Source organism: Novosphingobium jiangmenense, assembly GCF_015694345.1.
GTDB lineage: Bacteria > Pseudomonadota > Alphaproteobacteria > Sphingomonadales > Sphingomonadaceae > Novosphingobium > Novosphingobium jiangmenense.
The window spans coordinates 1-56959 of record NZ_JADQDC010000012.1; the positions used below are offsets into that span (position 1 = coordinate 1).

Sequence of the window (56959 nt, forward strand, 5' to 3'; positions counted from 1 at the left end):
ATCCGTCCGGGCCCAGGCTCCCCAGCGGTCTAGGCAACCAAGGTGGCTACGGGCTCGCGAACGGCGCGGGTTGGGTCGCTAGCGACCCAACCCGCAATCGCATCATGCACCATTTCCAAGATACAAGATGGCAGCGCGAAGCGCTGACGGAGGGGTAGCGGCCCCTCCACCACCAGCTGCGCTGGCGGTCCCCCGTCCCCGTTTGTCCTGCGGAAAAACAGGGAGGATCGTGTACTACCCCACCTGAGGGGCTAGCGTCGACCAAGCCCTCCCCCCGTCATCCTGAACTTGTTTCAGGATCCATCTTGCCGATCAAGCTGCCGCTCCGGACGAGAAATGGACCCTGAAACAAGTTCAGGGTGACGACCAAAATCAAGGTTGCACCGATAGACCCTCACAAAAAATTATTCGGCCAAATCATCGTCCGCCACATGTGCGCCGTTGGCGATCCATCAAACCCCAGCCCTTCCTCCGGCTCGCGGAAGTTCCTCGCGATGACGCCTTCCAGTTCCTCCGGCTCTACCACCGGGAAGTCGTCGAAGAAGTAGGTGTCGTAGAGCGTGACCTGCCGCGCGGTCATGTACCATTCGTGGGCCTGCGCGTATTCGGCGTCTTGCAGCAGGTATTCGGGCACCTGATAGTCGCCCCCGAAGAACTTGTGGTAGCTGTCGGGATAGGAATAGCCGACGCTTTCGTCGGCCACGTAGCGCAGCGCCTGATGGTACTTCACCGCGAAGGCCACTTCCGGATCGACATAGGGCGCGATCAGCTGCGCGCTCCAGTAGCTGTGGTCGGCGCGGATCAGGCAGCCGTTGGAAATGTCGTGGAGCAGACAGGCGAGCACGACCTTTTCGGGCAGGCCATCGTCCAGCGCGCGCTTGGCGCTGACCAGCAGGTGCCGCACGGTGATGTCGCCAAAGCGGTAGCGGAAGAAATCGATCAGGCGCGGGCGCTCGGGCATGCGGGGCAGGGCGGGGTTGTCGCCCATCATGAACACCGTCTTCGGATTCAGGAGCTTGAGCAGTTCGGCCTCGTTGTCGACGAAGTCGGTGCCCTTCCAGCCTACCGGCGAGGGATAGATCAGCCTCTCGCGCCCGGCCTGAGGCCAAGGGCGTTCGTTGTCATTCTGGTTCATGCTCAAAGGGTAGGCCGGGGGCCACGAAGGAGCAAGAACCGTCCTTCCCCCTCGATGGAAGAAGGTTACGCAGGCTTGGCAGCTTGTCTGCCTAGCCGAAATTGGATGGGGTGACCAAGCACTGCGCCTGATCACCCCCATCCAGCCTGCGCTAGCGAGCAAGCTCGTAAGCTTCGGCATCCTTCCCCCATCGAGGGGGAAGGAGCGCGTGTTACAGAACTTCGAACAGCCCGGCAGCGCCCATGCCGCCGCCGACGCACATCGTCACCACGACGTACTTCGCGCCCCGGCGCTTGCCTTCGATCAGGGCGTGGCCGGTGCAGCGTGCGCCGGTCATGCCATAGGGGTGGCCGATCGAGATCGAGCCGCCGTTGACGTTGAGCAGGTCGTTGGGAATGCCCAGCTTGTCGCGGCAGTAGAGGACCTGCACGGCAAAGGCCTCGTTCAGTTCCCACAGGCCGATGTCGTCCATCTTCAGGCCAAAGCGCTGCAGCAGCTTGGGGATGGCGAAGACCGGGCCGATGCCCATCTCGTCGGGCTCGGTGCCCGCAACCGCCATGCCGACATAGCGACCGAGCGGCGCGAGGCCCCGCTTGGCGGCCATTTCCGCCTCCATCACGATCACGGCAGACGATCCGTCCGAAAGCTGGCTGGCGTTGCCCGCCGTCACGATGCCGCCTTCGATCACCGGCTTCAGGGCCTGCAGGTTCTCGATGGTGGTCGAGGGGCGGTTGCCTTCGTCCTTGGTCAGGTGGACGTCCTGGAAGGTGATCTCGCCGGTTTCCTTGTTCTGGACGCCCATCGAGGTGTCGACCGCGACGATCTCGTCATCGAACTTGCCCGCAGCCTGCGCGGCGGCGGTGCGCTGCTGTGATTGCAGGGCGTATTCGTCGCAGGCCTCGCGGCTGATGCCATAGCGCTGGCCGACGATCTCGGCGGTCTGCAGCATCGGCATGTAGATCGCCTTGTGCATCGCCATCAGGCTCTTGTCCGGGGCGACGCGCATTTCCTTGGTCTGGACGAGGCTGATCGATTCCTGCCCACCTGCGGCAACCACGTCCATGCGGTCGATGATCACCTGCTTGGCGGCAGTGGCGATGGTCATCAGGCCCGACGAGCACTGGCGGTCCATGCTCATGCCCGAAGTGGTGATCGGCAGGCCCGCCCGCAGCGCGACCTGGCGGGCGATGTTGCCGGCCTGCGCACCCTGCTGCAGGGCCGCGCCCCACAGCACGTCGTCAACCTCTGCCGGATCGATCCCCGCGCGGGCGACCGCTGCCTGCAGGGACAGCGCGCCGAGCGTGGCGCCCGGCGTTGCGTTGAAGGCACCCTTGTAGGCGCGCCCGATGGGCGTGCGGGCGGTCGATACGATTACGGCGTCACGCATGGTTCATGCTCCTGCTGGGGATGTTTTTTCGAGGGATGTGGCGGCGAGGATGGGGTTGCCGCCGAACCTGTCGCGAAGTTCGCGCTTCAGCACCTTGCCGATCGGACTGCGCGGCAGTTCGTCGGTGACTTCGATGGCGGAAATGCGCTGGGTCTTGCCTAGGCGGCTGTTGGCTTCGGCGAGGATGGCCTTGGGGTCAGCGGCATGATCGGCGAGCACTACCACGGCCAGCGGGGTCTCGCCCCAAGCATCGGACGGCACGCCGACCACGGCGGCTTCCTTGACCGCGCTCTGCCGGGTGAGTTCGGCCTCAAGGTCGCTCGGGTAGATGTTGAACCCGCCGGAGATGATCATGTCCTTGGCGCGGTCCATCAGGATCAGGAAGCCGTCCTCGTCGAACTTGCCGACATCGCCGTGGCGGATGTAGCGGCGGCCTTCGGAGTCGTACCATTCGACCTCGCGGGTCTTGTCGGCCTTGTTGTGATAGCCGTTCATCATGATCGGCGAATGGCCGACGATCTCGCCCACTTCGCCCTGTGGCAGTTCGTTGCCGTCCTCGTCGATGATCTTGATGATATGTCCCGGCGAGGGCTGGCCCACGGTGTGCAGCTTGTCCGGGTAGAGGTGGGCCAGCAGGATCGACGTCGCGCCGCCCTCGGTCATGCCGTAGCCATCGGTCAGCCCGCCGGGCCAGCGTTTCAGCACGTCGGCCTTGAGCCACGCCGGGAAGGGCGCGGAGGTGCAGGACTTGAGCTTGTAGGAAGAAAGGTCGAAGCTGTCGAAGTCCGGCACTTCCATGATCCGCCGGTATTGGACCGGCACCAGCATGGCGTGGGTCACCCGCTCGCGTTCGGACAGTTGCAGGAACGTGCGCGCATCGAACTTGCGCATCAGCACGACCTTGCCGCCAGCGGTGAGGGCGGGGAGGAAGCTGACCAGCGTGGTGTTGGAATAGAGCGGGGTCGAACAGATCACCGCGGTATCGTCGCCATAGCCGCCAGGGATCGTGCGCCGCGCATATTCGTGGCGCATCTTGTGGCTCTGCACGATGCCCTTGGGCGCGCCGGTAGTGCCCGAGGAATAGATGATGTTGAACGGATCGCCGGGGGCGGGGGTGCGCTCCTCGGGCCTTGCGCCTTCCTCCGCCATCCACCGACTGAGAGGCTCGCCTGCATCGCTGTCGTCCAGCGCGATGCGCTTTACCCCGACGGGCAGTTGCAGCCCTGCCAGCCTGTCCGAAATCTCCTTGTCCAGCAGCAGCACCCGGCTGCCGCTGTCTTCGAGCATGGCCACGATCGTCTCGGGCGTTGCGGTCGAAGTCAGCGGCGCCGCTACCGCGCCTGCCCGGATCGCGCCGAGGAAGGCAAGGCCGGTGGTCACCGCGTTCATCGCCGCGATGGCGACGGGTTCGTCCTTCTCCACGCCCTCGCGCTGGAGGGCGGTGGCGATGCGGTCGAGCAGGGCGTTCATTTCCGCCCAGCCGACAGTGCGGTTCTCGTCAGCCAGCGCCACCGCGTCGCCCCGCCTTGCGGCATGGGCGCGCAGTATGTCGCTGAGCGGCGTGAACTCGCTCTCGACGATATCCTCGATCCGCATCGCCACGCTCCCGCTCAGTTGAACTTCTCGCCTGCAGCGGCCTTGCGCTCCAGCAGCGGAGCCACCGGGAGACCGTGCTTCTTCAGGCCTGCGACGACCGTATCGAGCCCGATATGGTCGGCCCAGAACATCGGCCCGCCGGTCCATGCCGGCCAGCCATAGCCGTTGAGCCAGACCGTATCGATGTCGCTGGCGCGCTGCGAAATGCCTTCCTCGAGGATCAGCGCGCCTTCGCTGATCATCGGATAGAGCAGGCGCTCGCGGATCTCGTCCTTGCCGATCTCGCGCTGCGGCTTGCCCTCCTTGGCGGCGAACTGGGCGATGATCGCCTTTACTTCATCCGAAGGCGTACGCTGGCGGTTGTCGTCGTAGTCGTAGAAGCCCTTCTTGGTCTTCTGGCCCCAGCGACCGACTGCGCAGAGCGCATCGCGCAGCGTCTCGATGCGGTTCGGGTCGCGGTGCCAGCCGATGTCGACCCCGGCGAGGTCGGCCATCTGCCACGGCCCCATCGGGAAGCCGAATTCGAGCAGCGCCTCGTCGACGTCCCAGTAGTTGGCGCCTTCCATGATCAGTGCATGGGCCTGCGCCTGACGGGGTGAGAGCATGCGGTTGCCGATGAACCCGTGGCATACGCCCGAAACCACCGGCACCTTCCCGATCTTCACCGAAAGCGCCATCACCGTTGCCAACTGCGCCTTGCCGGTCGCCTTGCCGCGCACGACCTCAAGCAGCTTCATCACGTTGGCGGGCGAGAAGAAGTGCATGCCCATTACCGATTCCGGGCGCGAGGTGACGGCGGCGATTGCGTCGATGTCGAGATAGCTGGTGTTCGAAGCGAGGATCGCGCCTGCCTTGGCCACCTTGTCGAGCCTGCCGAACACGTCCTTCTTCACGTCCATGCTCTCATAGACCGCCTCGATCACCAGATCGGCCTCGGCCAGAGCATTGAAGTCCAGCGTAGGCGTCAGGCGGCCCATCGCGGCTTCAGCGTCCGCTGCCTCCATCTTGCCGCGCTTGACGGTGTTCTCGTAGTTCTTGCGCATGGTGGCGACGCCACGGTCGAGCGCTTCCTGCGTCATTTCCACGATCGTCACCGGGATGCCCGCAGTCAGGAAGTTCATGGTGATCCCGCCGCCCATCGTGCCGGCACCGATCACGCCGACGCGATTGATCGGCAGCAACTGCGTGTCTGCGGGAATGTCGTCGATCGTCGCGGCAAGCTTGCGGGCCGCGTCGATGTGTTCCTTGGCACCGGGAATGGGGTCGGACATCGCTTCTCTCCTGTGCTGTTTGATCAGGCGCGACTGGTGGCCAGCGCGCTGTAGATCAGCGTCTTCAACTGACGCCGGATGGGGTAGATGAACGAGGGATAGAGCTGGGTCATGAAGACCGCATGGACCTTCTCCACCGGGTCCACGAAGAACGCCGTCGAGAATATCCCGCCCCAGTAGAATTCACCGGCAGAGCCCGGCACAAGTGCCCGCGCGGGATCGATCGTCATGCCAAAGCCAAGGCCGAAGCCAGCACCGGCGTTGTAGGCCTCGCTGAACAGAGCTTTCGACACCTGCGTGAGATCCGCACCGCCGGGCAGATGGTTGGCTGTCATCAACTGGAGCGTCTTCGGACTGAGGATGCGCGTGCCGTCGGTCGCGCCGCCATTTACCAGCATCCGGCAGAAGCGGTGATAGTCGGCCGTCGTCGACAGCAAGCCGCCGCCGCCGCTCTCGAACCGTGGCACCCGGCGCGTGCCGGACTTCTCGGCGGGGTCGAACAACTGCGGCGGTTGTCCCGCCTGATAGGCCCAGGCATCGGCCAGTCGGTGCGCCTTGTCGTCGGGACAATGGAATCCGGTATCGACCATGCCGAGCGGCTCGAAGATCCGCGTGCGCAGGAATTCGCCGAGGCTCATGCCCGAGAGTCGCGCCACCACCACGCCCAGCACGTCGGTGCCCACCGAATAGTTCCAGGCCTGTCCCGGCTCGAACTCCAGCGGCAGCTTGGCCAGTTCCTCGACGAAATGGTCGTTACCGGGCAGGCTGGCGTGCCCGTCCAGCCGCGCTTTGCGGTAGGCGGCGTCCACGTTGGTGCGGTTCTGGATGCCGTAGGTGAGGCCGGACTGATGCGTGATCAGGTCGACCATGCGCATCACTGGGGCAGGGCGCGCCGGAAAGAAGTCTACTTCTCCGCCCCCGCCAGCATAGACACCGAGGTTGGCAAACTCCGGGATGACCTTGGTCACCGGATCGTCGAGCGCGACCTTGCCTTCCTCCACCAGCATCATGAACGCCACCGACGTCAGCGGCTTGGTCATCGAGGCGATCCGGCAGATCGTGTCCGCCGCCATCGGCGTGCCGTCCTCTCGCGCGCGGCCAGCGGTGTGGCGATAGACCGCCTCGCCATCACGCGCGACCAGCACATCGAGACCCGGCAGTCGGCCGCTGGCGATGTAGTGCTCGTCGAGGTAGTCACCGATCCGGGCCAGCCGGTCTGGCTCGAACCCCAATGATTGTGCGTCGGCCAGTTCCATGTCTTTCCCCTCAGCCAAAGATCGCCACGCTCTGCAGGCCGTGCATGACCTGCACGCCATCGGCATTCCACATCCGCAAGGTTTCGCTGCTGAAACCATCCGCCATGTGGTTCGAAGCTGTCTCGAGCAGCCACCAGCCATCGCGCGTTTCCGGCGCGTCACCCAGCAAAGTGAATGACCAGTTGATCGAGCTGATCGGGCCGCGCCGCTCCATCGCGCGCATCGAGCCGGGCGGCAGCGTATCGCCGATCAGCACCAGCTCGCCCACCGGATCGAGGCATGCGCGATCACGCAGCCGCACCCAGCGCCGCACCACGCCGGGGCGGCGGTCCTCCTTTGCCTCGCCGCGCCGCAGCTCGAAGTTGTTGACGAAGTGCAGGCCTTCGGGCGAACCTAGTTCGGGCAGGTCGGCGTAGGGAACGAAGTTTTCGGCGCGCGCCGCCGTGACGCTGCCGTTCGAGGTCCGCGCACTGCCGAATACCCACGCTGCGCGGTGGGCGAGCGATCCGCCACTCGTCATGTCGGTCTGGATGTTGGCCACGCTTTTGCCTTCGCGCAGGCTGGAGACTGTGATGTCCACGTCGGAGCCAACCGGCGCCAGGAAACTGATCTGTGCCGCTCGCAACGGCGGCAAGTCGGGCCGCGCCTTGCGCGCTGCGGCATAGGCGAGGAACGAGGATGCCCCCCCGTACATCGTCCGTCCCTGCAGCCAGCCATCGACCCCGCGTAGCGAGAAGTCAGGCCCGGTCCCCGTCATCGCCTGTGCGATCGCTCCGATCGCTTGCGCTTCCGTCTCGCTTGCAGCTTCCAACGCTCTCTCCCGGTCGTATCGTTTCACGACTCTGTGCCACAAAGAGCTAGTGGAAGTTTACGTAAAGGGAAAGAGGCGGGTGGGCGCGATCGCGTCAGGTAGTGCGGCTGACGCTACGGCATGCCCGCTGCATTGCGGGCAAAAAAATTCAGCCCCGGATCGGCTCCGGGGCTGAATGTGAGAGGCCGGCTGTCGCCGTAGTGTCAGTGCATGGATTCGCCGCTTGCGCGGCGCAGCACTGGAGCCTTGGCAGCGCTGGCGGCAAACAGCACGAGCAGCACGTAACAGGCCAGTGGCACTATGAACGAGACGAGAATCCCGGCGTGGTCCGTCACCGCACCGGCCAACAACGGGATGCCCGCCCCGCCGATGATGCCGGTGCACAGCAGACCCGAGGTCGCTTCCTCGCTTGCCGACGAGCGTTCGAGCGTGAGCGTGAAGATCACCGGGAACATGATAGAGTTGAACAGGCCAATCGACAGCGCGACGTAGCCCGCCGAAACGCCACCGATCGCCATGACCCAGGTGCAAAGCGCGGCTGCGACGAGGGCGAAGATCATGAGCAGTCGCGCCGCACTGAAGCGGGCGAGCAGCACCGTGCCGATCGCGCGGCCGACCATCGCTCCCAACCAGTAGAACGAGACTGCCTTGCCGGCCTGTTCGAGGCTGATGCCCCAGATCGCGGGATTGTTGAGGAACAGCGCCATCTGCGTACCCAGCGCCACCTCCGCACCCACATAGACGAAGATTGCGGCTGCGCCGAGCACGGCCCAGCGCGAAGAGAACGCCTGCGAAAGCAGAGCGCCGATCCCGCCGGTCGGCGCTGGTGCAGGAGCGGCCTGCGAAATGCGTGTGCGGTTGACCCAGAAAAAGCCGATCAACAGCACCATCAGGCCGCAGATCCAGAAATAGGCGCGGTCGATCCCGGCCAGCGCTGCGGCGCGTACTTCGGGCGTAAGGGCAGTCCCTTCGGTGACTTCCACACCCTTGAGGAACAGCGAGGCACCGAGCGCCGGGCCGAGGAACGTGCCGAACGAGTTGAACGTCTGCGACAGGGTCAGGCGGAGGTGGCTGCCCTCGGGCTTGCCCAGCGCGGCGGCCAGCGGGTTCGCTGCCACCTGCAGCACGGTGATCCCGGCGGCGAGGATGAACAGCCCCGTCAGCACCAGCGGATAGGATGCTGCATTGGCGGCGAACAGCATGACCACGCAGGCAATCGCCATCGTCACCAGCGCCAACAGGATGGCTGGCACCGCGCGGATGCGGCCGATGATCGCGGCAGCGGGCAGGCTCATGAAGCCATAGGCGATGAAGAAGGCGAAAGCCGAAAGCTGTGCCTCGAGCGTGGTCAGGGTGAACACGCCCTTCACCGCCGCCACCAGCGGATCGATCAGCGAGGTGATGAAACCCCAGGCAAAGAACAGGACGGTGACGGCGGCAAATGCCGCCTTCTGCGAACCGGAACCGGCTGAACTACCTGACACATCACTCTCCTCGACCGACCGCTGCGGGACCGTTGACGCGCCGGTCTAACCAGCAGTGTCAGCGATGTCATGGGATTTGCATAGGTATTACCGGGATGTTTGCGCTACCTTGAGGCTCTAACCCCTCGCCATTGCCGGAACCAGTTCGCGCCGCAGTTTCTCGATCAGTCGCTGCACCTTGGGCAGCAGGTGCCGGCGTTGCGGATAGACGGCCCAGATCGGATCGTCCTCCGGCCTGAACGCGGCGAGCACTTCGACGAGCGAGCCTTCGGCGATCGCCCGGCTGACATAGAATTCCGGCAACTGGCACAGGCCGATACCAGCCATTGCCGCATCGAACACCGCCGTTCCGTTGCTGCAACGCCAGCGCCCGCGCGGACGAACCGTACGGACCTCGCCGTCGACGAGATAGCGCCACATGTCGAGGGTGGCAGGAATGCAGTCATGCGCTTCCAGATCGTCGACCGTCTCGGGCGTACCGTGAGCGGCAAGATATGCGGGGGAAGCACAGGTCACGATCCCGCGTGTCGCGATCTGCGTACGGATCAGGCGGCTGTCAGGCAGGGTGCCCGTGCGGATGGCAAGATCGTAACCTTCCGACACCAGTTCGACCACGCGGTTCGACAGGTCGAGGTCGACCGAGAGCTTCGGATACTCCTGCACGTAGGCCCGGACGATCGGCGCCACGAAGCGCTCGCCCAGCGCGGTCGGGCAGGTGATGCGCAAGTGCCCCTGCGGCTCGCCCTGAAGGTCCAACATCGCAATCGCTTCATCACGCTCGGCAATCAGGCGGCGGAACTGGTCGACCAGCGTGCGCCCGGTGTCCGTCAGGCTGACAGCCCGCGTCGTGCGGTGGAAGAACTGCGCGCCAAGGCCCTGTTCAAGCCGCGCCACGGCCCGGCTCACGTGCGAAGTCGATGTCCCCAGCCGCTTCGCCGCTGCCACGAAGGTGCCCGTATCGGCAACCGCGACAACTTCATCTATCCCGTCCCAGCGATTGCTCATTATTCTCGTCTTGCAACAGTGTTTCGCATATCGGGCGATTTAACACCGGCTTAGCAATTATGCTAACGCGCCGCCACACCCAAAGGGAGACCCCGCACCATGAAGACCCGCGCCGCCGTAGCGTTCGCGCCCAAGCAGCCGCTTGAAATCGTCGAGCTTGATCTCGAAGGCCCGAAGGCGGGCGAGGTTCTGGTCGAGATCATGGCCACCGGCGTGTGCCATACCGACGCCTACACGCTCGATGGCTTCGATAGCGAAGGCATTTTCCCGAGCGTTCTGGGCCATGAAGGCGCAGGCATTGTGCGCGAAGTCGGCCCCGGCGTCACCTCGGTCAAGCCCGGCGATCACGTGATCCCGCTCTACACCCCCGAATGCCGCCAGTGCAAAAGCTGCCTCTCGGGCAAGACCAACCTGTGCACCGCGATCCGCGCCACGCAGGGGCAGGGCCTGATGCCCGATGGCACCAGCCGCTTCAGCTACAAGGGCCAGACCGTCTTCCACTACATGGGCTGCAGCACCTTCTCGAACTTCACGGTCCTGCCCGAGATCGCGGTCGCCAAGATCCGTGAAGACGCACCCTTCAAGACCTCGTGCTACATCGGCTGCGGCGTCACCACCGGCGTCGGCGCGGTGATCAACACCGCCAAGGTCCAGGTGGGGGACAATGTCGTCGTCTTCGGCCTCGGCGGCATCGGCCTCAACGTGATCCAGGGCGCGCGCCTTGCCGGCGCCAACAAGATCATCGGCGTCGACATCAACCCTGATCGCGAGGAATGGGGCCGCAAGTTCGGCATGACCGACTTCCTCAACTCCAAGGGCATGAGCCGCGAGGACGTCGTCGCCAAGGTCGTCGCCATGACCGACGGCGGCGCGGACTACACTTTCGACGCCACCGGCAACACCGAAGTGATGCGCACCGCGCTTGAAGCCTGCCACCGCGGCTGGGGCACCTCGATCATCATCGGCGTGGCCGAAGCCGGCAAGACCATCGAAACCCGCCCGTTCCAGCTCGTCACGGGTCGCAACTGGCGCGGCACCGCGTTCGGCGGCGCCAAGGGCCGCACCGACGTTCCGAAGATCGTCGACATGTACATGACCGGCAAGATCGAGATCGACCCGATGATCACCCACGTCATGGGCCTCGAGGAAATCAACACCGCCTTCGACCTGATGCACGCGGGCAAGTCGATCCGCTCGGTCGTGGTGTTCTGATCCTGACCAGTTGACGTACACTCGGGAAAAAGGCCGGCCGGACAACGAGTCCGGTCGGCCTTTTGAGCTTCACATCGCCGAGATACCGCCGTCCAGCTTGAGCTCTGCCCCGGTCATGAAGCGGCTTTCGTCGCTCGCAAGGTAGAGCACGCCAGCGGCAATGTCGTTCGGCTCGCCGACGCGGCCCAGCGGAATCTGGCGGGCCAGCTTGCCCATGACCACGTCCTTCTCGATATTGGCGTTGGTCGCGATTCCGTCGAGGATCGGCGTGTCCACGAAGGTCGGGTGGACGGAATTGCAGCGCACGTCCCAGCCGCGCTTGGCGCAGTAAAGCGCGACCGACTTGGTCAGCATCCACACCGCTGCCTTGCTCGCATTGTAGCCCGGCATGGTGTCGGACGCGATCAGGCCGGCGATCGAGCTGATGTTGATGATCGACCCCGGCTGGTTGTCGCGCAGCAAGGGCAGGGCCTTCTGGCAACCGAGGAACACGGAATCGACGTTGATCGCAAAGCCGCGATGCCACTCTTCCAGCGTGCAGGTCTCGATATTGCCGCGCACGCCGACGCCCGCGTTGTTCACCAGCACCGAGAGCCCGCCCAGCTTCTCCGCCGCCAGCGCGACCGCCGCGTCCCAATCTGCCTCGCTGGTTACGTCATGGCGCATGGCAAAGGCCGTCCCGGCACCAATCTCGGCATTGATCGCCTCGGCCTGCGCCGCCGCACCATCGCCGTTGATGTCGGTCAGCAGCACCCGCGCACCCTCGCGCGCCAGCATCCACGCGTGCGCCGCACCCAAGCCCTGCGCCGCGCCCGTCACGAGTGCCTTCTTGCCCTGAACCCTGCTCATCGCGTCGCTCTCCTGCTTTCCGTTTGCGTCAACGAAGCAAGTTGAATGCAATCGCGCAAGTCTCGGAAATGTCAGCCCATGATCCCGGGCGCGAGCAGCAGCAGCATCCGCACGTCGATGGCATAGCCCTCGGCGCGCTTCGCGGCGAGGAAGCTCTCGATTTCCGTAAGGGCAACCCGGTGCACGGTGATGCCTTCGCCTTCCACGCCGCCGCCTTCGGAAACTTTTTCCAGATCGCGTGCACGGAACAGCGTGAAGGCCTCTGTCACCATCCCCGGCGAGGAATGGAACTCACCGAGCGATTCGATCTTGCCGGGGCGGTAGCCGGTCTCTTCCTCCAACTCGCGCGCGGCGGCCTCTGCGGCATCCTCGTTCTCCGCCCCGGCCTCGTCCCCGATCAGCCCGGCGGGCAGTTCGATGCACGGACGGCCCAGCGGCACGCGGAACTGTTCGACCAGCAGCACGTGTCCGTCCTCGATGGCCAGGATCACCGCCGCCTTGATGTTGCGATTGCGCGAGACGTATTCCCATCGCCCGCGCGTCTTTGTGACGATGAAGCGGCCCTGCCAGTGGATCTGCTCGGCGTGGTCGCGATACTCTTCTTCAAGACTCATACTTCGATCAACCTGTCCGGCAATTCGTTCACATCATTGGCATCGCGGGGGAAGTGCTCCGACAGGACCTTGCCCACCTCAGCCACCGCTGCCGCCATGCCTTCGGCCATGCGCCCCTGCCGCAGCGGATCGAGCATGGCCTTCATCGCGTGCCCCCAGGTCTCGGGCGAGACTTTCGAGGCAATCGCGGCATCGGCAATGATCTCGGCGCGATGCTCGGCAAGGCTGAGGTAGATCAGCACGCCAGTCCGCCCCGAGGTGCGGCTCTCGGCACCGACACGGAAGCACGTCAGCGCCCGCTCGCGCACCCGGGCATTGCGCACCTGGCGCGGCGTCAGCCACAGGCCGAGCGGGGTGAACCGCATCAGCAGGTAAGTCCCGCCGAACTTCAGCGTCGCCACCGTCAGCGCAAGGCCAAGCACCGCGCGCGGGCTCCATTCGAACGCCCACAGGCCCAGCAAGTGCTCGACCAGCGAAAGGTAGAAGCCCGGCATGATCTCCAGCGCACAGAGCGCCAGGAATGCCACGAAAGCGCTCCACGCCAGCGCCACGTCGCGATAGGTGTCAGAACGAGGCGTCACGATCGTGACGATCTCGCCCGCGCTTTGCGCCTCGGCTGCGGCCACGGCGTCGGACACGATCTTGTGATCCGCCTCGGTCATCTGCACGAGCCTGCTCATCACCAGTCCCCCGAAGCGCCGCCGCCGCCGAAGTCGCCTCCGCCGAAACCTCCAAAGCCACCACCGCCGCCCCAGTCGGAACCGCCACCACTGCCCCAACCGCCGGAACTGCGGTTGCTGTGCGAAGCGCCGCGCGCGATCTCGCTCAGGCCCCACAGCACGATGCCCGGATCGATCCCGCTGCGGCGCTGGGCAAACCCGCGCTTGCGCCGCCCGAAGATCGAGATCATCACCACGATCAACACGACCCAGAAGATCGCGCTGCCGATGGTGGATCCGCCGGAACCTTCCTCGCGCGCTCCCGCTTTCGCCGCTTCGGCAATCGCCTTGGCATCCGCAGGATCGCGATTGAGTTGCGCAAGGATCTGGTCGACGCCCGCGCTGATGCCCCCGGCATAGTCGCCGGCCTTGAACCGAGGCGTGATCACGCCTGTGATGATGCGCCCGGCGAGCACGTCGGGCATGTACTCCTCGAGGCCGTAGCCAACCTCGATCCGCACCTTGCGCTCGTTGGGCGCGACCAGCAGGATCAAACCCTGATCGGTGGACTTGCCGCCCACACCCCATTCATGGCCAAGCGCAGCGCCGTAACTCTCGATGTCCTGCCCATCGAGCGAATTGATTGTCGCCACGATCACCGCCCGCCCAGTCTGCGCGTTGTAGGCAGACAGCTTCTGCGCCAGCGCCGCCTCGTCGGCGTCGGGAATGATCGCGGCCTGATCCAGCACGGGGCCCGCAGGCCGTGCAGGCATGGCCGCGTGCGCCGCTCCCGCAACCAGCAGGAGCAGCACCGCGACAGCCTGCCAGAAAGCCCGCGCCATGGCCCCTTGGGGGCGCGTCACCTTACTTGCCCGAAGCTGCCGGAGCCGGAGCGTTCATGTCGAAGTTCACCGTCGGCGCCACTTCCGATCCTGCAGTCGCCTTGAAAGGCACCATCGGCTTGGCGCCATGGATGAGCTTTGCGCCGATCGCATCGGGGAAGGTGCGGATCGTGGTGTTATAGGCCTGCACCGCCTCGTTGTAGCGCGTGCGTGCCACGTTGATGCGGTTCTCCGTGCCTTCGAGCTGCACCATCAGGTCTGCAAAGCGCGCCTGGCTCTGCAGCTGCGGGTAGTTCTCCACCACCGTTCGCAGCTGGCCGAGCGCCTGGGTCAACTGGTTCTGCGCGTTCTGGAATTTTTCGAATTCTTCCGGGTTCGAAAGATCGTCGGTGGTGATATTGATCGAGGTCGCCCGCGCTCGCGCATCGGTCACGTTGGTCAGGATCTGCGTTTCCGAAGCCGCCGCGCCCTTGGCCGTGGCCACGAGGTTGGGGATCAGGTCGGCACGACGCTGGTAGGAGCTTTCGACATCGGCCCAGCGCGCCTTGGCCTCTTCCTCGGCCGCGGGGACGGAGTTGATTCCGCAGGCCGAAAGGCTGGCGGCGGCAACGGTGGCGAATGCAATCTGCGTGAAGCGGGTAGCGGCCATCGACGTAAGTTCCCCTTGGAGTTGTGCAACAGAGATAGCGGGCCACCGTCGCGGTTCAAGATGCGCCCGCTTTGCAACCGATTGGCACTTGTGACGTTCCGCGCTGAGTGGCAACCAACGGAAAAGGGATCATGGTAAACACGGACGTTAAGGGGGAAGTGGTCGGCATGTTCGGAGAGTTCAAGAAATTCATCGCGCGCGGCAACGTGCTCGATCTCGCAGTCGGCGTGATCATCGGCGGCGCTTTCGGCAAGATTGTCACCTCGCTTACCGAAAGCGTGATCATGCCTGTCGTCGGCTTCATCACTGGCGGTGTCGATTTCACGCGCTATTTCGTCCGCTTGGGGCCAGTCCCTGCTGACTACAAGGGCGATCCTTCAAGCTATGCCGAACTGAAGGCGGCCGGCGTGCCGATGATCGGCTATGGCGATTTCATCACCCAGGCGGTTAACTTCGTCATCGTCGCTTTCATCATCTTCCTGCTGGTGAAGGCGATCAACAAGGCCTTCGAAAAGCCGGCCGAGGAAGCGCCCGCTGCACCAGCCGGGCCGACCGAGGTCGAGCTCCTCGCCGAAATCCGCGATGCACTGAAGGGCAAGGGTTGAAGGCCAGGGGCTGAACCAGCAGATCGGGACAATTCAGGGGGCGGGCGCGATCCCGCCCCTTTTCATTTGCGCGCGCATCCCTATATGGGACCCTGCCGGTTTCGGCCGGCTATGGTGATAAACTGCGGCGTGCAATAGGCACAGCGGACCCGGGGGCGGTACCCGGCGGCTCCACCATCACTACAGGGTCTTCGCGGACCTTGGCCTTGTTGTCGCAAGGGTGTTGCTGGGGCCGAACTAGGATCGACGTGTGTTGAAAAGCGCTGTTTTTGCCCGGGCTGAGTAACCCGTTCAAGGCTCAAAACTCACAAGTGCCAACGACAACGAAGCACTTGCTCTCGCTGCATAATTCTAGGGGCTAACGCCCTGAAGTTATAAGGTTAGAGCACGGTTCGGACCGAACCGGGTAACAGAATCGGAAACCGGGGGCTGGGGGCGAGCCTAGCAACAGAATCGCCCTACTTGCTTCCCCTTACTTGTCGGTCTGGCCCTCAAGCTCCTGCAGCCGCTTTTCCATGCGCAGCGAGTCAAGAATCTTCGCCCCGGCGATGAACACCGCGCCGGTTGCCGCTGCGAACAGCATCTTGCCGGGGAAACCGGGATATTGCCCGAGATAGGCATGACCGCGCTCGACCGCGCCCAGCGCCAGCGCATAGATCACCGCAAACGCCTCGAAGCGGGTCTTGATCACGAACAGTCGACCGATCTTGCGAAGCATCCGAAACGTTATCCTCTTCTGAAGAGTCTCTCCGCAAGCATCGTGCCAGATCATGAAACGCTGGCAATAGTCTGGTTAATGCAATCTTCACTGTAAAGCGAAGCGACAACCTGCGGAGCGACCCTTTGCAGGGATACGCGGAAAGCCTCAGGCGAGTTCCGGGAGCCCTAGCGCTTCGAGCAAGGCTGCTCTTGCACCTATGACAGAACGCGCCAAGGATTCTCCGCCCAAATCAGCAGGATCGATCTGTTCCGGCCAGTGCATCGCCACCACATTTTCAAGCCGCGCGATCTTCGCCTCGTCCAGCAGGAAGCGCGGATCGACGGTGGCAGGATCGGCGACAACCCGCAGGCGCAGGCATGCAGGCCCGCCGCCATTGGCCATCGACTGGCGCACATCCACCGGCAGAACTTTGCGGATCGGGCCGTTCGAGGCGACGTGACCGTCCAGCCAACTGCGCACAGATGGCGTCTCCCAAGCCTCCAGCGGGATCACCAGACCCATTTCACCGGTTGGCAGCGTCAGCAACTGCGCATTGAACAGGTAACTGCGGATCGCATCGCCAAGGCTGACGACGCTCGCTGGAACCACCACGATCTCGGCCTCGGGCAGCTTCTCGCGTATCGCGGCGTAAGTGCCCTCCGGATCGGCAAAGGCCTGCTCGTGCGTGAACAGCACGCGTTCGTTGGCCACGGCCACCACATCGTTATGGAACGCCCCTGCCGCGATGGCATCGGGGGATTGCTCCACGAACAGGCAGCGTTCAGGATTCAGCCCGTGCAACCGCGCCACCGCCCGGCTCGCCTGCTCGTGCTGGCGTGCAGGGAAGGCTCCGCCCGTCGTCCCGTAAACGAAGATCTCAAGACCCGGCGCGTCGTGGCTGGCGCACATGCGCATGTGGTTGGCCGCGCCCTCATCGCCAAAGCAGGGTGGCACCGCGTCGTGCACAGCAAAGGCCGAAGAGTTGCTGAAGGCTAGTCGCAACTGGCGCACGGTATCGGGCCATTCCTGCGAGCGGTGCGGCATCGTCACGAGGTTCGCCGCAGTCATGTGGCACCGCCCGTCTGCCGTATCGGGCGCGGGGCTGACGGTTGCTGCGTTTGCCGTCCACATCGACGAGGCCGACCATGCCGCCGCCCGCAAGCGTCGCTGCGCTGCGTCGCTTTCGTCAATGCTTTCAAGGCCAAGCGCGCGCAGCAGCACCGGGTTGGGACGGGGCAGGGGCGCAAACAGGCCCTGCGTCAGCCCAAGGCCGATGTTGTGCTGCATCTTGCCCAACCCCTGGAGCGCCGCGGCGCGCGGGTAGGACACTTCGCCCGCGTTGCTGGCCGAAGCGAGGTTGCCCAGGCTCAGGCCGGCGTAGTTGTGGCTGGGGCCGACGAGGCCATCGAAGTTGATTTCAACGAGTGCCATGTCTTTCCCTCAGCGGCCCACGAACCAGACCTTGTCGCCCACGCTGACGCCCAGCGCCGCGGCGGCCACGGGATCGAGTGTAAGGCCCTCATCGGTCTCGGCAATCTCGGCGAAAGTGCAGCGATATTCGGCGAGTTTGCCGGTTGCCACCAGCGCCTTGACCACGCTGCCGCTACCTTCCGGAGCGCGGATGTGGGCGAGGGGCACCTCCTTCGCCTCGCAGATCGAGCGCACGCGGTCGGTCCGCGCGGTCATCGTCGGGCCGCCGTCGAAGATGTCGACATAGCCTTCGTAGGCAAAGCCTTCCTCCTCGAGCATCCGCATTGCGGCGCGGCCTGAGGGATGAGGCAGGCCGATGGCGGAGCGCGCGGTTTCGGGCAGCATGGCGATGTAGACCGGGTGCTTGGGCATCAGGTCGGCGATGAACTGGTTGCCGTTGATCGCGTTGAAATAGTCGGCTTCCTGGAAGCTCATGCCGAAGAAGCGGCCGGCGACTCCGTCCCAGAAGGGCGATCCGCCGCGCTCGTCTATCACGCCGCGAAGTTCAGCCAAGATCTTGTCGCCAAAGCGTTTTCTGTGCATCGCGATGAACAGGTAGCGGCTGCGGGCGAGCAACATGCCAAGGCCACCTGCGCGTTCCGAGGGGTGCAGGAACAACCCGCCGACTTCGCTCGATCCTTCGAGGTCGGTGACGAGGTTGAGCATCTCGGCGCGGAAGGTGCGGCCAAGTTCTTGAGAATGCTGGGTAAGCGTGGCCATCCTGTACGAATAGAAGGGCCACTGATGGCCGACCGAGGTGAAGATCTGCGCTGTGCCGCGCACCTCGCCGGTCGCCGTGTCCTCCAGCACCAGAACGAAAAGTTCGTCCTTCGGATTCTTCGGGTCGCCCTCTTCGGTGTTGGCGTAAGCCTCTGAAGCGCGAGACAATTTCGCCGTCAGCGCCTTGCGATCGGGGGGCAGGTTGGTGAAGCCGCCGCCGGTGAGCTTGGCCATTTCATAGAGCGGTTGGAGATCGTTCGCGCGGGCGGCACGGATGCGGAATGTCATTGATTTCCCCCGGAAAGGCGATGCAGGACGAGCGCGGACAAGGCGGCGCGCTCGGCCAGGGATGGCACGATCAGGAACTCCTGATCGGAATGGATCGCCCCGCCGCGCACGCCCATGGTATCGACCACGGGCACCCCGCAGGCGGCGATATTGTTGCCGTCACAGACCCCGCCCGAGGCCTGCCAACGGATTGATTGACCAAGCAATTCTCCACACTCGCGGACCAGCCCGAACAGTGCCTCGGCCTCCTGCGTGAGCGGTTTCGGAGGGCGCGAAACCCCGCCGTGGAGGTGGATTCCAACCTCGTGCAACTCTTCGAGACTCTGCACCAACTCTCGCAGACTCTCGGTGAACTCTATGGCAACTCTCGGCAGCCGAGGCCTAACATTGAACCGCAGAATGGCATGGTCGGGCACCACGTTGTTCGCACTCCCGCCATCGATCCTCGCCGGGTTGATGGAGAGGCCAGGTCGCTCCAGAGCTTTGAGCCTGAGCGCCATGTCGGCGGCGGCGATGATCGCGTTGCGCCCGTCCTGCGGATTGCGACCGGCGTGGGCAGAGCGGCCCTTGATCACCGCGCTGTAGTTGCCGCTGCCGGGACGCTCCCCTGCGAGCGTGCCATCGGGGAGGGCGGAGGGCTCGTAAGTCAAAGCCGCTGCCTTGCCCTGCGCCAGCGCGGCAATCAGCGGGGCGGAAGATAGGCTGCCTGTTTCCTCATCGGAATTGATCATCACGTCGTAGCCGACCGAGGCCGCTGCGGGGCTTTGCTCGAATGCCTGCAACGCGGCGAGGATCACCGCGATGCCGCCCTTCATGTCGGCAACGCCGGGGCCGTTCAGCGTTTCGGCGTCGAGCCATTGTAGCGATTGAAAGGTGTGGGCAGGCGGGAACACCGTGTCCATGTGTCCGGTAAGCAGGTAGCGGCGTGGCGCATCTGGCCGTACCGACAGCACGAAGTGCGCGCCGTTTGCGGTTTCAACCTCGCGCCCGTCAGCGGCCACTGCCGTTACCGGGGCGGGATCGACCTTGCGGATCTCGCCCGGTAGCGCCGCGAAGGCGTCGGCCAGCAGATCCCATTGTGCGGCAAGCCCGACGAGGTTGCCGGTGCCGGTGTTGAGCAGGCACCACGCCTCAACCTGCGCGAGCATGGCAGCGGCATCGATTCCCCCGACGATGGCTTGTTCTGTAACGCTAAGCTGTTTCATCTGTTACGACCCTAGCGGTTCCCGAGGGCGGGGTGAACCCCCGGGAAACACAATGCTACGGTCCTTGGGCTACGATCTTTGGGCTACGGTCGTTGGGCTACGGTCGCCTTGGTCTCAGTCGTCGGCCAGCATTTCGATCAGCGCCTTGGAGAAGGCCGGGATGTCTTCGGGCTTGCGGCTGGTGATGAGGTTGCCGTCGATGGCGACTTCCTCGTCGACCACGTCTGCGCCTGCGTTACCGAGGTCGGTGTGGATCGAGGGCCAGCCGGTGACCGTGCGACCGTCGACGATATCAGCCTCCACCAGCAGCCAGGGGCCGTGGCAGATCGCGGCGATCGGCTTGTCGAGGTCGTCGAAGTCGTTGACGATATCGACGGCGCGGTCGTCCATGCGCAGGATATCGGGGTTCATCTGGCCGCCGGGCAGCAGGAGGGCATCGTATTCGTTGGCGTCGACCTGATCGAGCGTGATGTTGACGGCGACGGCATCGCCCCAGTTCTTGTCCTTCCAGCCGGTGATAGAGCCGGGCTTCAGGCTGGCGACGACGGTTTCTATCCCGGCGTCTTCCAGCGCCTTCTTCGGGCCTTCGAGTTCGCTCTGTTCGAATCCGTCGGTCGCGACGATCAGCACGCGCTTGCTCATGGGATGCTCCTTGGTGTGGGAAAGGGGTTCCCCCAAGAATAGCCGGGGACTGTGGTTGTTCCGTGACTTTCGCTCTGGCGGACGTGTTGCTAGGACGTTCCAACCATGGCGACAGATACGACCGAGCCCGATCCTTTCGACGCAATTGTCGATGCCCCGTTCGACTCCGCGCTGTCGGAGCGCTACCTCGTCTATGCGCTGAGCACGATCACCGCGCGCTCGCTGCCCGATCTGCGCGACGGATTGAAGCCGGTCCACCGCCGCCTGCTCTGGGCGATGCGGCAACTGAAGCTCAATCCGAACGACGCGTTCAAGAAATCGGCGCGCGTGGTCGGCGACGTGATCGGCAAGTATCACCCGCATGGCGATGCCTCGGTCTACGATGCCATGGTCCGCCTCGCGCAGGACTGGTCGCTGCGCTACCCGCTGGTCGAGGGGCAGGGCAACTTCGGCAATATCGACGGCGATAATGCCGCCGCCTACCGCTATACCGAAGCTCGTCTGACGCGCACGGCGATGCAACTGATGGCGGGGCTCGACGAAGGCACCGTCAACTTCGTGCCGACCTACAACGGCGAGGACGAGGAGCCGGAGATCTTCCCGGGCCTGTTCCCCAACCTGCTGGCCAATGGCTCCAGCGGCATTGCCGTGGGCATGGCGACCAACATTCCCAGTCACAATGTCGCCGAGATCATCGACGCGACGCTGCTGCTGATCGACAACCCCCACGCCGAACATGCCCAGTTGATGGAAGTGTTCCACGGCCCTGACCTGCCCACCGGCGGTGTGATCGTCGATAGCCCCGCCGTCATTTCCCACGCCTACGAGACCGGGCGCGGCGCCATCCGTGTGCGCGGGCGCTTCTCCACGGGCCGTGACGAGGCGGGCAATTGGGAAGAGACCGGGATCGAGAAGCTCGGGGGCGGGCAATGGCAGCTGGTCGTCTCCGAAATCCCCTACATGGTGCAGAAGAGCAAACTGATCGAACAAATCGCGCAGCTCATCGCCGACAAGAAACTGCCGATTCTCGAGGACATCCGCGACGAGTCCGACGAGCAGATCCGCCTCGTGCTGGTGCCCAAGAGCCGCAACGTCGATCCCGAACTGCTCAAGGAATCGCTCTACAAGCTGACCGACCTCGAGAACCGCTTCGGCCTCAACCTAAACGTGCTGGATTCGCGCCGCACGCCGGGGGTTCTCGGGCTCAAGCTGGTGCTGCAGGAATGGGTGATCAGCCAGATCGACATCCTGCTGCGCCGCTCGCAGCACCGGCTGGACAAGATCGCCAGCCGCCTCGAGCTGCTCGAAGGCTACATCATTGCCTACCTCAACCTCGACCGGATCATCGAGATCATCCGCACCGAGGACGAACCCAAGCCGGTGATGATGGCCGAATTCGAACTGACCGACCGCCAGGCCGAAGCCATTCTCAACATGCGCCTGCGCTCCCTGCGCAAGCTTGAGGAAATGGAGCTGCGCAAGGAGCTTGACGAACTGCTGGCCGAACAGGAGGAGCTGCAGAAGCTGCTCGACAGCCCGGCCCGCCAGCGCACGCGGCTGAAGCGTGATCTCAATGCTCTGCGCAAGGACTATGCCGAGGATACGCCGCTCGGCCGCCGCCGCACGACCATTGCCGAAGCCGCGCCGACGCGCGAATTCAGCATGGACGCGATGATCGAGAAGGAGCCGGTGACGGTGATCCTTTCCGCCAAGGGCTGGATCAGGGCGGCCAAGGGGCACGTACCCTTGGATGGCGACTTCAAGTTCAAGGAAGGCGATGGCCCCGCCTTCGCGCTGCACTGCCAGACCACCGACAAGTTGCTCGTGGCGGTGGACAATGGCCGCTTCTACACGCTGGGTGCGGACAAGCTGCCCGGCGCGCGCGGCTTTGGCGAGCCGATCCGGACCATGGTCGACATCGATCCCGATGCGCAGATCATCAGTGTCACGGTCTACAAGCCCAAGGGGCAGTTGCTGCTGGCGGCCAATACCGGGCGTGGCTTTGCGGCCGAGATGGACGAACTGCTGGCCGAGACGCGTAAAGGGCGCGGTGTCGTCTCGACCAAGCCGGGCGTGAAGCTGGCCGTAGTGCGCGAGATTGCGCCTGAGCATGACCATGTCGCGGTGATCGGCGAGAACCGCAAGCTGGTGATCTTCGCGCTGTCGGAAGTGCCGCTGCTGGCCAAGGGGCAGGGCGTGACGCTGCAGCGCTACAAGGACGGCGAAATGGCGGACGTCATCACGCTGAAGCTGGAAGATGGCCTGTCATGGGCCATGGGTGGCGAGAGCGGACGCACGCGGGTGGAGAAGGACCTGCTGCCGTGGAAGGTGGCGCGTGGCGCTGCCGGCAGACTGCCGCCGAACGGGTTCCCGAGGGACAACAAGTTCTGACGGGTGAAGGGCTGCTTCCTCAAGCAGCCTCGGCGGCAACCTCGCGCATCTGCTCGCGCAGCCAGGTGAGGCCTGCGTCGTCGGCGCGGGATTCGTGGAACTGCATCATTTCCTGCATGGTCGGGAATGCGAAGGGCATCGGCGCCCAGGCAAGATTGAAGCGGCGGGCGATCTGGCGGACCAGCCGCTCATGGAGGACGGCGAGGCGGGCGGTGCCTTCGATGAACCACGGCGCCGAGGCGAAGCTTGACACGGTGACCTCGACCAGGCGTTCGCGGCCCATGCGTGACAAGGTAGAATCCGCGAAAGCAGGGGTGCGGTTGGCGCCGAATGCGACGGTGACGTGGCCGGCGGCATAGAAGTCCTCCTCGGTCAGGCCGCGCTGGAACACCGGGTTTTCGGCCCAGCCGACGACGACCTGCTCTTCCCTGAACAGGACTTCGTGCGGGTGCCAGGCGGCCAGGAACGGCTCAGGCGTGACCAGCAGGTCGGCCTTGCCGGATTCCAGTTCTGATACCGCCTGCTCGGTCGGCTGGATGATTTCGATCCGCACCCCGGGTGCAGTGCGGGCGAAGCGCTCGATCAGGGGGACCAGCACGGCGACCATGATGTAGTCCGAGCCGACAATGCGGAAGCGGCGCGTTGACGTCTTGGGATCGAAGGCGGTGGGCGTGGTGATTGCCCGTTCCACACCGCGCAGGGCAAGCTGGATCTGCGGGTGAAGGCCCTCCGCAAAGGGCGTCGGGTGCATGCGCTTGCCCACGGCGACGACGATCTCGTCGTTGAAGTAATCGCGCAGGCGGCGCAGCGCCGCGCTGGTGGCCGGCTGGGTCAGGCCGATGCGCTCAGCGGCGCGGGTGACGCTGCGGGTTTCCATCAGCGCGTCGAACACGACGAGCAGGTTGAGGTCGAGACCCTTGAAGCGCATCCTTGGCTGCCCTCTCATCAATCATGAGGTGATTGGTTTTGCTTCCAAACCACAATTGAAGATGATTGGGAAGCCCGATGGGCCGTGCCTGACGGTTGCGGTTGAAATGGTTTAACCGGTCGCTTAACAAAGGTGTCAACAAGACGCCTTGGGAGATTCGAATGGCCGGCGTGCTGGATGGAAAGGTTGTTGCCGTGACTGGCGCCGGGCGCGGGATCGGGCGCGAGATCGCGCTGCTGTGCGCCCGCGAAGGGGCTGCGGTGGTGGTCAACGATCCGGGTGTGGCGCAAGGCGGCGATGGCGGGGATGCGGGCCCTGCGCAGACCACGGTGAACGATATCGTGGCAGCGGGCGGCAAGGCTTGGGCGAACCTTGCCAGCGTGGCCGATCCGGTAGGCGCGGCGAGCATCGTCGAAGATGCGGTGCAGCGGTTCGGGCGGATCGACGCGGTGGTCAACAATGCCGGCATCCTGCGCGACACGATCTGGCACAAGATGTCCTACGAGGACTGGACCAGCGTGATCGACGTGAACCTGACCGGTGCGTTCAACGTTTCCAAGGCGGCGACGCCCTACTTCCGCGAGCAGTCCTCGGGCAGCTTCATCCACTTCACTTCGACCTCGGGGCTGATCGGCAACATCGGACAGGCCAACTATTCGGCGGCGAAGCTGGGGCTGGTGGCGATGTCGCAGTCGATCGCGCTCGACATGGCGCGCTGGGGTGTGCGCTCGAACTGCATCGCGCCCTTTGCGTGGAGCCGGATGACGGCCTCGATCCCGGCGGAGACCCCTGAGCAGAAGCTGCGGGTGGAGCGGATGCAGACGATGAGCGCGGACAAGATCGCGCCGCTGGTGGCCTATCTCGCTTCCGACCTGTCGCAGGACGTGACCAACCAGATCTTCTCGGTGCGCAAGAACGAGATTCTGCTGTTCGACAAGCCGCGCCCGGTGCGCTCGATGGTCAAGCTGGAGGGTTGGACTCCCGCCGCCATTGCCGAGGAACTTATCCCGGCATTCCGCCCCAGCTTTGCCCGTGCCGACGAGGTTTCGGCGCACGTCTTCCCCTATGATCCGGTTTGAGGAGTTTCGACATGGCTAATCCCGGAATGGACCCGGAAATCTTCGAGCAGTTCCTCGAACAACTGCGCCGCTATGTGCGTGAGCGGTTGATCCCGGCGGAGGAGGAGGTCATCGCCAATGACCGCATTCCGGACGACATCCTCGACGAGATGCGCGAGATGGGCCTGTTCGGCATCACCATTCCCGAGGAGTTCGGCGGGGCGGGCATGAACATCAGCCAATACATCACCACGGTGATGCACATGGCCTATGCCTCGCCCGCGTACCGCTCCACCGTGTCGATCAACATCGGCATGACCGGCAGCGCGATCAAGAACTACGGCACGCCCGAGCAGAAGGCGGAATGGCTGCCGCGCATCGCCAGCGGCGAGATTGCCTGCTTTGGCCTGACCGAGCCAGGTTCGGGATCGGACAGCGCGGCGATGCAGACCACCGCCGTGCGCGACGGCAATGGCTATCGCCTAAACGGCACGAAACGCTACATCACCAACAGCCCCTGGGCGAAGATCGGGCTGATCATGGCGCGCACCTCGAAGGAGGCGCTGCCCAAGAACGCGCACGTCTCGGCCTTCATTGTCGATATGAGCACCCCCGGCATCACCGTGGGCAAGCCCGACAAGAAGATGGGGCAATCGGGCGCGCACATTGCCGACGTCATCATGGAGGACGTGTACGTTCCGGGCTCGGCGCTGGTCGGCGGCGAGGAAGGGCGCGGCTTCCAGATCGCGATGCAGAGCCTTGATAACGGGCGGCTTTCGGTGGCGGGCATGGGCGTCGGCATGGGGCGTCGCGCGCTCGATACCGCGATCCGTTATGCCAACGAGCGCAAGGCCTTTGGCGAGCCGATTGCCAATTTCCAGCTGATCCAGGCGATGCTGGCCGACAGCGAGGCCGAGCTTTACGCCGCCGAATGCATGGTCGCCGATGCCTGCGCCCGCGCCGACCGGGGCGAGAACATCCAGCGCAAGGCGGCAGCCGCCAAGCTGTTCTCGTCCGAGGCCTGCGGGCGGGTGGTCGACCGTTGCGTTCAGGTGTTCGGCGGGGCGGGCTACCTGGCCGAGTATCCGGCCGAGCGCTTCTTCCGCGATGCGCGCATCCTGCGCATCTATGAGGGCACCAGCCAGATCATGCAGTTGCAGATCGCCAAGCACCTGCTGCGCGAGTTCGCCAGCGAAGGGACGGTTTGGTGATAAACCGCGGGTGCCCCTCCACCATCCTGCGGATGGTCCCCCTCCCCGTGCCGGGGAGGAACTGACGTGTACCAGCTGCTCTCCGGGCTATCGATCGTCGAGGTCTCGTCCTTCGTCGCCTCGCCGACGGCGGGGCTGTACTGCGCGCAGATGGGTGCGGAGGTGATCCGCATTGACGACCGGCGCGGGGGGCTGGACTACAAGCGCTACATGATGACGCGCGAGGGGCGCTCGCTTTCGTGGGAGAACCTCAACCGCGCGAAGAAGAGCGTGGCGCTGGATCTGCAGACGCCTGAGGGGCGCGAACTGGCGGTGGAGCTGGCGCGCAAGACCGGGCAGGTGATCACCAATCTGCCGCTCGAAAGCTTCATGGCGCATGAGCGGATCGCGGCAGGGCGGCCCGATCTCGTCTCGGTGCGGATCATGGGGTGGCATGACGGGCGGCAGGCGATGGACTTCACCGTCAATGCCGCGTCGGGCTATCCGTTGATGACCGGGCCGGAGGAGTGGGATGCGGCCAGTGCGCCGCCGGTCAATCAGATCCTGCCGGCATGGGACTTCATCACCGGGGCCTATTGCGCCTTTGCGCTGCTGGCAGGGCTGCGACATCGTGACGCGACCGGCGAGGGCAGCGAGTTGCGGGTGCCGCTGGGCGACGTTGCCATCGGCACGGCATTCAATGCCGGAGCGGCAGCGGAAATGCTCTATCGCGGGGATGATCGCGAGCGCATCGGCAATGCCATCTGGGGTGCGTTCGGGCGCGATTTCCGCAGCGGCGACGGCAAGCGCTTCATGGTGGCGGCGCTCACGCCCAAGCAATGGAAGGCGACGGTCGAGGCCTTCGGGCTGACCGATGATCTGGCCGCGGTTGAAGCGGAGCTGGGCGTGAGCTTTGCAGCGAGCGATCATCACCGCTTCGTGCATCGGCACCGCCTGTTCTCGATGTTCCAGGAGGCGGCGGAGCAGTTCACTTATGCGGACCTTGCGGCGCGGCTGACCAAGGCGGGAGCCACGTTCGAGCGCTATCGCACGATGTACGAGATGGCGCGCGATCCGGATCTGGTGACCAACAATCCGTTGTTCGGGCCATCGCCCGCCAATCCGAGCGGTTTCGAATATCCCGCGCCGCGCAGCTTCGCCAACATTCCGGACCGCGAGGCAGGCGATCCACAGCCTGCGCCATACCTCGGCCAGAACAGCGAGGAAGTCCTCAGTCAGCGGCTGGGGCTGTCCTCGGGCGAGATCGCCGCACTGATCGACCGTGGCGTGGTGGGAACCAGCGACCAGCATTCAACATGATCCATGCCTCAACCCGCTCAGCCTGAGCTTGTCGAAGGCCGCACGCTCGGCCCGCGCCTCCGGGGGCTTCGACAGGCTCAGCCTGAGCGGGTTGAGGGAAAAGAGGAATGACCATGACCCTGCGTAGAGCCGCCATCGTCGCCCCGATCCGTACCGCCGTCGGGAAGTTTGGGGGTTCGCTTTCCCCGCTGACCGCCGGACAGCTGGGCGCGACGATCCTGACCGCGCTGATGGAACGGACGAAGATCGACCCGGCGCGCGTGGACGATGTGATCTTCGCGCAAGGTTACGGCAATGGCGAGGCGCCGTGCATCTCGCACTGGTCGTGGCTGCTGGCGGGATTGCCGGAGCAAGTGCCGGGGTATCAGCTTGACCGGCGCTGCGGATCGGGGCTGCAGGCCATCGTCAATGCGGCGATGATGGTGCAGACCGGGGTGTCCGACGTGGTCGTGGCAGGCGGCGTGGAATCGATGTCGAACGTCGAGCACTACACCACCGACGTGCGCAAGGGCGTGCGCGCGGGATCGCTGACGCTGCATGACCGGCTGACGCGCGGGCGCGTGATGAGCCAGCCGATCGAGCGCTATGGCGTGATTTCGGGCATGATCGAGACGGCGGAAAACCTTGCAAAGGACTTCGGCATCAGCCGCGAGGCCTGCGATGCTTATGCCGTGCGCAGCCACCAGCGGGCAGCGGCGGCCTGGGCCAAGGGCCTGTTCGACGATGAACTGGTGCCGGTGAGCATCCCGCAGAAGAAGGGCGATCCGGTGACCTTCGCGCACGACGAGGGCTATCGCGCCGACGCGACGATGGAGTCGCTGGGCAAGTTGAAGCCGCTCGAGAAGGGCGTGGTGACGGCGGGCAACGCCAGCCAGCAGAACGATGCAGCGGCGGCATGTCTTGTTGTCGCCGAGGACAAGCTGGACGAATTGGGCTTGGAACCGATCGCGTGGTTCCATTCGTGGGCGGCGGCGGGCTGCGATCCTTCGCGCATGGGCTATGGCCCGGTGCCCGCGACCGAGCGGCTGTTTGCGCGCAACGGACTGTCGTGGGGCGACATCGACCTGATCGAGCTGAACGAAGCCTTCGCGCCGCAGGTGCTCGCCTGCCTCAAGGGCTGGGGCTGGTCGGACGACGACAGCCGCCATGACATGCTCAACGTCAACGGATCGGGCATCAGCCTTGGCCACCCGATCGGCGCGACAGGCGGGCGCATCCTCGCCAACCTGACGCGCGAGCTGAAGCGGCGCGGCGGACGCTATGGGCTGGAGACGATGTGCATCGGCGGCGGCCAGGGCATCGCGGCGGTGTTCGAGGCGGCCTGATGATCCTCTCCCCCTACGATGCCGAAGACCATGGCGAAATTCGTGAAGGCGTGCGCAAGCTCTGCGCGCAGTTTCCCGGCGAATACTGGCGCAAGCTGGACGAGAAGCGCGAGTATCCCACCGAATTCGTCAATGCGCTGACGCAGGCGGGCTGGCTTTCGGTGCTGATCCCCGAGGAATACGGCGGGTCGGGGCTGGGCCTAAGCGCCGCCGCCGCGATCCTCGAGACGATCCAGTCCGAGGGCGGCAATGGCGGGGCCTGCCATGCGCAGATGTACATCATGGGCACGATCCTGCGCCATGGTTCGGAAGAGCAGAAGCGCCAGTATCTGCCGAGGATCGCGAGCGGCGAATTGCGCCTGCAGGCGTTCGGCGTGACCGAGCCGACCAGCGGGACGGACACGACCAGCTTGCGCACCTTCGCGCGGCGCGAGGGCGATGAATATGTGGTCAACGGCCAGAAGATCTGGACCAGTCGTGCCGAACATTCCGACCTCATGCTGCTGCTCGCCCGCACCACCCCGCGCGAGGAAGTGGCCAAGAAGACCGACGGGCTTTCGGTGTTCATCGTCGACATGCGCGAGGTGGTGGGCAAGTCGCTGACCATCCGCCCGATCCGCACGATGATGAACCACGCGACGACGGAAGTGTTCTTCGACAACATGCGCATCCCGGCGGCGAACCTGCTGGGCGAGGAAGGCAAGGGTTTCCGCTACATCCTCTCCGGCATGAACGCCGAGCGGGTGCTGATCGCGGCGGAGTGTGTCGGCGATGCCAAGTGGTTCACCCGCAAATCCGTGGAATACGCCAAGGAGCGGCAGGTGTTCGGGCGGGCGATCGGGGCCAATCAGGGCGTCGCGTTCCCCATCGCCAAGGCCTACGCAAACATGCGCGCAGCCGAACTTATGGTGCGTGAGGCAGCGCGGATGTACGAGGCCGGTCTGCCAATGGGCGCGGAGGCGAACATGGCCAAGATGCTCGCCGCCGATGCCTCATGGGAAGCGGGCAACGCCTGCGTCCAGACCCACGGCGGCTTCGGCTTTGCCGAGGAATACGACGTGGAGCGCAAGCTGCGCGAGACGCGGCTCTATCAGGTCGCGCCGATCAGCACGAACCTGATCCTGTCGTTCCTGTCGGAGCACGTGCTGGGACTGCCGCGCAGTTACTGACTGCGTTTGGGCAATTCGTTCGAGGTGTCCGACGGCGCTTCGAGGACGCGCTCGTCATTGCGAGGAGACGAAGTCGACGAAGCAATCCAGAGGAGGAAATGCCGCCCTGGATTGCTTCGCTGCGCTCGCAATGACGAACTAAAGGTTTCTGGAGTTGCGCCAACCTGCTCCTCTTACAAAAACGTTTCCATCGCCCGCGCCATGGCGGCGTCTCTTGCCGAGAGGCCATCGGCGTCGTGCGTGGTAAGCGTTACCTCGACGCGATTGTAGACGTTGAACCATTCGGGGTGGTGGTCGGCCTTTTCGGCGTAGAGCGCGACGCGGTTCATGAAGCCCCAGGCTTCCGAGAAATCGGCGAAGCGGAAGGTGCGGACGATGGCGAGGCCGTCTTCACGCAATTGCCATTCCGGAAGCTCGGCAAGCAGGGCATCGCGTTCGGAATCGGTCAGGCGGGCAACGGTCATGCTTGGTCCTTTGGCATCCTTGGCAGTTGCCGCCGTTTCCCCTATCCCCCCGTTTCATGCAAGCCTCTCCCATGCAAGAGTGCGGTCTCGTCGCCACGGATATTGCCTGCAGGCGCGGGGACCGGCTCCTGTTCCGGGGGCTGTCGTTCGATCTTTCCGGCGGTGAAGTGGTCCACCTTGCCGGCCCGAACGGGATCGGCAAATCGAGCCTGATCCGGATCCTGGCGGGGTTGCTGCGACCGTTCATGGGCACTGTGGAGCGCCAGGGCGGGCTGGCGCTTTCGGACGAGCGGCTGGCGCTGGATGGCCACGAACCGCTGGAAAATGCGCTGGCGTTCTGGCAGCGGATCGACCGTGCGCCTCAGGGCAATGCCGACTTCGGGCTGGCCGACCTGCTCGACGTGCCGGTGCGCTACCTTTCGACCGGGCAGCGCAAGCGCGCGGCGCTGGCGCGGGTGGCGGCGAGCGGCGCGCCGATCTGGTTGCTGGACGAGCCGTTGAATGGACTCGACACGCACTGGTCGTGCATCGCGCAGGCGGCGATCAAGGCGCACTGCAACGCGGGCGGCGCAGTGATCATCGCTTCGCATCAGCCGCTGTCGCTCGAGGCGGTGAAGGTGATCGAACTTTTGGATTTCCAGCCGTGATCGCCAAGCTGATCCCGATCTTCTTCCGCGATCTGGTGCTGCTGACGCGCGGTGCGCAAGGGCGTGGCGGGGCGGTGCTGCCGTTGCTGTTTTTCCTGGCGGTGGCGATGCTGTTTCCGTTCGCCGTGGGGCCCGATGCGCGGTTGCTGGCGCGGACCGGTGCGGGGGTGATCTGGGTGGCCGCGCTGCTGGCGGCGATCCTGCCGCTCGACCGTCTGGTCGAGCCCGATGTCGAGGCCGGCATGTTCGACCAGTGGGCCTTGCGCGGAATTGCGGAGGAAGCGCTGTTGCTGGTGCGCATTCTGGCGCACTGGCTGAGCTTTGGCGTGCCGCTGATGCTGGCCGCCCCGATCTCGGCCGGGCTGCTGGGGCTGGACGGGCAGCAGTTGTGGACGGTTGAAGTTGGGCTGCTGCTCGGCACGCCGGGGCTTGCGGCGATTGGCGTGACCATCGCGGCGCTGACGGCGGGGCTGCGGGCGGGTTCGGCACTGGGCGGATTGCTGGCAATACCGCTGGCGGTGCCGCTTCTGATCTTTGGCGCGGGGTCGCTTCAGCCGGGCGGCGAGGGCGGGTTGCTGCTGCTCGGAGCGTGCAGTCTGGTGGCGCTGGCGGTGGCGCCCTTTGCCGGCGGTGCGGCGATCAGAGCAGGCCGCGAGTAGCGCTTCACTGCCCCCAAGCGCAAATTCATTGGCATTTGCGCCAAGTGTCCCTAACTCGGGGCCATGACTGCACCTTCGATTGCACCCGATACCATTTCGCTCATCGGCAACACGCCGCTCGTCCTGCTCAAGGGGCCGAGCGAGGCGGCAGGGGCCGAGATCTACGGCAAGTGCGAGTTCGCCAATCCCGGCGCTTCGGTGAAGGACCGCGCGGCGCTGTGGATCGTGCGCGATGCCGAGGAGCGCGGTGTGCTGCAGCCCGGTGGCACGATCGTCGAGGGCACGGCGGGCAACACCGGCATCGGCCTTGCGCTGGTCGCCAATGCGCGTGGCTACAAGTCGGTCATCGTCATGCCCGAGACGCAATCGCGCGAGAAGATGGACACGCTCCGGGCGCTGCGGGCCGAACTGGTGCTGGTGCCGGCGGCGCCCTTCTCCAATCCGGGGCACTTCGTCCACACCTCGCGCCGGATCGCCGAGGAGACCGAAGGCGCGATCTGGGCCAACCAGTTCGACAATATCGCCAACCGCCGCGCCCATATCGAAAGCACCGCGCCCGAGATCTGGGAGCAGATGGGGCACCGCATCGACGGCTTTACCTGCGCGGCGGGCACGGGCGGGACGATTGCTGGCGTCGGGCTGGGGCTCAAGGCTTTCGACGAGAACATCACGATCGCGCTGACCGATCCCCATGGCGCGGCGCTCTACAACTATTACGCCAATGGCGAGTTGAAGGCGGAAGGCTCTTCGGTGGCCGAGGGCATCGGGCAGGGGCGCATCACCGCAAACCTCGAAGGCGCGCCGATCGATACGCAGTTCCGCATCTCGGACGTGGAAGGGCTCTACTGGGTCGAGCGGCTGCTGGCCGACGAAGGACTTTGTCTTGGGCTGTCGAGCGGGATCAACGTGGCAGGGGCCGTGGCCCTCGCCAAGCAACTCGGCAAGGGCAGCCGGGTGGCGACAATCCTGTGCGATACCGGCTTCCGATATCTGTCGTCGCTCTACAATCCCGAGTGGCTCAAGGCCAAGGGATTGCCGGTGTTCCCTTGGCTGGAGCAATAGGCTAGGCTGCGGCCATGGCACTGTTCGGCTTTCCTGCAGGCAATCAGGCTCCCGCCCCGAGCGAGGCGGAAATCGCCGCTGCCAGCGCGCTTGCCCACGTGCCGCCGACCACGCGCGAATTGCGAGCGCAGGCCGTTCACCGGCTTCAGGTTGGGCTGTTCGGGCTGGCCGGGATGCTGCTGCTGGTGAGCCTTGCCAACGTGATCATGGATCGGGCCAAGTACATCGACGCCAGTGCGGTCAACACCGCCGCGCCAGCAGTTCAGGCGAGCGAGACTTCGGCCAAGGACCCGCTCGCGGACATGGGCGTGGCGCCGCAATTGCCGGTGACGGCCAAGGAAAAGCCGACGGTGTCGATCTCGCCGGCGCCGCCGCCAAAGCCTGCGCCCTCGGTCAACGCTCCGAAAAACTGAGTGTATCGCCGGATCGCTTTTGCCCTGCTGGCCGCCGCAGTCGCGCTGGTCGGCTGGTGGGCGTTCTCGTCTGCGCGTGTGCCCGACCGGACCCTTGGCCTGTTCACCAGTCTGCCGATCCTGTGGAACGAAGCCGATAACCTGAAGGGCATGGTCGATGCGCCTGCCGGGCGGCATTGGGCGCTGGCTGTGCTGGAACGGCGTGGGAAGGTGCTCCCACTCGATACCCTGCTTGACCTCTCGCGGGTGGACGAACTGGTGATTGCGCAGCCGCGACCGCTGGTACCGGAAGAGAACGTCGCGCTCGATGCCTGGGTGCGGCAGGGCGGGCACGTGCTGATGTTTGCCGATCCCATGCTGACGCAGGAGAGCGCCTTTGCCCTTGGTGACCGGCGCCGTCCGCAGGATGTTGCGCTGGTTTCCCCGATCCTCGCGCGGTGGGGGCTGGAATTGCAGTTTGACGAAAGCCAGCCCGGGGGTTTGCGGGAAAGCGCGGGCGAGGGGTTGCCGATCAACCTGGCCGGAGCGTTCAGGGCAATCCCCGGAGGCCACGAAGCGCGTTGCACGATTGCGGATGGTGGCCTGATCGCGCGCTGCGGGATCGGGAAAGGGCGGGCAACGCTGGTCGCGGACGCCGCTTTGCTTGAGCCTGAAGCGGACGGGAATACGCGGGCGGAGCAGCTTGAAGCACTGCTCGAGGAGGCCCTGGCGCGATGATCTCCTTTTGTTCGCGGGAATTTGCGGGTAGACTGCCGACCTTGGCGGTGAACTTCGTCCAAAGTCCCGCAGATGCGCGATTACTTTTGCAGCACGCCATGGTTACTGAGGCGGCAAGATGTAGAAAAAATGCTACGGATTCATAGCTAGACCGCATTTTCCCGCATTTTCCCCTTTTCGCCCGCCCCGTCCCGCGTTAGTAGTGTGGGTTATCGGGACGAACTCCAGTCGCATCCGCGGGGGATGAGTCGGCACCGCGCGATGGCGCGGGGTCGAGCGATGGAGCTTTGTCCGCGAGCGGGGTTTCAGCGTGGCGGGAGGGCCGGTAAATCTTGTGGGACAGGGCTTTTCGCCGCGTGGCGAAAAGGGCCGCTTCGTCCTGCCTGCCGACTTCCGCTCCGACATCTACACTGCTTCGGCCAATCAGCGCGTTCTCTGCCTCGACAAGCATCCCCGCCTGCCTTGCTTGACCGGTTTCGGCCTGTCCCGCCTCGACGAACTGGCTGCAGAGATCGATCGCGAAGAAGAGAAGAAGCTCCGCCTCGGCCTCGATTTCGACCGCGACATGGCCGAAGCGCAGGCCTACGGCTTCACCCGCGTGAGCTTCGATGAAAGCGGCCGCTTCGTCCTGCCCGAATACCTGTCCGAGCTTGGGCAGGTGGAGGACGGCCTCTACTTCCACGGCGGTGGCCGCCAGATCACGATCTGGAACCCGCAGATCCTGTTCGAGCAGGGCGATGGCTGGGCCAGCGCCAAGGCCGGCTGTCGCGCCAAGATGGCCGAAGCTGCAAAGGGGAAGCGCAAGTGACCGTTGCAGCGCCCAAGGCCCCGCACATTCCCGTGCTGCTCGAGGAGGTCGTCGAGGCTCTTGATGCCAAGCCGGGTGACCTCATTGTCGACGCCACGTTCGGCGCCGGCGGCTATACCCGTCGCCTGCTGGAATCTGGCGCGACGGTCCATGCCTTCGATCGTGATCCCGATGCGATCGCGGCGGGAAAGCTCTGGGGAGAAACCTGTGGAAAAGATCCGCGCCTGGTTCTCCATCCCCGTCGCTTTTCCGAACTGGCAGAAGGACTTGCAGAGGCCGGAATTGCGGGCGTTCAGGGCGTCGTGTTCGACATCGGCGTGAGTTCGATGCAGCTCGACCAGCCGGGGCGCGGATTTGCCTTCTCGTCCGACGGGCCGTTAGACATGCGGATGTCACAGGACGGTCCAAGTGCGGCGGATTTCCTGAATGAAGCGGACGAGGGGGACATAGCCGACGTTCTCTATCGCTACGGCGAAGAACGCCAATCGCGCCGGATCGCCCGCGCCATCGTCGCCGCCCGCCCGCTGACCACCACCGGCCAGTTTGCCAACGTCGTTCGCAAGGCGCTCGGCTATCGCCCCGACATCAAGGGGCCGAAGGCGCAGAAGGACCCTGCGACCCGCAGCTTCCAGGCGGTGCGCATCCATGTGAACGGCGAGCTGGACGAGCTGATCGAAGGTCTTGCCGCCGCCGAGAAGGTGCTGGTGCCCGGCGGCCGCATCGCCGTGGTCAGCTTCCACAGCCTTGAGGACCGCATCGTCAAGCAGTTCCTGCGCGAGGCCGCCGGGGCAGTGCCCGCCGGATCGCGCCACCTGCCGCAGATGGCTTCGAAGGCCGAACCGGTCTTCGAAAAGCCTTCCGCTGCCATCCGTCCCACGGCCGAGGAAGAGGAGCGCAATCCGCGTGCCCGCTCGGCCACGCTGCGCTGGGCCGTGCGCACGGCTGCTCCGGCGCGGGCAAGCACGGGGAGGGCGGCGGCATGATCACCACCGCAAGTCGTCTCCGTTCGGTTGGCTGGCTGGTCCTGCTGGGCTTGTGCCTCGCGCTGGTCATTGCCTTGGCCTTTCGCGTCAATGCCCTGCGCAGCCAGATCCACCATGCCGAGGCGCGCATCGTCGCGCTGAAGCAGGAGCGGATGTATCTGGAAACCGAGTTCGAGACCCGCTCAAACCAGCAGCAGCTGAAGGCCTGGAACGATGTCGAGTTCGGCTACGCAGCCCCGAACGCCAGCCAGTACATTGAAGGCGAGCGGCAGCTGGCGCAACTCAGCGTTCCTGCCACGCCGGATGCGCCCGAGCCGATCCGCGTTGCCAGCGTGGACGACAGCGTGATCGCTTCGGCCGCGTTTCCCGGCATGGTCTCGCCGCTTTCGGGCAAGCCGCTGGCCAGTGACGACCGCAAGGCTGCTGCAGCAGCGGCGGACGATGAAGACGAGGTCCGTCCGGCGCGCAAGATGGCCCGCGAAGAGGCGGTCGAGACTCTGAAGGATCGCTTGGGCAAGGTCGTCGATGCCCGCCCGCGTGGCCCGGTCCGCAAGGAAACGGCTTCCGAAAAGGAGCGCCCGACCCGCAAGGACAAAGCGGAATCGGATACCTCGGGCAAATCCAAGGTAGCGGCCAAGGGCGGCGGGAAGAGCGCCAAGGCAGACTCAAAGCCTGCCAGCAAGCCCGCGACCAAGGCCAAGACTGTTGCAACTGCGGATAAGTCGGCTTCAGGCAAGGCGAAGTCTGCCCCGGCCCCTCGCGCCACCAAGGGCAAGGAGGCTAAGGCAGCCCGGTGAACGCACTCACCGCCTCCGCCGCCATCGCCTCAGGCCGCGTCATGCTGGCCAATGTCCGCCAGCGCTCGCTGGTCGAGGCCAAGGTGCGCGCGCTGGTGGTGGCGGGCTTCATCCTGTTCATCGGCTTTGCGGCGCTCGCCCGAATTGCCCAACTGGGGCTGTTCGAAGGCTCGCCCGAGCGTCGCTCGCTGGCCGAGGCGCTGCTGCCACCGCGCGGCGAGATCACTGACCGAAACGGCGTGCCGCTGGCGCGGGCGTTCCCGGCTTATGCGCTGTGGTACAACCCCAAGGCCTTTGGCGAGAACGGCTCGCCCCTCGTCAAGTCGCCCGAGGAAGTGGCCAAGGCGCTGCTCGCGATCTTCCCGGATGCCGATTACAACGATCTGCTCAAGCGGCTGAAGTCGGACAAGCCGAGTTACCTGCGCCAGCGGGTGATGCCCGAAGATGCGAACCGTATCTTTGCCTTGGGTGAGCCTGCGCTGGAATTCCCGCGCGAGAACCAGCGCTATTATCCGCAAGGGTCGTTGGGCGCGCACGTGCTGGGCTATGTCGATACCGAAGGCCATGGCCATGTCGGCATGGAGCAGGTGCTGGAGAAGCAACTGCTTGATCCCGCGCAGCGCGGCAAGCCGGTGGCGCTTTCGATCGACATGCGGGCGCAAGGTGCGCTCGAGGACGAACTCGGGCGGGGCATGCTCGAGACCGAGGCGAAGGGTGCGGCTGGCGTCATCCTCGATGTCGATACCGGCGAAGTGGTGGCGCTGGCGTCGTTGCCCTCGTTCAATCCGAACCGGTCGGACCAGGCGCTGAACAACCTGGTGTTCAACAAGGTGACCAACCAGGTCTACGAACTTGGCTCTACCTTCAAACCGTTGAGCATCGCCGCGGCCATCGATGCGGGCGTGGTGACCGACCTCTCGGTGCGCTATCCTTCGGACAAGCCGCTGGCAATCGGCGGCTTCCACATTCGCGACAGCCACAATTTCGGCGCGTCGCTCAACGTGCCCGAGGCGCTGATCCACTCCTCGAACATTGTGACCGCACAGGTTGCCGACAAGCTGGGCGGGCCGGCGCTGAAGAAGACGATGGCGGCGCTTGGCATGAACGAGCGCCCCTACATCGAATTGCCCGCGCGTGGTTTCCCGCTCTGGCCGCGCGGCACCAACAAGGCGGGCGACTGGGCGCGCATCACGACGATGACGGTCAGCTACGGCCATGGCATCGCCGTTACGCCGCTCCACCTCGCGGCTGCCTACGCCGCAATGGTCAATGGTGGCATCTGGCGACCGGCCACCTTGTTCAAGCGCGATCCCTCGCAAATCCCCGAAGGCCGCCGCGTCTACAAGGCTTCGACCAGCGCGCGCATGCGCCAGTTGCTGCGCATGATCGTGGTCGACGGCACCGGCAAGAGCGCGAACGCTTCGGGCTATCGCGTTGGTGGCAAGACGGGTTCTGCGGAAAAGCCGGGCGGCAAGGGCGGTTACAATCGCACGTCGCTGGTCGCGACTTTCGCTGCGGCCTTCCCGATGGACAAGCCGCGTTATGTGGTGATCGCCATGCTGGACGAGCCGAAGGGCACCGCAGCGACCTCCTATCAGCGCACGGCGGCATGGAACGCTGCGCCGATCGTCGGTCGCGTGGTGCCGCGTATCGGTCCGTTCCTAGGCGTGGTGCCTGACGATACGCGCGATATCGACATTTCGGACCTGTCGCCGCTTGTGGGCAACGGAGAGGGTGAATGAAGCTCGGTGCCATCCTTGAAGCGGCGGGTCTGCCGATCGAGAATGGTGACGCCAACGTCACCGGCTTCGCCATCGATCATCGCAAGGTCGCGCCCGGCACGATCTTCGGGGCTTTTCCCGGCACGCGCTTCAACGGCGAGGATTTCATTGCCGATGCGGTGAAAGCCGGAGCCGTGGCAGTGGTCGCGCGTCCGCAAGCCAAGGTCGAAGGTGCCGTTCACGTCGCCGACGACGAGCCGCGACAGGCCTTTGCCACGCTGGCTGCGCGGTTCTTCCAGCCGGTGCCCGAGACGGTGATCGCCGTGACTGGCACCAACGGCAAGACCTCGACCGTGGAGATGACGCGTCAGATCTGGCGCATGGCGGGCTATTCCGCGGCGTCGATCGGTACGCTCGGCGTGACCACGGCAGACGAAAGCGTCTCTACCGGGCTGACCACGCCCGATATCGTCACGTTCCTTTCGAACATGACCGGCCTTGCCCGCGAGGGCGTGACCCATGTGGCCTACGAAGCCTCCAGCCATGGCCTCTCGCAGTACCGCAACGAGGGTCTTCGCGTGGTTGCCGGAGCTTTCACCAACCTCAGCCGCGACCATCTCGATTACCATGCGACGATGGAAGACTACTTCGCGGCCAAGATGCGCCTGTTCGACCATGTCGTGGATGAGAGCGGCACGGCGGTCGTCTGGATGGACGACGAATGGTCGGAACGGGCAGTGGAGCATGTCCGCCGACGGGGTCTGCGGCTGCTCTCGGTGGGCGAGCAGGGGACCGAAATCCGCCTGCTCGCCCGTACCCCTACGCAGCTTGGGCAGACGCTCGAGATCGAGTTTGAAGGCAAGGGGCGCAAGATCAATCTGCCGCTGATCGGGGCCTACCAGGCGGCGAACGCGCTGGTTTCGGTGGGGCTGGCGATTGCTTCTGGGACCGAAGCGGGGAAGGTGTTCGATTCACTCGGCCGGTTGCAGCCAGTGCGGGGACGGCTTGAGCGCGCGGCGATCAATCGCGCGGGTGCGCCGGTCTATGTCGACTATGCCCATACGCCCGATGCCATCGAGGCGGCGATCGCGGCGCTGCGCCCGCATACCACCGGGCGGCTGATCACCGTGTTCGGCGCAGGTGGTGACCGCGATGGCGGCAAGCGGCCGGAGATGGGCCGCGCCGCCTGTGCCGGTTCGGATCTGGTAATTGTCACGGATGACAATCCGCGCGGCGAGGACCCGGCGGAAATCCGTGCGGCGGTCATGGCCGGGTGCGACGGCAAGGCGCGCGAGATCGGGGATCGCCGCGCTGCCATCGCCGCAGCGATTGCCGAGGCAGGCCGGGAAGACATCGTCCTTGTTGCAGGAAAGGGGCACGAACAGGGACAGATCGTAGGCAGGGGCGACAACGTTCGCATCCTGCCGTTCGACGACGTACAGGTCGCAAGGGAGTGCACCACATGACCGCCCATCCCGCTCTCATCGCATGGCCAGAGGACCCGTCCGACGCGGCGGGTCTTGCGCTTTGGACGAGCGAGGAAATCGCGGCGGCGACGGGCGGCCGGGCCAGCGTGCCGTTTGCGGTTTCGGGCGTGGAGATCGACAGTCGAGACGTGGTCGAAGGCGACCTGTTTTTCGCGTTGAAGGGCGAGACCTCCGATGGTCACCGCTATCTCGAAGGAGCCTTCGGGAAGGGGGCTTCAGCAGCGGTGGTCGAACACGCCTGCTTCGGGCCGCACGTGCTTGTCCCAAACACCTCAAGCGCACTTGAGGATTTGGGAAAAGCCGCGCGAAATCGGGTAGATGCGGGCATTATCGGAGTCACTGGTTCAGCTGGCAAGACCGGGGTCAAGGAAGCGCTTTACGCTGCGCTCGACCGCGCCAGCCGGGGGCGCGCGCACCGTTCGGTGAAGAGCTACAACAACCATGTCGGCGTTCCGCTAAGCCTGGCGCGCATGCCGGCGCGGACCAGCTTCGGCGTGTTCGAAATGGGCATGAACCACGCAGGCGAACTGTCGGCGCTGACGCAACTGGTGCGCCCGCACGTCGCGATCATCACCACCATTGCGCCCGCGCATATCGGCCACTTCTCCGGCGAGGAGGCGATTGCCGATGCCAAGGCGGAGATTTTCGAAGGTCTCGAACACGGTGGCGTGGCAATCATTCCGCGCGACAACCGGCATTACGAGCGATTGCGCGCCAAGGCCGTGCAGCATGCCGAACGCGTTGTCAGTTTCGGGCGTGATGCGGACTCGAACGTGCGGCTGCTCGATGCGGTGGCTGCAACCGGTGGCGGTACGCTGGTCACCGCCGATCTTGGCGGTCGCAAGGTCTGCTACACGATCTCGCAGCCCGGAGAGCACTGGGTCGCCAATTCGTTGGCGATCATGGCCGCAGTCGAGGCTATCGGCGGCGATCTTGGTGCGGCCGGGCTGGCGCTGGCCGAGTTGGAAGGCCTTGCCGGTCGTGGTGCGCGGCATGAGATCGCGGCGAGCGGCGGCGACGGTTCGGGCAGGGCGTTGCTGATCGATGAAAGTTACAACGCCAATCCCGCCTCGATGGCAGTCACGCTCCGCCAGCTCGGCGCAACGCCCGCGGCGCGGCGCGTCGCCATTCTGGGGGCGATGAAGGAACTGGGCGAGGGCGAGGCGCGCTACCATGCCGAGTTGGCCGGACCCATCGCCGAGGGCAAGGTGGACAGGCTGGTGCTGGTTGGAGCCGAAATGACGCCCTTGGCCGACGCGCTGGGGAAAAGCGGCTCGTTCTCGCTTGCTGGCAAGATCGATGTGACGCATGTGCAGACGGCTTCGGAAGCGGCGGAATGCTTGGCTGCCGACGGTATTCGCGGGGGTGATGCGATCCTCGTGAAGGGGTCGAATTCGGTGGGCCTGGGCGCGATCGTGCGTTCGCTCACCACCAGGGAACGGTGAATGCTCTACCAGCTGGCCGAGTGGCTGCATTTCGAGGGATTCAGCAACCTCATCCGCTACCAGACGTTCCGCGCGGGCGCGACGCTGCTGACCGCGCTGCTGATCGGCCTGATCATCGGACCGCGCTTCATCAACATGCTGCGCGTACGTCAGGGCAAGGGCCAGCCGATCCGCGAGGACGGCCCGCAATCGCACCTCGCCAAGCGCGGCACGCCCACGATGGGCGGGTTGATGATCGTCACGGCGCTGACGCTGTCGCTGCTGCTGTGGATGGACGTGACCAGCCGTCTTGTCTGGTCCTGCGTGGTGGTGACGCTGGGCTTCGGTCTGATCGGCTTTCTCGACGATTACGACAAAGTCACCAAGTACGCGCACAAGGGCGTTCCCGCCAAGGTACGCCTCGCCGGTGAGTTCGTGGTTGCCGCGATCGCCGCGTGGCTGGCGGTCGGCGAGACCAACCTCTACGTGCCGGTGTTCAGCAATCTCTACGTGCCCCTTGGGCCGGTCTATTACCTCTTCGCGATCTTCGTGATCGTCGGCGCAGGCAATGCCGTCAACCTGACCGACGGGCTGGACGGCCTCGCCATCATGCCGGTGATCATCGCGGCGGGCACCTTTGCGATCATCGCCTATCTGGCGGGCCGCGTGGACTATTCGTCCTACCTTGGCATTCCCCACGTGAAAGGGGCGGGTGAACTGGCAATCTTCTGTGCGGGGATCATGGGGGCGGGGCTTGCGTTCCTGTGGTTCAATGCGCCGCCTGCTGCCGTGTTCATGGGCGATACCGGCAGCCTTGCGCTTGGTGGCGCACTTGGCGTGATCGCTGTCGCCGCGCATCACGAGATCGTGCTCGCCATTGTCGGCGGGCTGTTCGTGATGGAGGCCGTCTCGGTCATCGTGCAGGTCGCGGTCTACAAGCGCACCGGCAAGCGGGTGTTCCGCATGGCGCCGATCCATCACCACTTCGAACAGTTGGGCTGGAAGGAATCGACCGTCGTGATCCGCTTCTGGATCGTGTCGATCGTGCTGGCGCTGATCGGCCTTGCCACGCTGAAGGTGCGATGATCGTCTCGCTCGCCTTTTCCGGGAAGCGCTTCGCCGTTCTCGGCCTCGCCCGGTCGGGGCAGGCGAGCGTCGAGGCGCTGCTGGCGGGCGGAGCGGAAGTCACCGTGTGGGACAGCCGCGAGGAACCGCGCGCGGCCTATGAAGGGCGCTGCACGATTGCCGATCCGCTGGCGATCGACCTTAGTGGCTTCGCAGGCGTGGTGGTCAGCCCCGGCGTTCCGCTGAACCGCCATCCGATCGCCGCCCATGCCGCCTCGTTCGGAGTGCCAGTGATCGGGGACATCGAACTCTTCGCCCAGGCCCGCGCTGACCTTCCGCCACACCGCGTTGTCGGCATTACCGGCACCAACGGCAAGTCGACGACCACGATGCTGGTCCATCACATCTGCAAGGCAGCAGGGCTTGAAGCGCGGCTTGGCGGAAACATCGGGCTGCCGGTCCTCGGGCAGGAGCCGTTGCCGGAAGGCGGTGTCTATGTGCTGGAGCTTTCGAGCTATCAGATCGACCTGACGCAGAGCCTCGACTGCGACGTTGCCGCGCTGATCAACCTCAGCCCCGATCATCTTGATCGCTACAACGGCTTCGAGGGCTATGTCGCAGCCAAGGCGCGGTTGTTCCAGATGCAGTCTGCCCGGAACCACGCGGTGTTCGGCTGCGGGGACGAGCACACCCTGAAGATCGCGCGCGAGACTTCGGCAACGCACGACGCTGGCTTCGTCCATGTGGTGCAGCCCGATGCGCTCGAAGGACAGGCGGCTTGGTCCTCGCTGCAGGGGCCGCACAACCTGCAGAACGCCGCCATCGCAGTGGAGATCGCCCGGCAGCTGGGCATCGGCGAAGAGGTTTGGCGCCCGGCACTTGCCAGTTTCGTCGGCCTGCCGCACCGGATGGAGCGGGTCGCCGAGGCGAACGGGGTGCTGTTCGTCAACGACAGCAAGGCCACCAACCCGGCGTCGACTGCACCCGCGCTCGGCGCTTATCCGCGTATCCACTGGATCCTCGGCGGCCTGCCCAAGAGCGACAACCTAGACGAGTGCGCGCCATATTTCGATCACGTCGTCGCGGCCTATACCATCGGCGAGGCCGGGCCGATGTTCGCGAACATCCTCGAGCCGGTCATGCCCGTTACCCGCAGCGAGATGATGTGCGATGCCGTGCGTCAGGCGATGGAGGCTGCGCAGCCGGGCGATGTGGTGATGCTCTCGCCCGCATGCGCCAGCTTCGACCAGTTCCGCGATTTCGAGGCACGCGGCGACAGCTTCCGCCAGATCGTCGAAGCGCTGATTGCGGATGCTGATGCGCCCTGTCCGCCGGGAACCGGTTCATGAGCACGACGCCGACGCCCACACGCCTGGTCACGACCACCATGCCCGATGGTGGCGTGCGCGTGGTCGGTCATGGTGCGCGCTTCCGCCGCAGCCGGCGCAGCGAATTGCTGATCTGGTGGCGTGAGATCGATCGTGTGCTGTTGACGCTGATCCTCTCGCTGGTGACGATCGGTTGCATTGCCGTCGCTGCAGCCTCGCCGGCTTCGGCGCATCGCCTGTCTACCAGCCAGAAATCGCTGGGCGATCTCTACTTCTTCTGGATCCACTTGCGCTGGGTCGCCGTGGGCCTCGTGGCAATGTTCTTCGCCTCGGTCCTGCCCAAGGAGGCGGCACGGCGCGGGGCGATCGTGCTGGCAGCCGCGATGGTCGTCGCGCTGGTGCTGGTGCCGCTGGTCGGCAGCGAGGTGAAGGGGGCCAAGCGCTGGCTGTGGATCGGCTTCAGCCTGCAGCCGTCGGAATTCCTCAAGCCCGGCTTTGCTATTGCGCTGGCGTGGATATTGTCGTGGCGCGTGCGCGATCCGAACATCCCGGTCATCCCGATCACGGTGGCGATCATGGGGTTGGTCGGCATTCTTCTGATGGCCCAGCCGGACTTCGGTTCGACCATGCTGTTCGGCGGCGTGTGGTTCGTGCTGGCCCTGCTGTCGGGGCTGTCGGTCAACAAGATCCTCTATGCGATGGGTGGGCTGATCCTTGCCGTGGTCGCCGCGTATTTCTTCTATCCCAATGCGACGCACCGCATCGACAACTTCATTTCCGGCGGCAGCGAGTTCGACCAGGTCGATCTCGCCATGCGCACCCTGATGAACGGCGGGTGGAGCGGCACCGGCCTGTGGCTGGGGAGCCGCAAGAACGCGCTGCCCGAAGCGCACACCGATTACATCTTTTCGGTGGTCGGAGAGGAATTCGGGCTGATCGCCTGCGCCGTGATCGTCACGATCTATTGCGCCATCGCGCTGCGCGTGCTGATGCGCCTGCTCGACGAGGACGATCTGTTCACCATCCTTGCGGCAGCCGGGCTGACCGCGCAGCTGGTCGGACAGGCGTTCATCAACATCCTTGTGAACCTGCAACTTTTCCCTTCGAAAGGCATGACCTTGCCGCTGATCAGCTACGGCGGATCGTCCACCATCGCGCTGCTCATGGGCGTCGGGCTGCTGCTCGCGATCACGCGGCGCAACCCCTACCTTTCGCGCGAGAAGTTCGACGTTTCGGAACTGGTGCGCAAATGAGTGGCGCTTCCCGGCATTACGTGCTCGCGGCAGGCGGCACGGGCGGACATCTCATTCCGGCCTTCGCGCTGGCGGTGGAACTCGAACGGCGCGGCCATCATGTTGCGCTGGTGACGGACGAGCGCGGCGCCAAGATTCCCGGCAAGCCCGACTTCATGCCCGCGCATGTGCTTCCGGCGGGGCGCTTGGCGAAGAACCCGATGGCGGTGCTCAAGGGCTTGCGCGCGATCTGGCAGGGCCGGGCGATGGCGCTGCGCCTGTTCGAAAGCTTTCAGCCTTCGTGCGTGATAGGCTTTGGCGGCTATCCGGCGTTGCCTGCGTTGCTGGCAGCGCATTCGGCGAAGATCCCGACTGTGATCCACGAGCAGAACGCGGTGCTTGGGCGCGTAAACCGCTTCCTTGCCAAGCGCGTGGACGCCATTGCCACGGCTTATGGCGAGGTTGACCGGCTCGATCCCAAGCTGTGGGGCAAGGTCCATCGCGTCGGCAATCCGGTGCGCCCAGACGTGCTGGCGCTACGCGGCGAGCCGTTTCCGGAGTTCACCGAGGACAGCCTGTTTCGTGTGCTGGTGACGGGAGGCAGCCAAGGGGCTTCAGTCTTATCCGAGGTCGTGCCCGATGGTCTTGCCATGTTGCCGCCAGCATTGCGCCATCGCCTGCAGGTGACGCAGCAGTGCCGCCCGGAGGACCTTGAGGCTGTCCGTGCGCGATATGCAGCTCATGAGATTCCCGCTGAACTCGGCACGTACTTTGAGGACATGCAGTCCCGCCTTGCCGGGGCGCACTTGTTCATCGGCCGCGCCGGAGCTTCGACCATTGCCGAACTGACCGCGGTCGGTCGCCCGGCGATCCTCGTGCCGCTGCCCATCGCCACCGACGACCATCAGGCCGCCAACACGCGCGAGATGGTTGCGGCAGGCGGCGCGCGCGCGATCCGGCAGACCGGATTCACCCCCAAGGAACTGGCGAAACAGATTCAGGCCATGGCCCAGCACCCGCATACCCTTGCCAATGCCGCGCACGCCGCCTGGAACTGCGGCCTCCCCAATGCCGTCAGCGATCTTGCCGATCTGGTCGAAAGCTTCGGGGGCGAGCCGATCATGGACGTGATCCGCGTCGACACCCGCAGTGCAGCGCCTGCCGGTCAGGAGCAATTGGCATGAAGGGCGTCGGCACCGAGATCGGCACGATCCACTTCGTCGGGATCGGCGGCATCGGCATGTCGGGCATTGCCGAGGTCATGCACAACATGGGCTATTCGGTGCAGGGCTCGGACATGGCGGAAAGCTATGTCGTCGATGGCCTGCGCTCGCGCGGCATCAAGGTGATGATCGGGCAGAAGTCCGAGAACGTTGATGGTGTCGCGGTTGTCGTAACTTCGACTGCGGTGAAGCGCGACAATCCTGAGGTTGTGGCCGCGCTGGAGCACCGCATCCCCGTCGTGCGCCGCGCCGAAATGCTGGCCGAGCTGATGCGGCTCAAGAACACCGTCGCCGTGGCAGGGACCCATGGCAAGACCACGACGACCTCGATGGTCGCCTGCCTGCTCGATGCGGGCGGGATCGATCCTACCGTGATCAACGGCGGCATCATCAACTCCTACGGCTCCAACGCGCGATTGGGCGACAGCGAGTGGATGGTCGTCGAGGCCGACGAGAGCGATGGTTCGTTCCTGCGTCTGGACGGCACGCTGGCGGTCGTAACCAACATCGATCCCGAGCATCTCGACCACTATGGCTCGTTCGACAAGGTCAAGTCGGCCTTTGTAGAGTTCATCGAGAACGTGCCGTTCTACGGCGCGGCGATGCTTTGTATCGATCACCCCGAAGTGCAGGCGATCATCCCCAAGGTGCGTGACCGCCGCGTCGTGACTTACGGGTTCTCCGCCCAGGCCGATGTGCGCGGCGAGGCCGTGACGCCGATCCCCGGCGGCAATCGCTTCACCGCCGTGCTGCGCCAGCGCGATGGCTCGTTCCGCCGGATCGAAGGCATCGAACTGCCGATGCCGGGCCGCCACAATGTCCAGAACGCGCTGGCTGCCGTGGCGGTCGCGGTGGAAATGGGCGTTTCGGACGAACTCATCCGCACCGGCTTCGGCAAGTTCGGCGGGGTCAAGCGTCGCTTCACCAAGGTGGGCGAAGTGGATGGCGTTACTGTCATCGACGACTATGGACACCACCCGGTCGAAATCCGTGCCGTGCTCGCTGCCGCGCGCGAAGGTGTGCAGGGGCGGGTCATCGCTGTCGTCCAGCCGCACCGCTTCACGCGCCTTCGCGACCACATGGAAGACTTCCAGGGCGCGTTCAACGATGCCGACGTGGTTTATGCAGCGCCAGTCTATCCGGCGGGCGAGCAGTCCATCGAGGGCGTGGACAGCGCCGCGATGATCGAGGGCATCAAGGCGCGCGGGCATCGCTCGGCGCACCTTACTGCTGGCGCCGATGCGCTGGCGAAGGAACTCGCCGCGACTGCGCAGCCCGGTGACATGGTCGTCTGCCTTGGCGCGGGCGATATCACCAAGTGGGCCGCTGGTCTTGCCGACGCGATTGCGCGCGAAAGGGGGCAGGGGTGACCACCCTTACGCTGCCTTCGGTTCGTGGCAAGCTGACCCCGAACGCCCCGCTCGCACCGCTGGTCTGGTTCAAGTCCGGCGGCACGGCGGACTGGCTGTTCGAGCCCAAGGATGTGGCCGATCTGCAGGACTTCCTCGCAGGCTTGGCGCCAGACGTGCCGGTCATGGCGCTGGGCCTCGGCTCCAACCTGATTGTCCGTGATGGTGGGGTTCCGGGCGTCGTTGTCCGTCTTGGCAAGGCCTTCGCCAAGGTCGAAAAGGTCGATGAAGTCACGCTCAACTGCGGCGGCGGGGCGTCAGGTATCCTCGTGTCCTCCACCGCTCGCGACAACGGCATCGCTGGTTTGGAATTCCTGCGCTCCATCCCCGGTACGGTCGGCGGTTTCGTGCGCATGAATGGCGGTGCCTACGGGCGCGAGGTCAAGGACGTGCTGATCGATTGCGACGTTGTCATTCGCTCGGGCGAGATCGTCACGCTGCCGCTCAGCGAACTGGGCTACACCTATCGCCATTCCGATCTCACCGACGGCTCGATCGTCGTCGCTGCCCGCTTCCGTGGGCACCGCGGCGAGCCCGACGCCATCCAGGCCGAGATGGACCGCATCAGCGCCGCCCGCGAAGCCTCGCAGCCGCTGCGCTCGAAGACCGGCGGCTCCACCTTCAAGAATCCTGATGGCGGGAAGGCCTGGGAACTGGTCGACAAGGCGGGATGCCGGGGGCTGACCATGGGCGGCGCGCAGGTCAGCGAGAAGCACACCAACTTCCTGATCAACACCGGCGAGGCGACCAGCGCCGAAATCGAGGCCTTGGGCGAGGAAGTGCGCAAGCGCGTGAAGGATATGTCGGGCGTCGAGCTCGAATGGGAAATCAAGAGGATTGGCAGACCGTGACGCTTCCGAAACTTCATGTCGCGGTGCTGATGGGCGGCTGGTCAAGCGAGCGGCCGGTCTCGCTGATGTCGGGCGAGGGCGTTGCCAAGGCGCTCGAGTCAAAGGGCCATAAGGTTACGCGGATCGATATGGACCGCGAGGTTGCGCTGCGTCTGGCAGAAGCGAAGCCCGATGTCGTGTTCAACGCGCTGCATGGCACGCCCGGAGAAGATGGTTCGATCCAGGGCCTGATGGACATCATGGGCCTGACCTACACCCATTCCGGCCTCGCCACCTCGGTCATCGCGATCGACAAGGAACTGACCAAGCAGGCGCTGGTGCCGCACGGCATTCCGATGCCCGGCGGGCGCATCGTGCGTACCGAAGAGCTGTACAAGGCCGATCCTCTGCCGCGTCCCTATGTGCTCAAGCCCGTCAACGAAGGCTCGTCGGTCGGCGTCGCCATCGTCACCTCAGACGGCAACTACGGCAATCCTATCAGCGCCGACGCGCGCGGACCGTGGCAGGAGTTCGACGAGCTTCTTGCCGAACCGTTCATCCGTGGCCGCGAACTGACCACTGCCGTGATCGGCGACCGTGCGCTGCTCGTCACCGAACTGCGCCCCAAGTCCGGCTTCTACGATTTCGATGCCAAGTACACTGACGGCATGACCGATCACATCTGCCCGGCCGAGATCCCCGACGAGATCACCGAAGCGTGCAAGCAGATCGCGCTGCGCTCGCACCAGTTGCTGGGTTGCAAGGGCACCAGCCGTTCCGACTTCCGCTGGGATGATGAGCAGGGTGTCGAAGGGTTGTTCCTGCTGGAAGTGAACACCCAACCCGGCATGACTCCGCTAAGCCTCGTGCCCGAACAGGCCAAGGCGCTTGGCATGGATTACCCCGATCTTGTCGAAGCGATTATCGCTGAAGCCCTCAAAGACGCAGGGAAGGTCTGAGGAATGGCGCAGACGATCAAGCGTGGCGGAAAGGGCGTGCGGCGGGCAGCAGCTGCGCGAACGACGCAACGCAAGGTCCACGCAGCGCGCCAGCAGACCGGTTCGGTGCTCGATACGGTCATGCACTGGCTGCCGTTCAGCGAAGAGACGCTGCACCGGATCGTGATGACGCTGATCCTCGCCGCTGCCGCCGGACTGGTTTGGACCGTGGCGGTCATGGCGGGCATCCCGGCGCTGGCATCGGAACAAGCCGCGTTGATCGCCTCGGACGCCGGGTTCAAGGTCAGCCATCTCGAGGTGCGCGGCGTCAACCGCATGAACGAGCAGCGCATCTACGAGCGCGTGCTCGGCCAGAACGACCGCGCGATGACCACGCTCGATCTTGCCGCCTTGCGCGATGAGCTGAACCAGTTGCCGTGGGTCAAGGACGCCCGCGTCTCGCGCAAGCTTCCCGATACGCTGGTGATCGACATCGTCGAGCGCAATCCCCACGCGGTGCTGCGCAAGCCAGATCGCATGGTGCTTATCGACGATACCGGCGTCGAGCTGGAGACGGTGAAGCCTGACAAGGCCAAGGGAATGCTGGTGCTGTCCGGCCTTGGCGTCGGCCAGCGGGTCGAGGATCTGATGCGACTGCTCGATGCTGCTCCGGCCCTGAAGCCGCAGGTCACCGAGGCCGAATGGATCGGCAACCGTCGCTGGAACCTGACGTTCAAGACCGGTCAGGTGCTTGCCCTGCCGGAAGGTGACGAAAAGTCGGCAGGTGCGCTGCTGAGCTTTGCCCGCATGGATGGCGTCAATCGTCTGCTTGGCGGCAAAGTTGCCGCATTCGACATGCGCGCCCCCGACCGCATCTACATGCGCGTGCCCGGCCATGCCGAGGAAGTGGCGGCGGAGAAGCGTGCCGCCGAGCAGGCGAAGGCCGAAGCCAAGCGCATCGCCGCTGCGGCCAAGAGCGACGAGGGCTGATCCAAACCAATGGCGACGCCCCGCATCACCAAGGTCTTTGCTGCCGTAAACATCGGCTCGTTCCGTGTCTCCGCGATGATTGCGGGACTGTCCGAGACGGGAGAGATGGTCGTGCTCGGTTCCGGCCATCGCGCCGCGCAGGGGATCAAGCGCGGCTACGTGACGGACATGCAGGCCGCCACCCATTCGGTGCGCGATGCGATCGAGCGCGCCGAGAAGATGGCCAACGTCGATATCCAGAAGGTCTGGATCGGCTGCGCCGGAGCAGGCCTCGCCAGCACCACGGCGCGGGTCGAGGTCGAGGTCGGCGGTCGGCGGATCGAGCAGGACGATATCGAGCATCTGCTGGTGGCCGGGCGAGGGGTGATCCAGCCGGACGGGCGCACCGTGCTGCACGCGCAGCCGGCGCACTACACGCTTGATGGTGCCCACGGCGTGCCCAATCCCAAAGGGCTTCATGCCGAGCGGCTTGCGGTAGATATCCACGTCATGCTTGCCGATGGAGCGCCGGTGCGAAACCTGCGCGAGGCGGTGCAGAACGCGCACCTGGAAGTCGAGGCAGTGGTCGGCTCGCCAGTGGCTGCGGGTCACGCCTGTCTTACGCCCGAAGAGCGGGAACTGGGCGTGGCGCTGGTGGAGTTCGGCGCGGAAGTTACCACTGTCTCCGTCTATGCCGCAGGAATGCTGCTTGGCATGCAGGTGATCCAGTACGGCTCGGGCGACATTACCGACGCCATTGCCTCGGCCTTCGGCATTCGCCGCTATCAGGCAGAGCGCCTGAAGTGCATGTCCGGCTCGGCCATCGCCAGCCCGGCAGACCATCGCGAGATGATACCGGTCAACGCGCCGGGGGATCCCGAAGGTGGCCCGGTGGCGCGCCACGCCGACGACAAGAACCGTATTCCGCGTGCAGAGTTGATCTCGGTCATTACCCAGCAACTCGGGTTCTTCACCGAAGAGGTTGGCAAGTCGCTAAAGTCGATGGGCTTTGTCGGCCAGACCGGGCAGCAGGTCGTGCTGACCGGCGGCGGTGCGCAGCTTCCGGGCTTGGCCGACTATGCGCAATCGGCGCTCGGCCGGCCGGTGCGCATCGGTTCGCCGCCGACGATGCTCGGCCTCCCTCCCGGCCACGCCACGCCAAGTTCCTCCACTCTGGTGGGACTGGTTCTGTTTGCGGCTGCCGATCCGGTCGACATCCGCGCGATCGGGCCTGCGCATGATCCGGTGGGAGGCGTGTACCGTGGGCGGAGGCTGCTGATTCGCTTGATCCGCGCGATCAAGGACTACTTCTGACGGGGTTTTACCTCGCCCTGCCGCTCGCAGCGCGCGATCTTGCCCCGTCATGGTGTTGCAACCTGTGGAAAAGGTTGCTGCGCCTTTGATTCGCAAAGCACGCTTGTGCAACAGGTTAACGTGAAGCTTTCAGATCCCGTCTTGTGCGCGTTCCTGCCAGCATCGAGACAAATGACCCGATTGGGAGACCGACTATGAGCATCAACATCGGACCGCCGGCAATTGACGAACTTCGTCCCCGGATCACGGTGATCGGGGTTGGTGGCGCAGGCGGCAATGCCATCGCCAACATGATCAACGCGCAGATCGAGGGCGTCGAGTTCATCGTCGTCAACACCGACGCGCAGGCGCTGAACAATTCGATCGCGGAAAACCGCATCCAGCTCGGGCCCGACATCACTCAGGGTCTCGGTGCTGGCGCCCGTCCGGAAGTCGGTCGCGCGGCTGCGGAAGAGACGATCGAGGAACTGGAGCGCGCGCTCGAGGGCGTGCACATGGTGTTTATCGCTGCCGGCATGGGCGGCGGCACCGGTACCGGTGCGGCGCCGGTCATTGCCGAGGCCGCGCGTCGCAAGGGCGTGCTGACCGTTGGCGTGGTAACCAAGCCGTTCCTGTTCGAAGGAACGCGCCGCATGCGGTCTGCCGAAAGCGGTATCGAGGAACTGCAGAAGCACGTCGATACCTTGATCGTCATTCCCAACCAGAACCTGTTCCTGGTGGCCAAGGCCGAGACGACCTTCAAGGAAGCGTTCCAGCTGGCTGACGAAGTGCTGCAGCAGGGCGTTCGCTCGATCACCGACCTCATGGTCATGCCGGGCCTGATCAACCTCGACTTTGCCGACGTCCGTTCGGTCATGGGCGAGATGGGCAAGGCGATGATGGGCACGGGCGAGGGCGAAGGTCCGAACCGCGCACTGGAAGCGGCAGAACGCGCGATTGCCAACCCGCTGCTCGATGGCGTGTCGATGCAGGGCGCCAAGGGCGTGATCATCTCGATCATCGGTGGCGACGACATGAAGCTGCTCGAGGTTGACGAAGCTGCCAACCACATCCGCGAACTGGTTGACCCGAACGCGAACATCATCTGGGGCTCGGCCTTCAATCCCGATCTCGACGGCAAGATCCGCGTCTCGGTCGTCGCCACCGGTATCGAGCAGAGCCAGGAGCAGGCGGAAATCGCTTCGCGTCCCGTCTCGATCCCGAGCAGCGCTCGTGGTCCTGCGGTGCCGACGGCAGCTCCCGCAGCGCCGGTCTATACCCCTCCTCCGGCAGCTCCTGCCGAACCCGCGCAGGCGGCGTGGACTCCGGCGGTGGAACAGGTCCAGCCCGAAGTCCCGGCAGCGCCCGAGCCCGAGCCGCTCGACCTGACGCTGGACCTTTCGTCGGCGCAGGAAGAACCCGCTTCGGACGAACTGCTTCTCGGTGGGATGGAAGCTCCGGCAGAACCTGCCGCGTTCGCGCCCGCTCCCCAGCCGGAGCCTGCTGCCGCGCCGCAAATGCCGCGTCTGGGCCGTGCGCCCGAGGCGGAACCGGCCAAGCCTGCGGGCGGAAGCACGCTGTTCGAACGCATGGCCAATCTCTCGCGCGGCAATCGTGCACCGGCCGACGATGACGATGGCGACGAAGGCGGATCGCTCAACATTCCGCGCTTCCTCGGTCGTCAGAACAACCAGTAACCAGTTGCGAAGCGGCGGCGCGTGTTGCCGCCGCTTCATCTTCAAAACGGTAAAGAGCGCGGCAGGATGACGAATCGGCTCCCCATCGCGCGTTTGACGGGCAGGACCCGCCTGCGGCTTGCCCTGGCCCTGCTGCTCTGTGCCTCAGCGCCTCGGGCACTGGCGCAGGCGGATGACGATCCGGATGGACCGGCCACGGTTTCGCGGCCAGTCGTGCAATCGACCACCCCCAGCCCCAGCCGCGAACTCAATGCTGCGCTGGCGCGGCTGGCGTCCGATCCGCGCAATGTTTCGGCGCTGTTCGATGCGGCCAATGCCGCACTCAAGTTGGGCGACAGCGATGCCGCGCTGGGTTTCCTCGCTCGCGCCGACGAAGTGCAGCCTGGCAACGCGCGCACCAAGGCGCTGCTCGGCAAGGCCCAGCTCGTGGCGGAAAACCCGGTAGAGGCTATCCGCGCATTCGACGAGGCGGAGCGGGCCGGGGCGGATACCTTCGCCATGGCGGCGGATAGAGCGCTGGCCTACGACCTTGTCGGCGACAACGCCCGGGCGCAGCGCTGGTATCAGGTGGCTCTCAGCCGTGGGAGCGACGACGAGATTACCCGCCGTTATGCCATGAGCCTTGCCATTTCGGGCGACCGTCGTGGCGCGGAATCGCTGCTCGCACCGCTGATCGAAAAGCAGGACCGTGCGGCATGGCGCACGCGGACTTTCGCCATGGCGGTGACGGGCGGGCCGGACGAGGCGGTGGCGATCGCCTATGCCTCGATGCCGCAGGATCTCGCTTCCGGCATTGCGCCGTACTTGCGCTACATGCCGCGCCTTACGCCAGCGCAACAGGCCGCCGCTGCCAACTTCGGCCGCTTTCCGCGTGCGGCGGACATCGGGCGCGACGATCCGCGCGTCGTGCAGTACGCAGCGCTCAACCCGCGTGCGCCGCGCAGTGCCGAAGCCGGCCTGATCCCGACCGGTGCTCCACTTGGCCCGTCGAGCACATCGTCCGAGAAGCCGAGCCGCGAGAAGCGCCGTCGGCCCGGCAAGAGTGAGACTGCCGCGGCGGCAGTCGTCGTCCGGCCAGCCGTCCGCACCACCCCGTCGGGCGAACTGCCGCCGGTGCAGACGTCTGCAAATGCGTCTCCAGCCCCGACCTCGACACCGCCTGCGCCGGTGACGCCCCCCGTTCCCCGTCCGGCCGTGCTTTCCGCTCTCGATGTGCCTCCGGGCACGCAGCGTCCGACGGTCCCGCCGATCCGGTCGGCCCAGCAGGCGGCTACTCCTGCGGTGCCTGCACGAATCGTCTCGACGCCAACGCCGACGACGACAATCGCGCCTTCGCCCAATCCTATTGCCAAGCCCGGATTCCAGCAGGATCTGACCTCGCCGCCAGTGTCCACTCCTGCGCAGGTTGCCAGCGCCACACGCCCACCGGTAGCGCCGAGCGCCCCTGCGTCAGCGCCGACCACGCCGGCACCGACGACGACCATCAACCAGTCCGGTCAGGCCTTGGCCTCTGCAAGCGGCTTCGATCTTGCCAAGGTCGGTTCCGGCACGAATTCTGCGTCGCCCGCACCCGTGCCATCGCCAACCCCGCCTGCGGCGAGTTCTCCCGCAGTCGCAAAGGTCACGCCTCCGCAGCCGACCCCGTCGCCGACCCCGACGCAAACTGCGGCGGCCAGCACCCCGCCGCCAGCGCGCGATCTGGCCAGCTTGTTCAAGTCCTTCGCGCCTCCGCCGGAGGAGCGGGCTGCTTCGGTCCCTGCCGTCGACATCACGCGCATTGCCCCCAAGGGCGCGGCCAAGCCTGCGAAGGCCGATCCTCGCGGCGAGCGGCCTGACGGTCCGACCGATGTGTCACGCGTTCCCGCCAAGGAGCCCGAAAAGCCTGCTGCCAAGGAAGCGGTGAAGCTGGGCAAGGACGGCAAGCCGATCAGGGATCCCAAGCAAGGTGCCAAGGATGCGAAGGACGTCAAGGACGCAAAGGCCAAGAAGGCCGCGCCGAGCCATCCGAGCCGGATCTGGGTTCAGGTGCTGACTGGTGCCAACAAGGATGTGATGGACAACGAATGGCGCCGCCTGGTGAAGGAAGCGCCCGAAGTCCTGCGCGGGCGGAAGCCCTACCTTTCGCCCTGGCGCAGCAATTTCCGCCTGCTCACCGGGCCTTTTGACAGCGAGGCAGATGCGCAGGAATTCGTCACCAAACTCAGGAAGAGTGGCGTTTCCAGCTATCAGTGGACCAGCCCTGCCGGGCAGGCAGTGGACACGCTTTCGCTCAAATAGGCAGTCGTTGCAGGAACATGCGCGATCCTTTGATGTTCACCCCTTGTCCACAGCTTTCCCACAAGGTTGTCGAGTTTTGCCCAACCGCCTGTTAGCCCGAGATTGTCGGGCGGGGGTGTGAACCGCCATTGACGGTGCGAGCAGCAGTCAGGGCAGATCGCCCTGCCGGGCCAACCAGCCGAGGAGGCCCGATCACGTGTTCAGGGGACGTACCATGCGGACCGGCCATGACGACAACGAGCGCGATGAGGCAGCGCCTGTCGACATGATCGCATCGCTTTTCGAAGCGCGCGGCTGGCCTTGCGAATTCGTCTCCGACGACGAAGTTACGGGCGAAATTCAGGGATCCTGGGCCAACTACCAGCTCCGTGCGATCTGGCGGGTCGAGGACCATGTTCTGCAGATCCTGTGTCTGCCCGATATCCGCATCCCCGATGACAAGAAGTCCGCCGTCTTCGAACTGATGGCTTTGATCAATGAGCAGGTGTGGATCGGGCACTTCGACATCTGGTCGAACGGATCGGTGCTGCTCTATCGCCATGGCCTGATGCTCGGCGACGAAGGCCTGCTCTCGATCAGCCAGGCCCAGGCTGCTGTTGAAGCCGCCGTTGACGAGTGCGACCGGTTCTACCCGGCGTTCCAGTTCATCCTGTGGGGCGACAAGAGCCCGGCCGATGCGCTCGCCAGCGCGATGGTGGATGCGGCCGGAGAGGCCTGATCATTGCGGCAGACGCTTGCGATTGGTCGGACCTCCCTGCATTGAGCGCGCAAACGCGACTCAAGGGAACCGCACCATGACCAAGACCTTCCTCCAGTTCGGCTGCGGCAACATGGGCGGGGCCATGCTCAAGGGCTGGCTGGCAGGCGGCATTGCGCCCGAGACCTTCACCATCGTCGACCCCTATCTCGAGGTCGCACCGCAAGGCACGCGCCTGCTCAAGTCTGTGCCCGAGGGCGAGGGGGCATTCGATGTTGTCCTGCTCGGCTTCAAGCCTCAGCAATTGCCGGATGCGGCCGCTTCGGTTCGCCCCTTCGTCGGACCCAATACGCTGCTGCTCTCGATTCTCGCCGGTGTCGACCTTGCCACCCTGCGGGCAACGTTCCCTGACACCGGCGCAATCGTGCGCGTCATGCCCAACCTTGCCGCAGCGCTGGGCAAGTCGCCAATCGCGCTGGTCGGCGAAGCTGACGAGGCTGCGCGTGCCGAAACCGACGCGCTGATGGCCCCCCTCGGGCAGGCGGAGTGGCTCTCGGGCGAGGACCAGATGGATCTCGTCACGGCCCTTGCCGGCTCTGGCCCGGCCTTCGTCTACCGCTTCATCGATGCCTTGGCCCAAGGCGCAGCGGCGCTCGGCCTCCCGCGCGAGCAGGCGGATCGGCTTGCGCTGTCGATGGTCGAAGGCGCTGCCATGCTGGCCGCGGCTTCGGAACACTCGCCCGGCGAACTCGCGCGCCGCGTAGCCAGCCCCGGTGGCGTTACCCAGATCGGGATCGACGTGCTTGATGCCGATGACCGTCTGGCCCGCCTGATGGAAGACACCTTGCGCGGCGCACGGGATCGCAGTGCCGAGATGACGGAAATGGCGCGCAAGGCGGGGTGAGTTCCGCAACAATTCGTTACATTGCATGGACGCCACATTGCCCCGGTTTCACTTGAAAGCCGGGGCCAAAGCGCCGATATTCCAGTGACGTGGCCATTGGGGCCACAGAACGGAGCTTTGAAGATGGCAAACTG

General features: G+C 65.1%; 52 protein-coding genes, 1 other RNA gene and 1 pseudogene (1 of these 54 cut by a window edge). 34 read left to right on the plus strand and 20 right to left on the minus strand.

Going from position 1 to position 56959, the window contains the following annotated elements; translation table 11 throughout:
* Nucleotides 1-394 precede the first annotated feature (394 nt).
* The 8 genes and pseudogenes from I2488_RS15465 to I2488_RS15500 all read right to left on the minus strand — a co-directional run bounded on the left by I2488_RS15465 (nucleotide 395) and on the right by I2488_RS15500 (nucleotide 9945).
* The gene (locus tag I2488_RS15465; protein WP_196276720.1) at nucleotides 395-1135 is read right to left on the minus strand and encodes an HD domain-containing protein; all 741 of its coding nucleotides are present in this window, start codon (nucleotides 1133-1135) and stop codon (nucleotides 395-397) included.
* A gap of 211 nt (nucleotides 1136-1346) precedes the next feature.
* On the minus strand, nucleotides 1347-2522 hold the full coding sequence (locus I2488_RS15470) for an acetyl-CoA C-acyltransferase (RefSeq protein ID WP_196276721.1): 1176 nt from the start codon (nucleotides 2520-2522) through the stop codon (nucleotides 1347-1349).
* A 3-nt stretch (nucleotides 2523-2525) separates the two neighbouring features.
* A complete protein-coding gene (locus I2488_RS15475; RefSeq protein ID WP_196276722.1) occupies nucleotides 2526-4118 on the minus strand; it encodes a class I adenylate-forming enzyme family protein in 1593 nt (530 codons plus the stop codon).
* A 14-nt stretch (nucleotides 4119-4132) separates the two neighbouring features.
* Nucleotides 4133-5368, minus strand: a pseudogene (locus tag I2488_RS15480) (3-hydroxyacyl-CoA dehydrogenase); the annotation flags it as partial.
* 44 nt (nucleotides 5369-5412) lie between these two features.
* Nucleotides 5413-6645, minus strand: coding sequence for a serine hydrolase domain-containing protein (locus tag I2488_RS15485; RefSeq protein ID WP_196276724.1), 1233 nt, complete (start codon nucleotides 6643-6645; stop codon nucleotides 5413-5415).
* Nucleotides 6646-6655: 10 nt separating this feature from the next.
* On the minus strand, nucleotides 6656-7456 hold the full coding sequence (locus tag I2488_RS15490) for a thioesterase family protein (protein WP_246465717.1): 801 nt from the start codon (nucleotides 7454-7456) through the stop codon (nucleotides 6656-6658).
* Between the two features lie 203 nt (nucleotides 7457-7659).
* Nucleotides 7660-8940 (minus strand): glucose/galactose MFS transporter, encoded by a 1281-nt coding sequence (gene gluP, locus I2488_RS15495; RefSeq protein WP_196276725.1) that lies wholly within the window; start codon nucleotides 8938-8940, stop codon nucleotides 7660-7662.
* A 117-nt stretch (nucleotides 8941-9057) separates the two neighbouring features.
* Nucleotides 9058-9945 (minus strand): LysR family transcriptional regulator, encoded by an 888-nt coding sequence (locus tag I2488_RS15500; RefSeq protein WP_196276726.1) that lies wholly within the window; start codon nucleotides 9943-9945, stop codon nucleotides 9058-9060.
* Between the two features lie 99 nt (nucleotides 9946-10044).
* Here I2488_RS15500 and I2488_RS15505 point away from each other — a divergent pair, with 99 nt between their 5' ends.
* Nucleotides 10045-11157, plus strand: a complete 1113-nt coding sequence (locus I2488_RS15505) for an S-(hydroxymethyl)glutathione dehydrogenase/class III alcohol dehydrogenase (RefSeq protein WP_196276727.1) — start codon at nucleotides 10045-10047, stop codon at nucleotides 11155-11157.
* A 69-nt stretch (nucleotides 11158-11226) separates the two neighbouring features.
* Here I2488_RS15505 and I2488_RS15510 read toward each other — a convergent pair whose 3' ends face one another.
* From I2488_RS15510 to I2488_RS15530, 5 genes are all read right to left on the minus strand, one after another.
* The gene (locus I2488_RS15510; protein WP_196276728.1) at nucleotides 11227-12006 is read right to left on the minus strand and encodes an SDR family oxidoreductase; all 780 of its coding nucleotides are present in this window, start codon (nucleotides 12004-12006) and stop codon (nucleotides 11227-11229) included.
* Between the two features lie 71 nt (nucleotides 12007-12077).
* The gene (locus tag I2488_RS15515; RefSeq protein ID WP_196276729.1) at nucleotides 12078-12620 is read right to left on the minus strand and encodes an NUDIX hydrolase; all 543 of its coding nucleotides are present in this window, start codon (nucleotides 12618-12620) and stop codon (nucleotides 12078-12080) included.
* Entirely contained in the window at nucleotides 12617-13300 is a 684-nt protein-coding gene (locus I2488_RS15520; protein ID WP_196276730.1) for a TPM domain-containing protein, read from the minus strand. Before I2488_RS15520 ends, I2488_RS15515 begins: the two co-directional genes overlap by 4 nt.
* Nucleotides 13300-14121 carry a TPM domain-containing protein gene (locus I2488_RS15525; RefSeq protein ID WP_196276731.1) on the minus strand — a complete coding sequence of 274 codons (822 nt, stop codon included), beginning with the start codon at nucleotides 14119-14121 and terminating at the stop codon, nucleotides 13300-13302. Before I2488_RS15525 ends, I2488_RS15520 begins: the two co-directional genes overlap by 1 nt.
* Before the next feature lie 22 nt (nucleotides 14122-14143).
* Nucleotides 14144-14770 carry a LemA family protein gene (locus I2488_RS15530; protein ID WP_196276732.1) on the minus strand — a complete coding sequence of 209 codons (627 nt, stop codon included), beginning with the start codon at nucleotides 14768-14770 and terminating at the stop codon, nucleotides 14144-14146.
* A 131-nt stretch (nucleotides 14771-14901) separates the two neighbouring features.
* Between I2488_RS15530 and mscL the strand changes: the two genes are divergently transcribed.
* Both mscL and ssrA read left to right on the plus strand, forming a co-directional pair.
* Entirely contained in the window at nucleotides 14902-15375 is a 474-nt protein-coding gene (gene mscL, locus I2488_RS15535) for a large conductance mechanosensitive channel protein MscL (protein WP_281390095.1), read from the plus strand.
* A 55-nt stretch (nucleotides 15376-15430) separates the two neighbouring features.
* Nucleotides 15431-15799, plus strand: a transfer-messenger RNA (tmRNA) gene (gene ssrA, locus I2488_RS15540).
* A 48-nt stretch (nucleotides 15800-15847) separates the two neighbouring features.
* On the opposite strand, the gene I2488_RS15545 is transcribed toward ssrA, so the two are convergent.
* From I2488_RS15545 to I2488_RS15565, 5 genes are all read right to left on the minus strand, one after another.
* Complete coding sequence (locus I2488_RS15545; RefSeq protein ID WP_196276733.1) at nucleotides 15848-16093, minus strand: hypothetical protein; 246 nt, start codon at nucleotides 16091-16093, stop codon at nucleotides 15848-15850.
* Nucleotides 16094-16240: 147 nt separating this feature from the next.
* The gene (locus I2488_RS15550; protein ID WP_196276734.1) at nucleotides 16241-17506 is read right to left on the minus strand and encodes an N-succinylarginine dihydrolase; all 1266 of its coding nucleotides are present in this window, start codon (nucleotides 17504-17506) and stop codon (nucleotides 16241-16243) included.
* Between the two features lie 9 nt (nucleotides 17507-17515).
* Nucleotides 17516-18553, minus strand: coding sequence for an arginine N-succinyltransferase (locus I2488_RS15555; RefSeq protein WP_196276735.1), 1038 nt, complete (start codon nucleotides 18551-18553; stop codon nucleotides 17516-17518).
* Nucleotides 18550-19758: a hydrolase gene (locus I2488_RS15560; protein ID WP_196276736.1), complete on the minus strand. Its 1209-nt coding sequence runs from the start codon at nucleotides 19756-19758 to the stop codon at nucleotides 18550-18552. The genes I2488_RS15555 and I2488_RS15560 overlap by 4 nt, the downstream gene beginning before the upstream one ends.
* Before the next feature lie 114 nt (nucleotides 19759-19872).
* Nucleotides 19873-20400, minus strand: coding sequence for a type 1 glutamine amidotransferase domain-containing protein (locus I2488_RS15565; RefSeq protein ID WP_196276737.1), 528 nt, complete (start codon nucleotides 20398-20400; stop codon nucleotides 19873-19875).
* A 105-nt stretch (nucleotides 20401-20505) separates the two neighbouring features.
* Here I2488_RS15565 and parC point away from each other — a divergent pair, with 105 nt between their 5' ends.
* Entirely contained in the window at nucleotides 20506-22791 is a 2286-nt protein-coding gene (gene parC, locus I2488_RS15570; RefSeq protein WP_196276738.1) for a DNA topoisomerase IV subunit A, read from the plus strand.
* Nucleotides 22792-22810: 19 nt separating this feature from the next.
* Here the strand turns inward: parC and I2488_RS15575 are convergent, their stop codons facing one another.
* Nucleotides 22811-23719: a LysR family transcriptional regulator gene (locus I2488_RS15575; protein WP_196276739.1), complete on the minus strand. Its 909-nt coding sequence runs from the start codon at nucleotides 23717-23719 to the stop codon at nucleotides 22811-22813.
* A 161-nt stretch (nucleotides 23720-23880) separates the two neighbouring features.
* On the opposite strand from I2488_RS15575, the gene I2488_RS15580 reads away from it, so the two are divergent.
* The 5 genes from I2488_RS15580 (at nucleotide 23881) to I2488_RS15600 (ending at nucleotide 29781) form a co-directional block, all read left to right on the plus strand.
* Nucleotides 23881-24798, plus strand: coding sequence for an SDR family NAD(P)-dependent oxidoreductase (locus tag I2488_RS15580; RefSeq protein WP_196276740.1), 918 nt, complete (start codon nucleotides 23881-23883; stop codon nucleotides 24796-24798).
* 11 nt (nucleotides 24799-24809) lie between these two features.
* Entirely contained in the window at nucleotides 24810-25988 is a 1179-nt protein-coding gene (locus tag I2488_RS15585) for an acyl-CoA dehydrogenase family protein (protein ID WP_196276741.1), read from the plus strand.
* 66 nt (nucleotides 25989-26054) lie between these two features.
* Nucleotides 26055-27287, plus strand: coding sequence for a CoA transferase (locus tag I2488_RS15590; RefSeq protein ID WP_196276742.1), 1233 nt, complete (start codon nucleotides 26055-26057; stop codon nucleotides 27285-27287).
* A 113-nt stretch (nucleotides 27288-27400) separates the two neighbouring features.
* A complete protein-coding gene (locus tag I2488_RS15595; RefSeq protein WP_196276743.1) occupies nucleotides 27401-28612 on the plus strand; it encodes an acetyl-CoA C-acetyltransferase in 1212 nt (403 codons plus the stop codon).
* Nucleotides 28612-29781, plus strand: a complete 1170-nt coding sequence (locus I2488_RS15600; protein ID WP_196276744.1) for an acyl-CoA dehydrogenase family protein — start codon at nucleotides 28612-28614, stop codon at nucleotides 29779-29781. The genes I2488_RS15595 and I2488_RS15600 overlap by 1 nt, the downstream gene beginning before the upstream one ends.
* Before the next feature lie 173 nt (nucleotides 29782-29954).
* Here I2488_RS15600 and I2488_RS15605 read toward each other — a convergent pair whose 3' ends face one another.
* Entirely contained in the window at nucleotides 29955-30245 is a 291-nt protein-coding gene (locus tag I2488_RS15605; protein WP_196276745.1) for a 4a-hydroxytetrahydrobiopterin dehydratase, read from the minus strand.
* A gap of 71 nt (nucleotides 30246-30316) precedes the next feature.
* Between I2488_RS15605 and ccmA the strand changes: the two genes are divergently transcribed.
* The 25 genes from ccmA to I2488_RS15730 all read left to right on the plus strand — a co-directional run.
* The gene (gene ccmA, locus I2488_RS15610; RefSeq protein WP_196276746.1) at nucleotides 30317-30892 is read left to right on the plus strand and encodes a heme ABC exporter ATP-binding protein CcmA; all 576 of its coding nucleotides are present in this window, start codon (nucleotides 30317-30319) and stop codon (nucleotides 30890-30892) included.
* Complete coding sequence (gene ccmB, locus I2488_RS15615) at nucleotides 30889-31551, plus strand: heme exporter protein CcmB (RefSeq protein WP_196276747.1); 663 nt, start codon at nucleotides 30889-30891, stop codon at nucleotides 31549-31551. Before ccmA ends, ccmB begins: the two co-directional genes overlap by 4 nt.
* Before the next feature lie 63 nt (nucleotides 31552-31614).
* Nucleotides 31615-32613: a cysteine synthase A gene (locus I2488_RS15620; protein WP_196276748.1), complete on the plus strand. Its 999-nt coding sequence runs from the start codon at nucleotides 31615-31617 to the stop codon at nucleotides 32611-32613.
* 14 nt (nucleotides 32614-32627) lie between these two features.
* Nucleotides 32628-33026 (plus strand): hypothetical protein, encoded by a 399-nt coding sequence (locus I2488_RS15625; RefSeq protein ID WP_196276749.1) that lies wholly within the window; start codon nucleotides 32628-32630, stop codon nucleotides 33024-33026.
* Nucleotides 33027-33743 carry a motility-associated ABC transporter substrate-binding family protein gene (locus I2488_RS15630; RefSeq protein WP_196276750.1) on the plus strand — a complete coding sequence of 239 codons (717 nt, stop codon included), beginning with the start codon at nucleotides 33027-33029 and terminating at the stop codon, nucleotides 33741-33743. It abuts the gene before it with no gap.
* A 334-nt stretch (nucleotides 33744-34077) separates the two neighbouring features.
* A complete protein-coding gene (locus tag I2488_RS15635) occupies nucleotides 34078-34551 on the plus strand; it encodes a division/cell wall cluster transcriptional repressor MraZ (protein ID WP_343071092.1) in 474 nt (157 codons plus the stop codon).
* Nucleotides 34548-35534: a 16S rRNA (cytosine(1402)-N(4))-methyltransferase RsmH gene (gene rsmH / locus I2488_RS15640; RefSeq protein WP_196276752.1), complete on the plus strand. Its 987-nt coding sequence runs from the start codon at nucleotides 34548-34550 to the stop codon at nucleotides 35532-35534. The genes I2488_RS15635 and rsmH overlap by 4 nt, the downstream gene beginning before the upstream one ends.
* Nucleotides 35531-36331 carry a hypothetical protein gene (locus I2488_RS15645; protein WP_196276753.1) on the plus strand — a complete coding sequence of 267 codons (801 nt, stop codon included), beginning with the start codon at nucleotides 35531-35533 and terminating at the stop codon, nucleotides 36329-36331. Before rsmH ends, I2488_RS15645 begins: the two co-directional genes overlap by 4 nt.
* The gene (locus I2488_RS15650; RefSeq protein ID WP_425492415.1) at nucleotides 36328-38073 is read left to right on the plus strand and encodes a peptidoglycan D,D-transpeptidase FtsI family protein; all 1746 of its coding nucleotides are present in this window, start codon (nucleotides 36328-36330) and stop codon (nucleotides 38071-38073) included. Before I2488_RS15645 ends, I2488_RS15650 begins: the two co-directional genes overlap by 4 nt.
* Entirely contained in the window at nucleotides 38070-39518 is a 1449-nt protein-coding gene (locus tag I2488_RS15655; RefSeq protein ID WP_196276754.1) for a UDP-N-acetylmuramoyl-L-alanyl-D-glutamate--2,6-diaminopimelate ligase, read from the plus strand. Before I2488_RS15650 ends, I2488_RS15655 begins: the two co-directional genes overlap by 4 nt.
* Nucleotides 39515-40984 (plus strand): UDP-N-acetylmuramoyl-tripeptide--D-alanyl-D-alanine ligase, encoded by a 1470-nt coding sequence (locus I2488_RS15660; protein WP_196276755.1) that lies wholly within the window; start codon nucleotides 39515-39517, stop codon nucleotides 40982-40984. Before I2488_RS15655 ends, I2488_RS15660 begins: the two co-directional genes overlap by 4 nt.
* Nucleotides 40985-42049, plus strand: a complete 1065-nt coding sequence (gene mraY, locus I2488_RS15665) for a phospho-N-acetylmuramoyl-pentapeptide-transferase (protein WP_196276756.1) — start codon at nucleotides 40985-40987, stop codon at nucleotides 42047-42049.
* Nucleotides 42046-43377, plus strand: coding sequence for a UDP-N-acetylmuramoyl-L-alanine--D-glutamate ligase (gene murD, locus I2488_RS15670; RefSeq protein WP_196276757.1), 1332 nt, complete (start codon nucleotides 42046-42048; stop codon nucleotides 43375-43377). Before mraY ends, murD begins: the two co-directional genes overlap by 4 nt.
* Before the next feature lie 38 nt (nucleotides 43378-43415).
* The gene (locus I2488_RS15675; protein ID WP_196276824.1) at nucleotides 43416-44609 is read left to right on the plus strand and encodes an FtsW/RodA/SpoVE family cell cycle protein; all 1194 of its coding nucleotides are present in this window, start codon (nucleotides 43416-43418) and stop codon (nucleotides 44607-44609) included.
* Complete coding sequence (gene murG / locus I2488_RS15680) at nucleotides 44606-45772, plus strand: undecaprenyldiphospho-muramoylpentapeptide beta-N-acetylglucosaminyltransferase (protein WP_196276758.1); 1167 nt, start codon at nucleotides 44606-44608, stop codon at nucleotides 45770-45772. The genes I2488_RS15675 and murG overlap by 4 nt, the downstream gene beginning before the upstream one ends.
* Nucleotides 45769-47181 carry a UDP-N-acetylmuramate--L-alanine ligase gene (gene murC / locus I2488_RS15685; RefSeq protein ID WP_196276759.1) on the plus strand — a complete coding sequence of 471 codons (1413 nt, stop codon included), beginning with the start codon at nucleotides 45769-45771 and terminating at the stop codon, nucleotides 47179-47181. Before murG ends, murC begins: the two co-directional genes overlap by 4 nt.
* On the plus strand, nucleotides 47178-48071 hold the full coding sequence (gene murB / locus I2488_RS15690; RefSeq protein WP_196276760.1) for a UDP-N-acetylmuramate dehydrogenase: 894 nt from the start codon (nucleotides 47178-47180) through the stop codon (nucleotides 48069-48071). Before murC ends, murB begins: the two co-directional genes overlap by 4 nt.
* Nucleotides 48068-49009 carry a D-alanine--D-alanine ligase gene (locus I2488_RS15695; RefSeq protein WP_196276761.1) on the plus strand — a complete coding sequence of 314 codons (942 nt, stop codon included), beginning with the start codon at nucleotides 48068-48070 and terminating at the stop codon, nucleotides 49007-49009. The genes murB and I2488_RS15695 overlap by 4 nt, the downstream gene beginning before the upstream one ends.
* A 3-nt stretch (nucleotides 49010-49012) precedes the next feature.
* Nucleotides 49013-49978 (plus strand): cell division protein FtsQ/DivIB, encoded by a 966-nt coding sequence (locus I2488_RS15700; RefSeq protein ID WP_196276762.1) that lies wholly within the window; start codon nucleotides 49013-49015, stop codon nucleotides 49976-49978.
* A 9-nt stretch (nucleotides 49979-49987) separates the two neighbouring features.
* Nucleotides 49988-51271 (plus strand): cell division protein FtsA, encoded by a 1284-nt coding sequence (ftsA, locus tag I2488_RS15705; protein WP_196276763.1) that lies wholly within the window; start codon nucleotides 49988-49990, stop codon nucleotides 51269-51271.
* A 194-nt stretch (nucleotides 51272-51465) separates the two neighbouring features.
* Entirely contained in the window at nucleotides 51466-52947 is a 1482-nt protein-coding gene (gene ftsZ, locus I2488_RS15710) for a cell division protein FtsZ (protein WP_196276764.1), read from the plus strand.
* A gap of 66 nt (nucleotides 52948-53013) precedes the next feature.
* Entirely contained in the window at nucleotides 53014-55224 is a 2211-nt protein-coding gene (locus I2488_RS15715; protein ID WP_196276765.1) for an SPOR domain-containing protein, read from the plus strand.
* A 214-nt stretch (nucleotides 55225-55438) separates the two neighbouring features.
* Complete coding sequence (locus tag I2488_RS15720; protein ID WP_196276825.1) at nucleotides 55439-55942, plus strand: type III secretion system chaperone family protein; 504 nt, start codon at nucleotides 55439-55441, stop codon at nucleotides 55940-55942.
* 76 nt (nucleotides 55943-56018) lie between these two features.
* Nucleotides 56019-56825, plus strand: coding sequence for a pyrroline-5-carboxylate reductase (gene proC, locus I2488_RS15725; protein WP_196276766.1), 807 nt, complete (start codon nucleotides 56019-56021; stop codon nucleotides 56823-56825).
* A 123-nt stretch (nucleotides 56826-56948) separates the two neighbouring features.
* Nucleotides 56949-56959, plus strand: partial view of a Bax inhibitor-1/YccA family protein gene (locus tag I2488_RS15730; protein WP_196276767.1) — the 5' portion only. Its footprint extends 733 nt past the window's final position; only the first 11 of its 744 coding nucleotides appear in the window; its start codon is at nucleotides 56949-56951; its stop codon lies off the right edge, out of view.

What these genes read in the sequence shown, in the direction of transcription:
- I2488_RS15700 (WP_196276762.1), top strand. Translation starts at nt 49,013, where the DNA reads ATGGCGCAGACGATCAAGCGTGGCGGAAAGGGCGTGCGGCGGGCAGCA.
- murC (WP_196276759.1), top strand. Translation starts at nt 45,769, where the DNA reads ATGAAGGGCGTCGGCACCGAGATCGGCACGATCCACTTCGTCGGGATC.
- I2488_RS15470 (WP_196276721.1), bottom strand. Translation starts at nt 2,522, where the DNA reads ATGCGTGACGCCGTAATCGTATCGACCGCCCGCACGCCCATCGGGCGC.
- I2488_RS15580 (WP_196276740.1), top strand. Translation starts at nt 23,881, where the DNA reads ATGGCCGGCGTGCTGGATGGAAAGGTTGTTGCCGTGACTGGCGCCGGG.
- I2488_RS15505 (WP_196276727.1), top strand. Translation starts at nt 10,045, where the DNA reads ATGAAGACCCGCGCCGCCGTAGCGTTCGCGCCCAAGCAGCCGCTTGAA.
- I2488_RS15600 (WP_196276744.1), top strand. Translation starts at nt 28,612, where the DNA reads ATGATCCTCTCCCCCTACGATGCCGAAGACCATGGCGAAATTCGTGAA.
- I2488_RS15595 (WP_196276743.1), top strand. Translation starts at nt 27,401, where the DNA reads ATGACCCTGCGTAGAGCCGCCATCGTCGCCCCGATCCGTACCGCCGTC.
- I2488_RS15620 (WP_196276748.1), top strand. Translation starts at nt 31,615, where the DNA reads ATGACTGCACCTTCGATTGCACCCGATACCATTTCGCTCATCGGCAAC.
- ftsZ (WP_196276764.1), top strand. Translation starts at nt 51,466, where the DNA reads ATGAGCATCAACATCGGACCGCCGGCAATTGACGAACTTCGTCCCCGG.
- ftsA (WP_196276763.1), top strand. Translation starts at nt 49,988, where the DNA reads ATGGCGACGCCCCGCATCACCAAGGTCTTTGCTGCCGTAAACATCGGC.
- I2488_RS15525 (WP_196276731.1), bottom strand. Translation starts at nt 14,121, where the DNA reads ATGGCGCGGGCTTTCTGGCAGGCTGTCGCGGTGCTGCTCCTGCTGGTT.
- I2488_RS15500 (WP_196276726.1), bottom strand. Translation starts at nt 9,945, where the DNA reads ATGAGCAATCGCTGGGACGGGATAGATGAAGTTGTCGCGGTTGCCGAT.
- I2488_RS15465 (WP_196276720.1), bottom strand. Translation starts at nt 1,135, where the DNA reads ATGAACCAGAATGACAACGAACGCCCTTGGCCTCAGGCCGGGCGCGAG.
- proC (WP_196276766.1), top strand. Translation starts at nt 56,019, where the DNA reads ATGACCAAGACCTTCCTCCAGTTCGGCTGCGGCAACATGGGCGGGGCC.
- I2488_RS15475 (WP_196276722.1), bottom strand. Translation starts at nt 4,118, where the DNA reads ATGCGGATCGAGGATATCGTCGAGAGCGAGTTCACGCCGCTCAGCGAC.
- I2488_RS15560 (WP_196276736.1), bottom strand. Translation starts at nt 19,758, where the DNA reads ATGAAACAGCTTAGCGTTACAGAACAAGCCATCGTCGGGGGAATCGAT.
- I2488_RS15515 (WP_196276729.1), bottom strand. Translation starts at nt 12,620, where the DNA reads ATGAGTCTTGAAGAAGAGTATCGCGACCACGCCGAGCAGATCCACTGG.
- I2488_RS15655 (WP_196276754.1), top strand. Translation starts at nt 38,070, where the DNA reads ATGAAGCTCGGTGCCATCCTTGAAGCGGCGGGTCTGCCGATCGAGAAT.
- I2488_RS15645 (WP_196276753.1), top strand. Translation starts at nt 35,531, where the DNA reads ATGATCACCACCGCAAGTCGTCTCCGTTCGGTTGGCTGGCTGGTCCTG.
- I2488_RS15605 (WP_196276745.1), bottom strand. Translation starts at nt 30,245, where the DNA reads ATGACCGTTGCCCGCCTGACCGATTCCGAACGCGATGCCCTGCTTGCC.
- murD (WP_196276757.1), top strand. Translation starts at nt 42,046, where the DNA reads ATGATCGTCTCGCTCGCCTTTTCCGGGAAGCGCTTCGCCGTTCTCGGC.
- I2488_RS15720 (WP_196276825.1), top strand. Translation starts at nt 55,439, where the DNA reads ATGCGGACCGGCCATGACGACAACGAGCGCGATGAGGCAGCGCCTGTC.
- I2488_RS15530 (WP_196276732.1), bottom strand. Translation starts at nt 14,770, where the DNA reads ATGGCCGCTACCCGCTTCACGCAGATTGCATTCGCCACCGTTGCCGCC.
- I2488_RS15660 (WP_196276755.1), top strand. Translation starts at nt 39,515, where the DNA reads ATGACCGCCCATCCCGCTCTCATCGCATGGCCAGAGGACCCGTCCGAC.
- mscL (WP_281390095.1), top strand. Translation starts at nt 14,902, where the DNA reads ATGGTAAACACGGACGTTAAGGGGGAAGTGGTCGGCATGTTCGGAGAG.
- I2488_RS15485 (WP_196276724.1), bottom strand. Translation starts at nt 6,645, where the DNA reads ATGGAACTGGCCGACGCACAATCATTGGGGTTCGAGCCAGACCGGCTG.
- murG (WP_196276758.1), top strand. Translation starts at nt 44,606, where the DNA reads ATGAGTGGCGCTTCCCGGCATTACGTGCTCGCGGCAGGCGGCACGGGC.
- I2488_RS15675 (WP_196276824.1), top strand. Translation starts at nt 43,416, where the DNA reads ATGCCCGATGGTGGCGTGCGCGTGGTCGGTCATGGTGCGCGCTTCCGC.
- I2488_RS15575 (WP_196276739.1), bottom strand. Translation starts at nt 23,719, where the DNA reads ATGCGCTTCAAGGGTCTCGACCTCAACCTGCTCGTCGTGTTCGACGCG.
- I2488_RS15550 (WP_196276734.1), bottom strand. Translation starts at nt 17,506, where the DNA reads ATGGCACTCGTTGAAATCAACTTCGATGGCCTCGTCGGCCCCAGCCAC.
- I2488_RS15510 (WP_196276728.1), bottom strand. Translation starts at nt 12,006, where the DNA reads ATGAGCAGGGTTCAGGGCAAGAAGGCACTCGTGACGGGCGCGGCGCAG.
- mraY (WP_196276756.1), top strand. Translation starts at nt 40,985, where the DNA reads ATGCTCTACCAGCTGGCCGAGTGGCTGCATTTCGAGGGATTCAGCAAC.
- I2488_RS15565 (WP_196276737.1), bottom strand. Translation starts at nt 20,400, where the DNA reads ATGAGCAAGCGCGTGCTGATCGTCGCGACCGACGGATTCGAACAGAGC.
- I2488_RS15715 (WP_196276765.1), top strand. Translation starts at nt 53,014, where the DNA reads ATGACGAATCGGCTCCCCATCGCGCGTTTGACGGGCAGGACCCGCCTG.
- I2488_RS15545 (WP_196276733.1), bottom strand. Translation starts at nt 16,093, where the DNA reads ATGCTTCGCAAGATCGGTCGACTGTTCGTGATCAAGACCCGCTTCGAG.
- I2488_RS15625 (WP_196276749.1), top strand. Translation starts at nt 32,628, where the DNA reads ATGGCACTGTTCGGCTTTCCTGCAGGCAATCAGGCTCCCGCCCCGAGC.
- I2488_RS15555 (WP_196276735.1), bottom strand. Translation starts at nt 18,553, where the DNA reads ATGACATTCCGCATCCGTGCCGCCCGCGCGAACGATCTCCAACCGCTC.
- I2488_RS15585 (WP_196276741.1), top strand. Translation starts at nt 24,810, where the DNA reads ATGGCTAATCCCGGAATGGACCCGGAAATCTTCGAGCAGTTCCTCGAA.
- I2488_RS15520 (WP_196276730.1), bottom strand. Translation starts at nt 13,300, where the DNA reads ATGAGCAGGCTCGTGCAGATGACCGAGGCGGATCACAAGATCGTGTCC.
- ccmA (WP_196276746.1), top strand. Translation starts at nt 30,317, where the DNA reads ATGCAAGAGTGCGGTCTCGTCGCCACGGATATTGCCTGCAGGCGCGGG.
- parC (WP_196276738.1), top strand. Translation starts at nt 20,506, where the DNA reads ATGGCGACAGATACGACCGAGCCCGATCCTTTCGACGCAATTGTCGAT.